This is a genomic window from Pseudomonas sp. LB3P81 (genome assembly GCF_054897965.1).
This window is the reverse complement of record NZ_JBUBVG010000001.1, coordinates 5434877-5490153: the sequence shown is the minus strand read 5'-3', so window position 1 is coordinate 5490153 and position 55277 is coordinate 5434877. Positions and strand designations below refer to the sequence as shown.

At 59.6% G+C, this 55277-nt stretch carries 57 protein-coding genes and 1 pseudogene (2 of these 58 running past the window's edge); 34 read left to right on the top strand and 24 right to left on the bottom strand.

The genetic code is table 11. The features are described from left to right. The 7 genes from uraD to ACYZTL_RS25480 all read left to right on the top strand — a co-directional run. Positions 1-121, top strand: the final stretch of a protein-coding gene (gene uraD, locus ACYZTL_RS25510) for a 2-oxo-4-hydroxy-4-carboxy-5-ureidoimidazoline decarboxylase (RefSeq protein WP_461954058.1). The gene continues 395 nt to the left of window position 1, outside the view; 121 of the gene's 516 nt are visible here — the last part of the coding sequence; the start codon falls outside the window, past its left edge; its stop codon occupies positions 119-121. Positions 122-219: 98 nt separating this feature from the next. Continuing rightward, positions 220-1215, top strand: a complete 996-nt coding sequence (alc, locus tag ACYZTL_RS25505) for an allantoicase (RefSeq protein WP_461954057.1) — start codon at positions 220-222, stop codon at positions 1213-1215. 146 nt (positions 1216-1361) lie between these two features. Next, complete coding sequence (locus ACYZTL_RS25500) at positions 1362-1865, top strand: ureidoglycolate lyase (RefSeq protein ID WP_109628737.1); 504 nt, start codon at positions 1362-1364, stop codon at positions 1863-1865. A 50-nt stretch (positions 1866-1915) separates the two neighbouring features. Further along, complete coding sequence (locus ACYZTL_RS25495; RefSeq protein WP_461954056.1) at positions 1916-3208, top strand: urate hydroxylase PuuD; 1293 nt, start codon at positions 1916-1918, stop codon at positions 3206-3208. Positions 3209-3397: 189 nt separating this feature from the next. Further along, entirely contained in the window at positions 3398-4756 is a 1359-nt protein-coding gene (locus tag ACYZTL_RS25490; RefSeq protein WP_461954055.1) for a nucleobase:cation symporter-2 family protein, read from the top strand. Between the two features lie 171 nt (positions 4757-4927). Beyond that, positions 4928-5713: an outer membrane protein OmpK gene (locus ACYZTL_RS25485; RefSeq protein WP_461954054.1), complete on the top strand. Its 786-nt coding sequence runs from the start codon at positions 4928-4930 to the stop codon at positions 5711-5713. Between the two features lie 375 nt (positions 5714-6088). Then, positions 6089-6874, top strand: a complete 786-nt coding sequence (locus tag ACYZTL_RS25480) for an outer membrane protein OmpK (RefSeq protein WP_461954053.1) — start codon at positions 6089-6091, stop codon at positions 6872-6874. A 143-nt stretch (positions 6875-7017) separates the two neighbouring features. Here ACYZTL_RS25480 and ACYZTL_RS25475 read toward each other — a convergent pair whose 3' ends face one another. Together ACYZTL_RS25475 and ACYZTL_RS25470 are read right to left on the bottom strand one after the other, a co-directional pair. Next, positions 7018-8190 carry a patatin-like phospholipase family protein gene (locus ACYZTL_RS25475; RefSeq protein WP_461954052.1) on the bottom strand — a complete coding sequence of 391 codons (1173 nt, stop codon included), beginning with the start codon at positions 8188-8190 and terminating at the stop codon, positions 7018-7020. 163 nt (positions 8191-8353) lie between these two features. Then, positions 8354-9286 carry a lipid A biosynthesis lauroyl acyltransferase gene (locus tag ACYZTL_RS25470; RefSeq protein ID WP_461954051.1) on the bottom strand — a complete coding sequence of 311 codons (933 nt, stop codon included), beginning with the start codon at positions 9284-9286 and terminating at the stop codon, positions 8354-8356. A gap of 118 nt (positions 9287-9404) precedes the next feature. On the opposite strand from ACYZTL_RS25470, the gene minC reads away from it, so the two are divergent. The 7 genes and pseudogenes from minC to ACYZTL_RS25435 form a co-directional block, all read left to right on the top strand. Then, positions 9405-10142, top strand: a complete 738-nt coding sequence (gene minC / locus ACYZTL_RS25465; RefSeq protein ID WP_461954050.1) for a septum site-determining protein MinC — start codon at positions 9405-9407, stop codon at positions 10140-10142. A 202-nt stretch (positions 10143-10344) separates the two neighbouring features. Beyond that, positions 10345-11157 (top strand): septum site-determining protein MinD, encoded by an 813-nt coding sequence (minD, locus tag ACYZTL_RS25460; protein WP_461954049.1) that lies wholly within the window; start codon positions 10345-10347, stop codon positions 11155-11157. Continuing rightward, positions 11157-11411, top strand: coding sequence for a cell division topological specificity factor MinE (gene minE, locus ACYZTL_RS25455; RefSeq protein ID WP_007944431.1), 255 nt, complete (start codon positions 11157-11159; stop codon positions 11409-11411). The genes minD and minE overlap by 1 nt, the downstream gene beginning before the upstream one ends. Before the next feature lie 179 nt (positions 11412-11590). Beyond that, the gene (locus ACYZTL_RS25450; protein WP_461954048.1) at positions 11591-12226 is read left to right on the top strand and encodes an RluA family pseudouridine synthase; all 636 of its coding nucleotides are present in this window, start codon (positions 11591-11593) and stop codon (positions 12224-12226) included. A gap of 228 nt (positions 12227-12454) precedes the next feature. Next, on the top strand, positions 12455-13744 hold the full coding sequence (locus ACYZTL_RS25445; RefSeq protein ID WP_461954047.1) for a M18 family aminopeptidase: 1290 nt from the start codon (positions 12455-12457) through the stop codon (positions 13742-13744). 153 nt (positions 13745-13897) lie between these two features. Further along, complete coding sequence (locus ACYZTL_RS25440; protein ID WP_461954046.1) at positions 13898-14074, top strand: hypothetical protein; 177 nt, start codon at positions 13898-13900, stop codon at positions 14072-14074. 221 nt (positions 14075-14295) lie between these two features. After that, a pseudogene (locus ACYZTL_RS25435) lies at positions 14296-14745 on the top strand (mechanosensitive ion channel family protein); the annotation flags it as partial. Positions 14746-15102: 357 nt separating this feature from the next. On the opposite strand, the gene ACYZTL_RS25430 reads toward ACYZTL_RS25435, so the two are convergent. Together ACYZTL_RS25430 and ACYZTL_RS25425 are read right to left on the bottom strand one after the other, a co-directional pair. Continuing rightward, complete coding sequence (locus ACYZTL_RS25430; RefSeq protein ID WP_461950982.1) at positions 15103-16131, bottom strand: IS110 family RNA-guided transposase; 1029 nt, start codon at positions 16129-16131, stop codon at positions 15103-15105. Between the two features lie 174 nt (positions 16132-16305). Further along, the gene (locus ACYZTL_RS25425; RefSeq protein WP_461954045.1) at positions 16306-17979 is read right to left on the bottom strand and encodes a DEAD/DEAH box helicase; all 1674 of its coding nucleotides are present in this window, start codon (positions 17977-17979) and stop codon (positions 16306-16308) included. Between the two features lie 421 nt (positions 17980-18400). Here ACYZTL_RS25425 and ACYZTL_RS25420 point away from each other — a divergent pair, with 421 nt between their 5' ends. Then, positions 18401-19192, top strand: coding sequence for a crotonase/enoyl-CoA hydratase family protein (locus tag ACYZTL_RS25420; RefSeq protein ID WP_461954044.1), 792 nt, complete (start codon positions 18401-18403; stop codon positions 19190-19192). A gap of 139 nt (positions 19193-19331) precedes the next feature. Here the strand turns inward: ACYZTL_RS25420 and ACYZTL_RS25415 are convergent, their stop codons facing one another. Beyond that, positions 19332-20087 (bottom strand): spermidine synthase, encoded by a 756-nt coding sequence (locus ACYZTL_RS25415; RefSeq protein ID WP_461954043.1) that lies wholly within the window; start codon positions 20085-20087, stop codon positions 19332-19334. A gap of 148 nt (positions 20088-20235) precedes the next feature. On the opposite strand from ACYZTL_RS25415, the gene ACYZTL_RS25410 reads away from it, so the two are divergent. Next, a complete protein-coding gene (locus tag ACYZTL_RS25410; protein ID WP_461954042.1) occupies positions 20236-21582 on the top strand; it encodes a class II 3-deoxy-7-phosphoheptulonate synthase in 1347 nt (448 codons plus the stop codon). Between the two features lie 102 nt (positions 21583-21684). Here ACYZTL_RS25410 and ACYZTL_RS25405 read toward each other — a convergent pair whose 3' ends face one another. Together ACYZTL_RS25405 and ACYZTL_RS25400 are read right to left on the bottom strand one after the other, a co-directional pair. Beyond that, positions 21685-22908 carry a winged helix-turn-helix domain-containing protein gene (locus tag ACYZTL_RS25405; protein ID WP_461954041.1) on the bottom strand — a complete coding sequence of 408 codons (1224 nt, stop codon included), beginning with the start codon at positions 22906-22908 and terminating at the stop codon, positions 21685-21687. 64 nt (positions 22909-22972) lie between these two features. Beyond that, positions 22973-23188: a DUF1127 domain-containing protein gene (locus ACYZTL_RS25400; protein WP_008031420.1), complete on the bottom strand. Its 216-nt coding sequence runs from the start codon at positions 23186-23188 to the stop codon at positions 22973-22975. 96 nt (positions 23189-23284) lie between these two features. Between ACYZTL_RS25400 and ACYZTL_RS25395 the strand changes: the two genes are divergently transcribed. Then, entirely contained in the window at positions 23285-24139 is an 855-nt protein-coding gene (locus ACYZTL_RS25395; RefSeq protein WP_461954040.1) for a LysR substrate-binding domain-containing protein, read from the top strand. On the opposite strand, the gene ACYZTL_RS25390 is transcribed toward ACYZTL_RS25395, so the two are convergent. Further along, positions 24129-24878, bottom strand: coding sequence for a sulfite exporter TauE/SafE family protein (locus ACYZTL_RS25390; RefSeq protein WP_461954039.1), 750 nt, complete (start codon positions 24876-24878; stop codon positions 24129-24131). The genes ACYZTL_RS25395 and ACYZTL_RS25390 overlap by 11 nt on opposite strands. A gap of 110 nt (positions 24879-24988) precedes the next feature. Here ACYZTL_RS25390 and ACYZTL_RS25385 point away from each other — a divergent pair, with 110 nt between their 5' ends. From ACYZTL_RS25385 to ACYZTL_RS25370, 4 genes are all read left to right on the top strand, one after another. After that, entirely contained in the window at positions 24989-25945 is a 957-nt protein-coding gene (locus ACYZTL_RS25385) for a LysR family transcriptional regulator (protein ID WP_461954038.1), read from the top strand. Between the two features lie 69 nt (positions 25946-26014). After that, on the top strand, positions 26015-26476 hold the full coding sequence (locus tag ACYZTL_RS25380) for a MarR family winged helix-turn-helix transcriptional regulator (RefSeq protein ID WP_461954037.1): 462 nt from the start codon (positions 26015-26017) through the stop codon (positions 26474-26476). Positions 26477-26856: 380 nt separating this feature from the next. After that, on the top strand, positions 26857-27276 hold the full coding sequence (locus tag ACYZTL_RS25375; protein ID WP_214377271.1) for an organic hydroperoxide resistance protein: 420 nt from the start codon (positions 26857-26859) through the stop codon (positions 27274-27276). Positions 27277-27308: 32 nt separating this feature from the next. Further along, complete coding sequence (locus ACYZTL_RS25370) at positions 27309-28325, top strand: alpha/beta hydrolase (RefSeq protein WP_461954036.1); 1017 nt, start codon at positions 27309-27311, stop codon at positions 28323-28325. Positions 28326-28400: 75 nt separating this feature from the next. Here ACYZTL_RS25370 and ACYZTL_RS25365 read toward each other — a convergent pair whose 3' ends face one another. Beyond that, positions 28401-28970: an elongation factor P gene (locus tag ACYZTL_RS25365; protein ID WP_007899917.1), complete on the bottom strand. Its 570-nt coding sequence runs from the start codon at positions 28968-28970 to the stop codon at positions 28401-28403. 48 nt (positions 28971-29018) lie between these two features. After that, the gene (gene earP, locus ACYZTL_RS25360) at positions 29019-30161 is read right to left on the bottom strand and encodes an elongation factor P maturation arginine rhamnosyltransferase EarP (RefSeq protein WP_461954035.1); all 1143 of its coding nucleotides are present in this window, start codon (positions 30159-30161) and stop codon (positions 29019-29021) included. 133 nt (positions 30162-30294) lie between these two features. Here earP and ACYZTL_RS25355 point away from each other — a divergent pair, with 133 nt between their 5' ends. Beyond that, positions 30295-30705: a hypothetical protein gene (locus ACYZTL_RS25355; RefSeq protein WP_461954034.1), complete on the top strand. Its 411-nt coding sequence runs from the start codon at positions 30295-30297 to the stop codon at positions 30703-30705. Between the two features lie 2 nt (positions 30706-30707). Beyond that, positions 30708-31190, top strand: a complete 483-nt coding sequence (locus tag ACYZTL_RS25350; protein WP_461954033.1) for a GreA/GreB family elongation factor — start codon at positions 30708-30710, stop codon at positions 31188-31190. 9 nt (positions 31191-31199) lie between these two features. Here ACYZTL_RS25350 and cysB read toward each other — a convergent pair whose 3' ends face one another. The 5 genes from cysB to ACYZTL_RS25325 all read right to left on the bottom strand — a co-directional run bounded on the left by cysB (position 31200) and on the right by ACYZTL_RS25325 (position 35159). Further along, positions 31200-32174, bottom strand: a complete 975-nt coding sequence (gene cysB / locus ACYZTL_RS25345; RefSeq protein ID WP_007899921.1) for an HTH-type transcriptional regulator CysB — start codon at positions 32172-32174, stop codon at positions 31200-31202. A gap of 116 nt (positions 32175-32290) precedes the next feature. Beyond that, entirely contained in the window at positions 32291-32794 is a 504-nt protein-coding gene (locus tag ACYZTL_RS25340; protein ID WP_461954032.1) for a universal stress protein, read from the bottom strand. Positions 32795-32888: 94 nt separating this feature from the next. Beyond that, entirely contained in the window at positions 32889-33794 is a 906-nt protein-coding gene (locus ACYZTL_RS25335) for a 5'-nucleotidase (RefSeq protein WP_461954031.1), read from the bottom strand. A 25-nt stretch (positions 33795-33819) separates the two neighbouring features. Further along, positions 33820-34776, bottom strand: coding sequence for a putative 2-dehydropantoate 2-reductase (locus ACYZTL_RS25330; RefSeq protein ID WP_461954030.1), 957 nt, complete (start codon positions 34774-34776; stop codon positions 33820-33822). After that, entirely contained in the window at positions 34773-35159 is a 387-nt protein-coding gene (locus tag ACYZTL_RS25325; RefSeq protein ID WP_461954029.1) for a thioredoxin family protein, read from the bottom strand. The genes ACYZTL_RS25330 and ACYZTL_RS25325 overlap by 4 nt, the downstream gene beginning before the upstream one ends. Between ACYZTL_RS25325 and ACYZTL_RS25320 the strand changes: the two genes are divergently transcribed. Together ACYZTL_RS25320 and ACYZTL_RS25315 are read left to right on the top strand one after the other, a co-directional pair. Beyond that, a complete protein-coding gene (locus ACYZTL_RS25320; RefSeq protein ID WP_461954028.1) occupies positions 35158-35601 on the top strand; it encodes a PilZ domain-containing protein in 444 nt (147 codons plus the stop codon). The genes ACYZTL_RS25325 and ACYZTL_RS25320 overlap by 2 nt on opposite strands. 161 nt (positions 35602-35762) lie before the next feature. After that, positions 35763-36839: a 3-deoxy-7-phosphoheptulonate synthase gene (locus ACYZTL_RS25315; RefSeq protein WP_461954027.1), complete on the top strand. Its 1077-nt coding sequence runs from the start codon at positions 35763-35765 to the stop codon at positions 36837-36839. Between the two features lie 61 nt (positions 36840-36900). Here ACYZTL_RS25315 and ACYZTL_RS25310 read toward each other — a convergent pair whose 3' ends face one another. Then, a complete protein-coding gene (locus tag ACYZTL_RS25310; protein ID WP_008057026.1) occupies positions 36901-37188 on the bottom strand; it encodes a GNAT family N-acetyltransferase in 288 nt (95 codons plus the stop codon). Positions 37189-37830: 642 nt separating this feature from the next. Here ACYZTL_RS25310 and oprI point away from each other — a divergent pair. Continuing rightward, positions 37831-38082, top strand: coding sequence for an outer membrane lipoprotei OprI (oprI, locus tag ACYZTL_RS25305; protein ID WP_002553018.1), 252 nt, complete (start codon positions 37831-37833; stop codon positions 38080-38082). A gap of 124 nt (positions 38083-38206) precedes the next feature. Here oprI and ACYZTL_RS25300 read toward each other — a convergent pair whose 3' ends face one another. From ACYZTL_RS25300 to ACYZTL_RS25290, 3 genes are all read right to left on the bottom strand, one after another. Further along, positions 38207-39178: a L,D-transpeptidase family protein gene (locus tag ACYZTL_RS25300; RefSeq protein WP_461954026.1), complete on the bottom strand. Its 972-nt coding sequence runs from the start codon at positions 39176-39178 to the stop codon at positions 38207-38209. Positions 39179-40072: 894 nt separating this feature from the next. After that, the gene (locus ACYZTL_RS25295; protein WP_003226812.1) at positions 40073-40366 is read right to left on the bottom strand and encodes a hypothetical protein; all 294 of its coding nucleotides are present in this window, start codon (positions 40364-40366) and stop codon (positions 40073-40075) included. Between the two features lie 56 nt (positions 40367-40422). After that, positions 40423-41028 (bottom strand): arylesterase, encoded by a 606-nt coding sequence (locus ACYZTL_RS25290; RefSeq protein WP_461954025.1) that lies wholly within the window; start codon positions 41026-41028, stop codon positions 40423-40425. A 10-nt stretch (positions 41029-41038) separates the two neighbouring features. Here ACYZTL_RS25290 and ACYZTL_RS25285 point away from each other — a divergent pair, with 10 nt between their 5' ends. Genes ACYZTL_RS25285 through greB form a run of 3 tightly spaced genes read left to right on the top strand, consistent with a single transcriptional unit; the run spans position 41039 to position 44758 of the window. Then, positions 41039-41722, top strand: coding sequence for an ABC transporter ATP-binding protein (locus ACYZTL_RS25285; protein WP_007939984.1), 684 nt, complete (start codon positions 41039-41041; stop codon positions 41720-41722). Continuing rightward, positions 41722-44226 carry an ABC transporter permease gene (locus ACYZTL_RS25280; RefSeq protein WP_461954024.1) on the top strand — a complete coding sequence of 835 codons (2505 nt, stop codon included), beginning with the start codon at positions 41722-41724 and terminating at the stop codon, positions 44224-44226. Before ACYZTL_RS25285 ends, ACYZTL_RS25280 begins: the two co-directional genes overlap by 1 nt. Before the next feature lie 34 nt (positions 44227-44260). Further along, the gene (gene greB, locus ACYZTL_RS25275; RefSeq protein ID WP_008031876.1) at positions 44261-44758 is read left to right on the top strand and encodes a transcription elongation factor GreB; all 498 of its coding nucleotides are present in this window, start codon (positions 44261-44263) and stop codon (positions 44756-44758) included. Between the two features lie 2 nt (positions 44759-44760). On the opposite strand, the gene ACYZTL_RS25270 is transcribed toward greB, so the two are convergent. The 3 genes from ACYZTL_RS25270 to ACYZTL_RS25260 form a co-directional block, all read right to left on the bottom strand. Continuing rightward, positions 44761-45069: a class I SAM-dependent methyltransferase gene (locus ACYZTL_RS25270; RefSeq protein WP_461954023.1), complete on the bottom strand. Its 309-nt coding sequence runs from the start codon at positions 45067-45069 to the stop codon at positions 44761-44763. A gap of 248 nt (positions 45070-45317) precedes the next feature. Further along, complete coding sequence (locus ACYZTL_RS25265; protein WP_461954022.1) at positions 45318-45752, bottom strand: DoxX family protein; 435 nt, start codon at positions 45750-45752, stop codon at positions 45318-45320. Between the two features lie 107 nt (positions 45753-45859). Continuing rightward, positions 45860-47281 (bottom strand): MltF family protein, encoded by a 1422-nt coding sequence (locus tag ACYZTL_RS25260; RefSeq protein ID WP_461954021.1) that lies wholly within the window; start codon positions 47279-47281, stop codon positions 45860-45862. Positions 47282-47516: 235 nt separating this feature from the next. Between ACYZTL_RS25260 and ACYZTL_RS25255 the strand changes: the two genes are divergently transcribed. Continuing rightward, on the top strand, positions 47517-48323 hold the full coding sequence (locus ACYZTL_RS25255; protein WP_461954020.1) for a TatD family hydrolase: 807 nt from the start codon (positions 47517-47519) through the stop codon (positions 48321-48323). Between the two features lie 113 nt (positions 48324-48436). Here ACYZTL_RS25255 and ACYZTL_RS25250 read toward each other — a convergent pair whose 3' ends face one another. Next, positions 48437-49663, bottom strand: coding sequence for an acyl-CoA dehydrogenase (locus tag ACYZTL_RS25250; RefSeq protein WP_461954019.1), 1227 nt, complete (start codon positions 49661-49663; stop codon positions 48437-48439). A 175-nt stretch (positions 49664-49838) separates the two neighbouring features. Between ACYZTL_RS25250 and ACYZTL_RS25245 the strand changes: the two genes are divergently transcribed. The 3 genes from ACYZTL_RS25245 to ACYZTL_RS25235 all read left to right on the top strand — a co-directional run bounded on the left by ACYZTL_RS25245 (position 49839) and on the right by ACYZTL_RS25235 (position 52435). Continuing rightward, on the top strand, positions 49839-50768 hold the full coding sequence (locus tag ACYZTL_RS25245) for a LysR family transcriptional regulator (protein ID WP_461954018.1): 930 nt from the start codon (positions 49839-49841) through the stop codon (positions 50766-50768). Positions 50769-50974: 206 nt separating this feature from the next. Further along, positions 50975-51376: a MerR family transcriptional regulator gene (locus ACYZTL_RS25240; protein WP_461954017.1), complete on the top strand. Its 402-nt coding sequence runs from the start codon at positions 50975-50977 to the stop codon at positions 51374-51376. Positions 51377-51535: 159 nt separating this feature from the next. After that, on the top strand, positions 51536-52435 hold the full coding sequence (locus ACYZTL_RS25235; protein ID WP_461954016.1) for a hydroxymethylglutaryl-CoA lyase: 900 nt from the start codon (positions 51536-51538) through the stop codon (positions 52433-52435). Positions 52436-53094: 659 nt separating this feature from the next. Here the strand turns inward: ACYZTL_RS25235 and ACYZTL_RS25230 are convergent. Beyond that, complete coding sequence (locus ACYZTL_RS25230; RefSeq protein ID WP_461954015.1) at positions 53095-54789, bottom strand: AMP-binding protein; 1695 nt, start codon at positions 54787-54789, stop codon at positions 53095-53097. Between the two features lie 331 nt (positions 54790-55120). Between ACYZTL_RS25230 and ACYZTL_RS25225 the strand changes: the two genes are divergently transcribed. Continuing rightward, on the top strand, positions 55121-55277 hold the 5' portion of the coding sequence (locus ACYZTL_RS25225) for an isovaleryl-CoA dehydrogenase (RefSeq protein WP_461954014.1). The gene runs 1007 nt beyond the window's last position; only the first 157 of its 1164 coding nucleotides appear in the window; its start codon is at positions 55121-55123; its stop codon lies off the right edge, out of view.

Here is a 55277-nt window from a genome sequence, read left to right as displayed (position 1 = left end):
CAACCGGCATCAGATCCTCGCGGCGTTCGAAACGCGCATTCACAACCCGGCAGATACCGAATTCAAATGCGCGCTGGCGGAGATCAACAAGATCGCCCTGTTCCGATTACTGACCCTATAGCGAGCAGCCCTTGTAAAAAGCCCGGGTGTTCAGAACGCGAAAGAACCCAAGGGCACTGCAAGCATCCCAAGCCAACTAATTAAAGGCAGACAAGAAGAATGAAAGCTTACGCCGTACCTTTCGAGAAGTTCGTCAACCTGGCCGACGCCCGCCTGGGCACCAAAATCATCTCGGTCACCGATGACTGGTTCGCAGACGCCAACCGCCTGTTCCAGCCGACCCCGGCCGTATGGAAGGAGGGCGTGTTCGATGACAACGGCAAGTGGATGGACGGCTGGGAATCGCGCCGCAAGCGCTTCGAAGGCTACGACAGCGCCGTGATCCGTCTGGGCGTACCGGGCTCGATCAAAGGCGTAGACATCGACACTTCATTCTTCACCGGCAACTTCCCGCCGTCGGCTTCGCTGGAAGCCTGCTTCCTGGCCTCGGGCGAACCGGACGACAACACCCAGTGGACTGAAGTGCTGTCGGCCGTCGAGCTGCAAGGCAACAGCCACCACTACCACGAAATCAATAATGATCAGGCCTTCAGCCACCTGCGCTTCAACATCTACCCGGATGGTGGCGTGGCCCGTCTGCGTGTCTACGGTATTCCGTTCCGCGACTGGTCCACTGTCGGCGACAACGAGCAGGTTGACCTGGCCGCAGCCCTGAACGGTGGCCGCGCCCTCGCCTGTTCCGACGAACACTTCGGCCGCATGAGCAACATCCTCAACCCGGGCCGTGGCATCAACATGGGCGACGGCTGGGAAACCGCACGTCGTCGCACGCCGGGCAATGACTGGGTGATCGTCGCACTGGGTCATGCCGGCGAGATCGAGAAAGTCATCGTCGACACCTTGCACTTCAAGGGCAACTACCCGGACACCTGCTCGATCCAGGGCGCGTTCGTCAAGGGCGGCACCGACAGCCAGATCGAAACCCAATCGCTGTTCTGGCGCGAATTGCTGCCAGCGCAGAAACTGGAAATGCACGCCGAACACACCTTTGCCGAGCAGATCAAGGCACTGGGCCCGATCACCCACATCCGCCTGAACGTGTTCCCGGATGGCGGTGTGAGCCGCCTGCGTGTATTGGGCAAGGTCGCTAAATAAGCGCTGAACCTGTGGCGAGGGAGCTTGCTCCCGCTGGGTCGCGAAGCGGCCCTCAAAATGGGACTGCTACGCAGTCCAGCGGGAGCAAGCTCCCTCGCCACAAAAAGCAGAACTAACAACACAGAATTCAAGGTAAGAAGACCAGCATGCGCACACTGACGATTGAACCGCTGACCAAAGAAGCCTTCGCCCCTTTCGGTGACGTGATCGAAACCGACGGCAGCGATCACTTCATGATCAACAACGGTTCAACCATGCGCTTCCACAAACTGGCGACGGTGCAAACCGCCACGCCAGAGGACAACGCGATCATCAGCATTTTCCGCGCCGATGCGCAGGACATGCCGCTGACCGTCTGCATGCTGGAGCGTCACCCGCTGGGCAGCCAGGCTTTCATTCCGCTGCTCGGCAACCCCTTTCTGATCGTGGTCGCGCCACTTGGCGATGAACCTGTATCAGGCTTGGTCCGCGCCTTCGTCACCAACGGCAGGCAGGGCATCAATTACCATCGCGGCGTTTGGCACCATCCGGTGCTGACGATCGAAAAGCGGGATGACTTCCTGGTGGTTGATCGCAGTGGCACAGGCAATAACTGCGATGAGCATTTTTTCAAAGAGGATGAGCGTTTGATCCTCGCCCCCCACCAATAAGAGAAGGTCTGATCACTCGACAACAGAGTGACAGGCGAGAGGTAAAGACTGTGGAAGCACATCTGTTGGAATGGCTGAACCTGAGCGTGCGCTGGGTTCACATGATTACTGGCGTGGCCTGGATCGGTGCGTCGTTCTATTTCGTCTGGCTGGAAAACAACCTCAATCGGGTCAACCCGAAAAGCGGTCTGGCCGGCGATCTGTGGGCGATCCACGGCGGCGGTATCTACCACCTGGAAAAATACAAACTGGCCCCACCGACCATGCCGGACAACCTGCACTGGTTCAAATGGGAAGCCTACTTCACCTGGATGTCGGGGATCGCGCTGCTGTGTGTGGTGTTCTACTCCAACCCGACGCTGTACCTGCTGGCACCGGGCAGCAGCCTGACCGGCCCTGAAGGTGTTGCCCTGGGCATTGCCTCGTTGTTCGTCGGCTGGTTCGTCTACTCCTTCCTCTGCGACTCGGCCTTGGGCAAACGCCCTGCCTTGCTCGGCTTCATTCTGTTCGTGCTGATCATCGGCGCCGCGTACGGCTTCAGCAAAGTGTTCAGCGGTCGTGGCGCGTACCTGCACGTCGGCGCGATCATCGGCACCATCATGGTCGGCAACGTGTTCCGCATCATCATGCCGGCGCAGCGCGCACTGGTGGCGGCGATTGCCGAGAACCGCACGCCGGATCCGGCGCTGCCGGCCAAAGGCTTGCTGCGTTCGCGTCACAACAACTACTTCACCTTGCCGGTGCTGTTCATCATGATCAGCAACCACTTCCCCAGCACCTACGGCAGTCAGTACAACTGGCTGATCCTGGCCGGGATCGCGGTGCTGGCGGTGTTGGTGCGTCACTACTTCAACACCCGTCACGACAGCCACAAGTTTGCCTGGACCCTGCCCGTCGCAGCAGTGGGCATGATCTGCCTGGCTTACGTGACTGGCCCGGCACAAATGCCGAGCGCACCTGAAGTGGCCAAGGCGCCTGGCACCATCGAGTACCAGCCGTTGCCGGAAACGGCCCTCGGTGGCGGCGCCAAACCTGCCGCCGCGAAGCCTGCTGAAGCACCGGTCCAGGCTGCAAACGCCGGCCCGAGTTTCGACAAGGTGCACAGCGTGATCCAGGAACGTTGCTCGGTTTGCCACTCGGCCAAACCGACCAGCCCGCTGTTCAGCTCGGCACCGGCCGGCGTGATGTTCGACACTCCCGAGCAGATCCGCCAGAACGCGGCGCGCATCCAGGCTCAAGCCGTCACCAGCCAGATCATGCCACTGGGCAACATCACCCAGATGACCCAGCAGGAACGCGACCTGATCGGCGCGTGGATTGTGCAGGGAGCCCCGACCAACTAAGCAACACAAAAGCCTGTGACAAGCGGGCTTTTGTGGCGAGGGAGCTTGCTCCCGCTGGGTCGCGAAGCGGCCCCATTTCCTGTGAAAAAGAAAGGGGACTGCTGCGCAGTCCAGCGGGAGCAAGCTCCCTCGCCACAGGTCTCCCCTGATGCACAAAATCACAAGAATAAAAAAGATCCGAGGTGTTGCATGTCCGAGCTATCCGAAGCGCGCATCCCCGACGCACCCGCCATTCAGCGTTTGCCCCTTTTGCAACTGATCCTGGTCGGTCTGCAACATGTTTTGCTGATGTACGGCGGAGCCATCGCGGTGCCGCTGATCATCGGACAGGCCGCTGGCCTGAGTCGTGAAGAAATCGCCTTCCTGATCAACGCCGACCTGCTGGTCGCCGGCATCGCCACCCTCGTGCAATCGCTGGGCATCGGCCCGATGGGCATCCGCATGCCGGTCATGATGGGCGCCAGTTTCGCTGCCGTCGGCAGCATGGTCGCCATGGCCGGCATGTCCGGCATCGGTCTGCAGGGCATCTTCGGCGCGACCATCGCCGCCGGGTTCTTCGGCATGCTCATTGCGCCGTTCATGTCCAAAGTCGTGCGCTTCTTCCCGCCTCTGGTGACTGGCACGGTCATCACCTCGATCGGTTTGTCGCTGTTCCCCGTGGCCGTGAATTGGGCGGGCGGCGGTGCCGGCGCCGCTCAATTCGGTTCACCGATTTACCTGGCCATCGCCGCGCTGGTGCTGGCCACCATCCTGCTGGTCCATCGCTTCATGCGCGGCTTCTGGGTCAACATTTCCGTGCTGATCGGCATGTGTCTGGGCTACGTGATCTGCGGGCTGATCGGCATGGTCGACCTCAGCGGCATGGCTCAGGCGCCCTGGCTGCAGATCGTCACCCCGCTGCACTTCGGCATGCCGAAGTTTGAACTCGCACCGATTCTTTCGATGTGCCTGGTGGTGGTGATCATCTTCGTCGAGTCCACCGGGATGTTCCTCGCACTGGGCAAGATCACCGGTCAGGAAGTCTGCCCGCGGATGCTGCGTCGCGGCTTGTTGTGCGATGCCGGTGCTTCGTTTTTCGCCGGTTTCTTCAACACCTTCACTCACTCTTCTTTCGCGCAGAACATCGGCCTGGTGCAGATGACCGGCGTGCGCTGCCGCTCGGTAACCATCGTCGCCGGCGGGTTGCTGATCGTATTGAGCCTGCTGCCAAAAGCCGCGTTCCTGGTGGCTTCGATTCCCCCCGCCGTGCTTGGCGGCGCCGCGATTGCGATGTTCGGCATGGTCGCCGCCACCGGGATCAAGATTCTTCAGGAAGCCGACATTGGTGACCGTCGCAACCAGTTGCTGGTAGCGGTGAGCATCGGCATGGGGTTGATTCCGGTGGTGCGTCCGGAGTTTTTTGCGCACTTGCCACTGTGGATGAGTCCGATCACCCACAGTGGAATTGCCATGGCGACGTTGAGCGCCTTGGCGCTGAACCTGCTGTTCAACATCCTCGGCGGCCGCGAACGCGCGGCGATCAACAACTGCCCCGCCCACCCCCACTAACAGGCAACGACACAAAACCCTGTAGGAGCGAGCTTGCTCGCGATGGACTCCAGAGCACCGTGTTTACCCAGAAGACACGCGTCATCGTTAGCGACCATCGCGAGCAAGCTCGCTCCTACAGGGTTGGTGGCTGCGTGCGCCTTGAACAATAAAAACAAGAGGGAGCAACAGATGATTCGGACACAGACAAACATGCTGTTGGGCGGTGGTCTCCTGGCCGCCAGCCAAGCCATGGCCGGCGATTTATTGCTGTGGCAGACCAACAGCCTGAGCTATTTGTACGGCAAGAATTTCGCGATCAACCCGTCGATCCAGCAGACGGTGACGTTCGAGCACGCCGACAAATGGAAGTATGGCGACAACTTCCTGTTCGTCGACAAGATCTTCTACAACGGCCAGGAAGACCGCAACAAAGGCCCGCACGCTTTCTACGGCGAGTTCAGCCCCCGCCTCTCCTTCGGCAAGATCCTCGACCGCCGGTTCGAATACGGCCCGATCAAGGACGTGCTGCTGGCCATGACTTACGAGTATGGCGAAGGCGACAGCGAGGCCTATCTGATCGGCCCCGGTTTCGACCTCGCAGTGCCGGGCTTCAACTATTTCACGTTGAACTTCTATCGCCGCCAGACCGAAGGCCCGCGCCCCGGCGATGGTGCCTGGCAGATCACACCCGCCTGGTCCTACAGCATTCCCCTGGGCAACTCGGACCTGTTGATCGACGGTTATCTGGACTGGGTAATGGACAACGATCAGAACTCGCGCGGCACTTACCACGCCAACCTGCACATCAATCCGCAAATCAAATATGACCTCGGCAAAGCCTTGGGCTGGAGTCAGAAACAGTTCTACATCGGCACCGAATACAGCTACTGGAAGAACAAGTACGGGGTCGAAAACAGCTCGAACCTGGACACCAATCAAAACACCGCGAGCCTGCTGGTGAAGGTGCACTTCTAACATGCCCCGCAACCGTGCCCCAAACCTATCGTCGGTGCGCTGTTGCGGGGCACTTGAGACCTGGCCAAAGAGTCAGTATTCTCCGCGGCCGCCTGAATCCGCTTTAAAAAAAAGCCCGGATTTAATTCCTGACCAGAAAGCCAACTTATCCCGGCTCTGGACGGTATCAAGGCATTCCAACCCCCCTCTCATTCGACGGTTCTTGAGCCGCCGAACGGGAGTTTTTTGGTTTTTCGAAAGCCTTGGCGCAGCTCTTGCTAACAGCAATGAAGCTGACCGATTGGATGATTTTTACCGCTACAGAAAAAAGGCGCCACACCAGAGCGCCGACCTTAAAAAAACAACGTGAAACACCTACTTTTTTGGAGCAACCGAATGAAACGTACGTGCACTAGCCTGATGCTGGCGGGATCCTTGCTGGCCGGGGGCCAGGCAATGGCCGGCGACTTGCTGCAGTGGCAGAACAACAGCCTGTCCTACCTGTATGGCAAGGACTTCCAGGTCAACCCGCGCATTCAGCAGACCGTGACGTTCGAACACGCCGATGGCTGGAAATATGGGGACAACTTCTTCTTCGTCGACAAGATCTTCTACAACGGCGACAAGGACTTCAACGCCGGCCCGAACACCTATTACGGTGAGTTCAGCCCTCGTATTTCCCTGGGCAAAGTCCTCGACCAGAAGATCGGGTTCGGCCCGGTCAAAGACGTCCTGCTGGCGATGACCTACGAGTTCGGTGAAGGCGATACCGAGTCCTACCTGATCGGTCCGGGTTTCGACCTTGCCATCCCTGGCTTCGACTACTTCCAGCTGAACTTCTACCAGCGTCACACTGAAGGCAGCCGTGCGGGCGACAACGTCTGGCAAATCACCCCGGCCTGGTCCTACACCATCCCGGTCGGCGATTCGAGCATCCTGATCGATGGTTTCATTGACTGGGTGGTCGACAACGACTCCAACTCCAAAGGCGACTACCACGCCAACCTGCACTTCAACCCACAGGTTAAATACGACTTGGGTAAAGCACTGAGCCTGGGTGAGAAGCAGTTGTATGTAGGTGTGGAGTACGACTATTGGTCGGACAAGTACGGGATTCAAGACAGCCAGTACTTCAAGACTGATCAGAGCACTACGAGCTTCCTGGTGAAGTTCCACTTCTGATCCAGCGGCGTCTGTGAGGACGCCTTCGTCGGAACGCCGCCCGGGGCAAGCCCGCTCCCACAGGTTCTGTATCGTTCACTTACTTGGCGGACGACACAAAACCTGTGGGAGCGGGCTTGCTCGCGAAGGCCGCACCGCCAATCTCAAGCCGGAATCACCGGCTCCGCCAACCCGAGAAAACGACACAACTCCCCGCGCTTGGCCAACGCATCCCGCCGCCCCAGATCAATCAACTCGCTGCAATACCCCGCCTCGAACAGCAGATAACTCAACACCCCCGCCCCACTGGTCTTGGTCGCCCCCGGCCCCCGCAGAAACAGACGCAACGCCGCCGGCAACTCCTGACGGTGACGTGCAGCTATTTCATCGATCGGCTGGCTCGGCGAAATCACCAGCACCTCCACCGGCGCGACACCGAGCGCACGGGTCGGTGTGCCGTCGGGCATCAGATGGCTGAACTGATTGAGCCGTTGCAGCAACTCGATGTCGCTTTCCAGGCTGTCAATGAACGTACTGTTGAGCATGTGCCCGCCGATCTGCGCGAGCGTCGGTTGCTGGCCGGTGTAGGCGCGTTGCAACGGTTGCTCCGGGTCAACCCCGCGCGGGTTGCCGCTGACGCCCACCACCAGCACGCGGCTAGCGCCCAAGTGCAGGGCCGGGCTGATCGGTGCCGATTGGCGTACCGCGCCATCGCCGAAATACTCTTCACCGATTTTGACCGGCGCAAACAGCAGTGGAATGGCGGAGCTGGCGAGCAAGTGCTCGACGGTCAACTGTGTGGGAACGCCGATGCGTCGATGACGCAACCACGCGTCGATGGTTTTACCGCCCTGGTAGAACGTCACGGCCTGACCGGATTCATAGCCGAACGCGGTGACCGCGATGGCCTGCAATTGCTTCTGCGCGATGGCTTCGGCGATGCCGGTCATGTGCAGTTTGTCGTTGAGCAACCCGCGCAGCGGCGAACTGTTGAGCAAGGCTACCGGCACCTGAGCGCCGATGCCGAGCAAACTGTGGCTGACAAACCGGCTGGCCTGACGGATCACGCCCGGCCAATCGCTGCGTAACACCAGATGACTACGGAAACCCTGCCAAAAGGCGGTCAGACGCTCGATCGCACCACGGAAATCCATCGCCCCGCTGGCGAGGCTGACCGCGTTGATCGCCCCGGCCGAGGTGCCGACGATCACCGGGAACGGATTGCTGGCGCCCTCCGGCAACAGTTCGGCAATCGCCGCCAGAACGCCGACCTGATAGGCCGCCCGAGCCCCGCCGCCGGAAAGAATCAACCCTGTAACCGGTTCGCCTGGACTCATGCGCAACGCTCCATGGTGCTTGATGGGATTTCATCGCCCTACCTCTTCCCTTGTAGGAGCGAGCTCGCTCGCGAAGGTCGTCAACGATGACGTTTGCAGCCTGACACCCCGCAGTGGTCTCAAGTTTTTCGCGAGCGAGCTCGCTCCTACAGGGGATCGTGATTCAACCGCGTTTTGCGTACAGCTTGGGTTCGCCCGGCGGACGGCTCTTGAAGCGGCGATGGGCCCAGAGGTATTGCTCCGGGCAGTCGCGTAGGACGCCTTCGATCCATTGATTGATCCGCAGGCAATCGGCCTCTTCGGTCTCCCCGGGGAAACCCTCGAGCGGCGCATGGATCACCAGTCGATAGCCGCTGCCGTCCGCCAGACGCTCCTGGGTGAACGGCACCACCAGCGCCTTGCCCAGCCGCGCAAACTTGCTGGTCGCGGTCACAGTCGCAGCCTGAATCCCGAACAGCGGCACGAAGATGCTTTGCTTGGCGCCATAGTCCTGATCCGGTGCGTACCAGATCGCCCGGCCGGCCCGTAGCAACTTGAGCATGCCGCGCACGTCTTCGCGCTCCACGGCCAGCGAGTCGAGGTTATGCCGCTCGCGGCCATTGCGCTGGATGTAATCGAACAGCGGGTTCTTGTGCTCGCGGTACATGCCGTCGATGGTGTGTTGTTGACCAAGCAACGCCGCGCCGATTTCCAGCGTGGTGAAATGCACGGCCATCAGAATCACCCCTTTGCCGTCGTGCTGGGCTTTCTTCAGATGCTCCAGCCCTTCGACGTGGGCCAGTTTCGCCAGACGCTCCCGGGACCACCACCAGCTCATGGCCATTTCAAAGAAAGCGATGCCGGTGGAGGCAAAGTTTTCCTTGAGCAGGCGTTTGCGCTCGGCGGAGGATTTTTCCGGGAAGCACAGTTCCAGGTTGCGCTTGGCGATGCGCCGTCGGTCGCCCGCCGCGCGATACATCAATGCACCGAGGCCGCGGCCGATAAACAGCAACGCCGGGTATGGCAATTGAACGATCAGCCACAACAGCCCCAAGCCACACCACAGCGGCCAGAAACGCGGCATCAGAAATGCTTTTTGAAAACGCGGGCGATCCATTAAAGGTTCCGGAAAGACAATGGCCGCGCATTCTACATCGTTCGACCCGGCTTGCGGCTGGCGAGCGTTCTCGTTATAAGTCTCGACACTTTTAGTGACAAGCCGTTGTATGCCGACCATGAGCCAAACCGACCCGCTAGACCAAGATCCCGTGTTCCAGTTGAAGGGCAGCATGCTCGCCATTACGGTGCTGGAGCTGGCCCGCAACGACCTCGAGAGCCTCGATCGGCAACTGGCCGCCAAAGTTGCCCAGGCGCCTGGCTTCTTCAGCAACGCGCCGCTGGTACTGGCGCTGGACAAGCTTCCGGCCAGCGAAGGCGCGGTCGATCTGCCAGGCCTGATGCGCGTCTGTCGCCAGCACGGCCTGCGCACCCTGGCGATCCGCGCCAGCCGCATCGAAGACATCGCCGCCGCCATCGCGGTCGACTTGCCGGTGCTGCCGCCGTCCGGCGCCCGCGAGCGGCCGCTGGACCCGCTTGAGGGCGTCGTGGCGAAGAAACCGGAAAAACCGCCGGCACCGACGATCAAACCGACGAAAATCATCACTTCGCCCGTTCGCGGCGGCCAGCAGATTTATGCGCAGGGTTGCGACCTCGTCGTGATCTCGTCGGTCAGCCCGGGGGCGGAACTTCTCGCCGACGGTAACATCCATGTATACGGCCCGATGCGCGGCCGTGTATTGGCTGGGGTCAAAGGCGACACGAAAGCCAGAATTTTCTGTCAGCAAATGAGCGCTGAGCTAGTCTCCATCGCAGGTCACTATAAGGTTTCGGAAGATCTGCGGCGCGACCCTTTATGGGGCGCAGGCGTACAGGTCAGCCTGTCGGGCGATGTGTTGAACATCATTCGGCTTTAACGGATACTGCCGCATTTTCCAAGCATCTCTAAAACGTAGCGAAAACGGCTCAAACGAAGTAGGAAAAAGGCCAAAAACAGTGTTTACCGGGGGTAAACGCGGTTCAGGGCCGGATTCCAGCCAAGGCTGTCCGACTGCAGTCGTTTTTTTCAGAGATGTTTTTCAGGGGCTAAATGTCCTTTTTCCTTAGGGGTGAAACACCTTGGCCAAGATTCTAGTGGTTACATCCGGCAAGGGTGGTGTGGGTAAGACCACCACCAGTGCTGCTATCGGTACCGGCCTCGCACTGCGCGGTCACAAAACAGTTATCGTCGACTTCGACGTCGGTTTGCGTAACCTCGACCTGATCATGGGTTGCGAGCGTCGCGTCGTGTATGACTTCGTCAACGTGGTCAACGGCGAAGCCAACCTGCAACAGGCCCTGATCAAAGACAAACGCCTGGAAAACCTCTACGTACTGGCCGCCAGTCAGACCCGCGACAAAGACGCGCTGACCGTCGAAGGCGTGGAAAAAGTCCTGATGGCGTTGAAGGAAGACTTCGAATTCGTGGTCTGCGACTCCCCGGCCGGCATCGAGAAAGGTGCTCACCTGGCCATGTACTTCGCCGATGAAGCAGTCGTCGTGACCAACCCGGAAGTGTCCTCGGTTCGTGACTCGGACCGCATGCTGGGCCTGCTGGCCAGCAAATCGCGGCGCGCTGAAAACGGCGAAGAGCCGATCAAGGAACACTTGCTGCTGACCCGCTACAACCCGCAACGCGTCAGTGACGGCGAAATGCTCGGCGTCGAAGACGTCAAGGAAATTCTCGCCGTGACCCTGCTGGGTGTGATCCCTGAGTCCCAAGCGGTACTCAAGGCATCCAACTCCGGCGTGCCGGTGATCCTCGACGACCAGAGCGACGCCGGCCAGGCGTATAGCGATGCCGTCGATCGCCTGCTGGGCAAAACCGTGGAACATCGGTTTCTCGATGTGACGAAGAAAGGATTCTTTGAGCGTCTGTTTGGAGGCCGGTAATGAATATTTTTGACTTCTTTCGTGCTAACAAGAAGCCAAGTACCGCCTCGGTAGCGAAAGAGCGTCTACAGATCATCGTGGCGCATGAACGCGGCCAACGCAGTACGCCGGACTACCTGCCCGCCTTGCAGAAGGAATTGGTCGAGGTGATCCGCAAGTACGTCAATATCGGGTCCGATGACGTGCACGTCGCCCTGGAAAACCAGGGTAGCTGCTCGATTCTGGAACTCAATATCACCCTACCAGATCGCTGAGTCGATCTGGCTGGAGCCACGGCGGCTCAGGCCCTTCGAGCCTTTGTAGGAGCTGCCGCAGGCTGCGATCTTTTGATCTTGTTTTTAAAGCAAAATCAAAAGATCGCAGCCTGCGGCAGCTCCTACATTGGACATTGGGGGCCTGAGCCGCCGTTGGCGTTTGTTACGAGGCTGTTTTAATGCCGCTGTCCAACATCCGCATCATCCATCAGGACGCCGCCGTACTGGTGGTGAATAAACCGACCCTGTTGCTTTCCGTCCCTGGCCGGGCCGATGACAACAAGGATTGCCTGATCACCCGCCTGCAAGAAAACGGCTACCCGGAAGCACGCATCGTCCATCGCCTGGACTGGGAAACGTCCGGCATCATTCTGCTGGCCCGCGACCCGGACACCCATCGCGAATTGTCTCGGCAATTTCACGACCGCGAAACCGAAAAGGCCTACACCGCACTCTGCTGGGGTCAACCGGAGCTGGACAGCGGCAGCATCGATCTGCCCTTGCGCTACGATCCGCCGACCAAGCCGCGCCATGTGGTGGACCACGAGTTCGGCAAAAACGCCCTGACGTTCTGGCGCGTACTCGAACGTTGCGGCGACTGGTGCCGGGTGGAACTGACGCCGATCACCGGCCGCTCCCATCAGTTGCGCGTGCACATGCTCTCCATCGGCCATCCGCTACTGGGCGACGGTCTTTATGCCCATGAGCAGGCGCTGGCCGCTTGGCCACGGCTGTGCCTGCACGCAAGCATGCTCAGCTTCACTCATCCTCAGACCGGCGAACGCCTGCGTTTCGAGTGCCCTGCACCGTTCTAGGCGCAATCACACGGTCAATATGTGGGAACGAGCCTGTGTGGCGAGGGAGCTTGCTCCCGCTGGATCGCGAAGCGGCCCCAAAAGCTTTGCGACTGCTTCGCAGCCGAGCGGGAGCAAGCTCCCTCGCCACACAGGCTCGCTCCCACAAGGGATCTTCCACATCAGCAGCCCACCGCCAATTCTCCGACCAATACGTTAAACTGGCGCCATTGCTGTCTGGAGCTACTTATGCGCGAAGAGTTGAACCAAGGCCTGATCGATTTCCTCAAGGCCTCCCCTACCCCGTTTCATGCCACTGCCAGCCTTGTTCAGCGCCTGGAAGCGGCGGGTTATCAGCGTCTCGATGAACGCGAGCCCTGGACCACCGAAGCCAACGGCCGTTACTACGTCACCCGCAACGACTCTTCGATCGTCGCAATCAAAATGGGCCGTCATTCACCGCTGCACGGCGGCATTCGCCTGGTCGGTGCCCACACCGACAGCCCCTGCCTGCGGGTCAAGCCCCAGCCGGAACTGCAACGCCAGGGTTTCTGGCAACTGGGTGTCGAAGTCTACGGCGGCGCGCTGCTGGCGCCCTGGTTCGACCGCGACTTGTCGCTGGCCGGCCGCGTGACCTTCCGCCGCGACGGCAAGGTCGAGAGCCAGTTGATCGACTTCAAGGCACCGATTGCGATCATTCCGAACCTGGCCATTCACCTCAATCGTGAAGCCAACATGGGCTGGGCGATCAACGCCCAGACTGAACTGCCGCCGATCCTTGCGCAGTTTGCCGGTGATGAGCGTGTGGACTTCCGTGCCGTGCTCACCAACCAGCTGGCGCTGGAACATGGCCTGAACGCCGATGTGGTGCTCGATTACGAGCTGAGCTTCTACGACACCCAAAGCGCGGCGATCATCGGCCTGCATGGCGACTTCATCGCCGGCGCGCGCCTGGACAATCTGCTGTCGTGCTACGCCGGACTGCAGGCTTTGCTGACGGCTGAAACCGACGAAACCTGTGTGCTGGTCTGCAATGACCACGAAGAAGTCGGCTCCTGCTCCGCGTGCGGCGCCGACGGCCCGATGCTTGAGCAGACCCTGCGTCGTCTGCTGCCTGAAGGTGACGAATTCGTACGCACCATTCAGAAATCCCTGCTGGTCTCGGCCGACAACGCCCACGGCGTGCACCCCAACTACGCTGACAAGCACGACGCCAACCACGGCCCGAAACTCAACGCAGGCCCGGTGATCAAGGTCAACAGCAACCAGCGTTACGCCACCAACAGCGAAACCGCCGGGTTCTTCCGCCATCTGTGCATGGCCGAAGAAGTGCCGGTGCAAAGCTTCGTGGTGCGCAGCGACATGGGCTGCGGCTCGACCATCGGCCCGATCACCGCCAGCCATCTGGGCGTGCGCACCGTGGACATTGGCCTGCCGACGTTCGCCATGCACTCGATCCGCGAGCTGTGCGGCAGCCATGATCTGGCGCACCTGGTGAAAGTGCTCAGCGCGTTTTACGCCTGCCAAGAGCTGCCATAACCCCGTAGGAGCTGCCGAAGGCTGCGATCTTTTGATTCTGCTTTAAAAACAGGATCAAAAGATCGCAGCCTTCGGCAGCTCCTACACACATCACCACCGGCCACCCAAAAGCCACCTAGACTTTAAATACCCCTTTCGACAAGGCAGTCGCTCATGATCTCTATGTCTGCATTCCACGCCATGCTGATCCCGATTCTGGGCGGGATGATCCTGCTGGCCGTCGGCTTCAATTTCCGTGACAAGAATGCCGGCGTGTTCGCGATGTGGATCGGGATGCTGACCATCCTCGCCACCGTGGTTTTCAAGATCCTCGCCAAACTCAACGAATAAATCCCTCCCCCCCCCGGCTCGCATTGATTTTGGCGGGCTCGTACACTCGGTCGATCTGCTCCTTTCAAGGTTGACCGCCTAGTGTTCGCTCGTCTTTTTGCCCTGCCGTGTTTTTTCCTCGTCTGCCTGATGGCGCTGCTGCCGATCATCCCCGCCCAGGCCACCGGTTTGCCGAGCCTGCTCAACGGCTCAGCGAAAACCCAGCCAGAGGCGCAAGAACCCTCGGCACCGCCGAAGGCCTGACCATTCGCACTGTGCGCCTGCGGGACATCGACGGCATCGTCCACACGATTCCGTTCAGCGAGATCAAAAGCATCAAGAACTACTCGCGGGAGTTCGGCTACGCGATCTTCCGGGTGGCGATCCCCTCGAACATGGACATTGATAACGCGATCAAACTGATGCGTGACGTCGGCCAGAAGATGCGCACCGATCCGCTGCAACGGCGCAATATCTGGTCGCCACTGGAGATACAAGGGGTCGAGAGTTTCGAGTCCGGCAACGCGATTCTTCGGGCCCGATTCAAGACCGCGCCGATCAAGCAATGGGAGGTTTCCCGGGCGTTCAACCTGTCCCTGAAACGGCACATGGACGAAGCCGGGCTCGATCTGGCGACACCACGCATGAGCGTGCAAGTGGTGACGGCGGGCGGAGGTCCAGTCGTGGAATAACCCCGCTCTTTGTAGGAGCGAGCTTGCTCGCGATGGACGCCAACGATTACGTATGCGGCCTGAATAAACGCGGTGCCTTGGCGTTTTTCGCGAGCAAGCTCGCTCCTACATCTATGGTTACCCCCTTTTCTGCAATACTGTTTTTGATACGTGTTTGGCTTGCTTTCATCTATCCGGCGTCTGAGTGGGGGGGTGTCCCCGCGCCTCGATGAGAATCGATGCCCAACGACCCTAATTAGTGGAACGGCCTTTCAGCCGTGTAGGAGCCCAGGGTTGTCGTCAGGCCGGTTGGCCGTTCACGTCATCAGTTATCCAGCATCGCAAAACCAGGTGGGTGGTGCTCGGGTGACAGCGGGGTCAGGCGTTCATCGCGGCTGGCCCCGCATCGAATTCAGTGTGGTGGGCTGCAATCGCCCAAGCGATTCGGGCCAGCTTGTTGGCCAACGCACAGACCACAAGGTTGGAGTGATGGCGGGACGCCAAGAGCTGGCGGACCCAGTCCGCCAAAGCGCCTTTTTGTCGATCCAGCTGTATCAAGTACACGCGGGCGCACTGGATGAGCAGGCGTCGCTGGTTTCGATCGCCACGTTTGCTGATACCCAGCAGCACGGTTTTGTCGCCCGTGGAATGTTGTTTGGGCACCAATCCGATGGAGGCCGCATAGCCGCGCCCGCATTTGAACTGCTTGCCATCACCGAGCTCGGCAGCCAGGGCGCTGGAGGTGATCGGGCCGACACACGGCATGGTCATCAAACGCGCCGCCAGATCATCTTCAGCGGCCTGGCATTCCACGTCTTTATCCAGCGCTTTGACCTGCCCATCCAGGTAATTGAAGTGCCCATGCAGCAGCATCAGATTTTTCTTGATGCGTTCAGAAAATGAACTCACCTCAAGCAACGCTGGAAGCTCTTTGATGGCTTTGAAGCCGGCGGCGAGACTGACGCCCACCTCCAGCAGGGCGGCGTGAATCCGATTGACGGTCGCCGTGCGGTCTTTAATGAACGACTCACGTAGCGAATTGGCCATGGCCAGCGCCTGCTGGGCTTGGGTTTTGGGTGGTACAAAACGCATCGTGGGCCGGGTCGCCGCCTCGCAGATCGCTTCGGCATCAGCGAAGTCGTTTTTGTTGCTTTTTACGTAAGGACGCACCAGATGAGGGGCAATGAGCTTGGGTGTATGCCCGAGCCTGGCGACCTCTTGCGCCATGAAGTGGGCGCCGCCACAGGCTTCCATCACGACGGTGCAGGGCGCGAGATTTGCGAGGTGCTGCGTGAGCGCCACCCGCGTAAATTTTTTACGGTAAAGCTCATGGCCGCGATCATCTTGCGCATGCAGGTGAAAGGTATGTTTTCCCAGGTCGATGGCGGCGATAGCTACGTTGTTCATGGCAATGATCTCCGATGAGCCCCCTGTGAAGGTTAGTGGGCGATCACAGGGGGCGGTGGGGGTAGCCATTTCATTAGTGGTCGTCAAACGCAGAGTTGCACCAAAAACGCAGGCAAAAAAATCCCCGAACCAGTCGGGGATTTTTTATGTTCGATCAATCAGCCCGAGAGCGGATCAATCTTCGCGATAGCGACGCAGCTTCAACTGCTTACCGGCAACGCGAGTGTCCTTCAGTTTGGTCAGCAGACGCTCCAGACCATCTTCCGGCAGCTCGACGAGGCTGAAGCTGTCACGCACCTGGATGCGACCGATCGCTTCGCGAGCCAGACCACCTTCGTTGAGGATGGCGCCCAGCAGGTTTTTCGCAGCGATACCATCACGCGCGCCCAGCGCGGTACGGCAACGGGCACGGCCTTCGGCCAATGGAACCGGAGCGCGACGCTCACGATCACCACGGTCCGGACGATCACCGGAACGCTCTGGACGATCGCCACGCGGTGCGTTGTTCGGCACCAGTGGACGTTCTTTCTCGATCGCAGCCAGGGTCAGCGCCTGAGCATTGGTTGCCTTGCGCAGCAGAGCAGCAGCCAGGGCACGCGGCGTGCAACCGATGTCGGCGGTCAGGCGATCCAGCAGATCACCGTGAGTCGACTCGGCATCGCCAACCAGCGGCGACAGGCTGTTGGTCAGTTTCTTGATGCGGGCATCGAGAACAGCCTGAGCGTCCGGCAGGCGAACTTCGGCAACTTTCTGACCGGTTACACGCTCGATCACTTGCAGCATGCGGCGCTCACGCGGAGTCACCAGCAGCAGCGCACGACCTTCGCGACCAGCACGGCCGGTACGGCCGATACGGTGAACGTAGGATTCCGGATCGTACGGCATGTCAACGTTGAACACGTGAGTGATGCGCGGAACGTCCAGGCCACGAGCGGCAACGTCGGTCGCCACAACGATGTCCAGACGGCCATCCTTGAGGGAGTCGATCACGCGCTCACGTTGGTTCTGGGCAATGTCACCGTTCAGCGCAGCGGCTTTGTAACCTTTGGCTTCCAGGGCACTGGCCAGGTCCAGGGTCGCTTGCTTGGTGCGCACGAACATGATCAGGGCGTCGAAGTCTTCGACTTCCAGCAGGCTCAATACAGCCGAGGTCTTCTGGTCAGCGTGAACCAACAGGTGAGCCTGTTCGATCGCGGTAACGGTCTGAGTCTTGGTCTGGATCTTCACGTGTTGCGGATCGCGCAGGTGGCGTTCGGCAATGGCACGGATCGACTGTGGCAGGGTGGCCGAGAACAGTACGGTCTGACGGGTCGCTGGCAGAGCCTTGAAGATGACTTCCAGGTCGTCCATGAAGCCCAGCTTGAGCATTTCGTCAGCTTCGTCGAGAACCAGGTGGTTCACGGTCGACAGGACTTTTTCGTCGCGACGCAGGTGGTCACACAGACGGCCCGGGGTGGCGACAACGATCTGTGCGCCGTTACGGATTGCTTTCAGTTGTGGGCCCATAGGCGCGCCGCCGTAAACGGCCACAACGGTAACGCCTGGCATTTGCTTGGCGTAGGTTTCGAAAGCGGTTGCTACTTGCAGCGCCAACTCACGGGTTGGCGCCAGGATCAGGGCTTGCGGCTCGCGCTTGGCAGGATCGATGCAATGCAGGATAGGCAGGGCGAACGCAGCGGTTTTACCCGTACCGGTTTGCGCCTGGCCAATCATGTCCTGGCCGGCCATGATGATCGGGATCGATTGCTGCTGAATAGCCGAAGGCTCTTCGTAGCCAGTCGCGATGACGGCTGCAAGAATATTCGGATTAAGATTAAAAGCGGCGAAGCCGCCGGTTTCCTGGGTCATGGGTCTGCCTCTAAGTGCATCCGCAAAGACCCATGCTCCAAAGCTGCGCATGCCGTGTAAGACTCAAGAGTCGCCCTGGCTGCTTTGTCGGCGGGGATTTGCGAAAACGAATGAATGAAAAAGATTCGTCAAGGGAGAGTCCGCTGTGCGGACGTGCAGCCGAAGCTGGCTTCGGGGAATTGCGCTACCTAAACGCGGCCCGGTTAAAGGCCGGCGCGCACTATACCGGAATTCGCCAAATAAGGGAGCATTATTTGTCGGAAATCTGACGCATACACCGTTGTGTCACAGGCTTTGCGGAGAATCGAACAGCCGTCTATTTTTCAAAGGCCCGGCCCTGCTGACGATGACGCTAAAACGGTTCACTCTGGTGACGCAGACCCACGGCCTCAAACACCCTTCCCACCCGAGGAATTCCTTGATGAATCAACCCGTTACCAGCCGTGTAAGCCGAGAACGGCACGGCCATGTCCTGTTGATCGGCCTGGATCGGGTGGCCAAGCGCAACGCCTTCGATCTCGACCTGTTCAATGCCCTCAGCCTGGCCTACGGCGAATTCGAAGCCGACAGCGAGGCGCGGGTGGCGGTGGTGTTCGGCCATGGCGAGCATTTCACCGCCGGGCTCGACCTGGTCAGCGCCAGCTCGGCGCTGGCGGAAGGCTGGCAAGCGCCGCCCGGGGGGTGCGATCCGTGGGGCGTGTTTGCAGGTCCCAGAGTCAGTAAACCGGTGATCGTCGCCGCGCAAGGCTACTGCCTGACCATTGGCATCGAGCTGATGCTGGCGGCCGACATTAACCTTTGCGCGAGCAACACCCGATTCGCCCAGAAAGAAGTACAGCGGGGAATCTTCCCGTTTGGCGGCGCGACGTTGCGCCTGCATCAGGTGGCAGGCTGGGGCAATGCCATGCGCTGGCTGCTGACCGGCGATGAATTCGATGCCCATGATGCGCTGCACCTGGGTCTGGTACAGGAAGTCATGGCCAGCGAGGATTTGCTGCCCCGGGCGATTGAGCTGGCGGAGCGGATTGCCCGGCAGGCACCGCTGGGGGTTCAGGCGACGTTGATGTCGGCGCGGCAGGCGCGTTATGAAGGGGAAACCGCGGCGGCGCAGGGATTGCCTATGCTGGTGAAGAAGTTGTTGGCGAGTGAGGATGCCAAAGAGGGTGTGCGCTCGATGATCGAAAAACGGCCGGGTGTCTTCAAAGGCTGCTGACAAGCCGGCTTCTGTGGCGAGGGAGCTTGCTCCCGCTGGGCTGCGAAGCGGCCCCAAAAATCCCGACTACCAAGAGATTTTGTGAGTGCTGCGCACTCAAGCGGGAGCAAGCTCCCTCGCCACAGGTGACCTCATTACATCAGGTCGCCGGGCGAATCGCTTTGATCAACGACTGCAACGAATACCCCAACTGCGGCGCCAAACCTTCAGCCCGAGCAACCAACCCATCCATGTCCAGGTCCTGATCCAGGTCCGAAGGCACGATCAGAATCACATTGCCCTCCTTCACCGGCAGCTCCCAGTAATGCCGGTGGTAAAGCCCACGCAACAACGCCGCGCCCAGCGGCTTGCCATCGTCGGTGGCCCACTGGTTGATGACCAGCCAGCCACCGGGATTCAGGCGTTTTTGACAGTTTTCCAGAAAATTCCAGGCCAGGTGCCCGACACCCGGCCCGACATCGGTATAGAGGTCGACGAAAATCAGGTCCGCCGGCTCGGCGGTATCGAGCAGTTCCAGCGCATCGCCAACCCGGATGTACAGCCGAGGATCGTCATCCAGCCCAAGGTATTCAATCGCCAGACGCGGCACGTCGGGGCGCAGTTCGATGGCCTCGACATCTTCCAGCGGCAGGAACTTCAGGCAGGCCTGGGTCAACGTGCCGGCACCGAGGCCGAGGAACAGCGCGCTTTCCGGTTGCTCGTGGCACAACGCACCAATCAGCATCGCCCGGGTGTAATCGTATTCGAGCCAGCTCGGATCAGCGGTGAACACACAGCTCTGTTCGATGGCATCACCGAACTCGAGAAACCGGTAATCGGCCACTTCCAGCACACGAATCACGCCGAACTCGTCCTGTACCTCGGCGAGCAGATGCTCGACGCGCTCCTCAGTCATTTCGTCTCCTGATCGTTACCGGGCCGGCAACGTAGTACACCGCAACATGAAGCGGCAAAGGCGCGATTGTCCGCGAAGCGACGGGAACAGGTCACGCACTAATTTGCTGATAATATGAACGTCCGAGCGTAAAACAACCGAGAACGTGATGAGCCAACCCTGGAGCCCTGACAGCTGGCGCGCCCTGCCGATCCAGCAACAACCCCATTACCCCGACGCGGCGCATTTGCTGCACGTCGAGCAAACCCTGGCCAGCTACCCGCCACTGGTGTTTGCCGGTGAAGCCCGGGAGTTGCGACGTCAGTTTGCCGAAGTCACCCAGGGTCGCGCGTTTCTGTTGCAGGGCGGCGACTGCGCCGAAAGCTTCGCCGAGTTCTCCGCCGCGAAAATCCGCGACACCTTCAAGGTGCTGCTGCAGATGGCGATCGTCATGACCTTCGCCGCCGGTTGCCCGGTGGTCAAGGTTGGGCGCATGGCCGGTCAGTTCGCCAAACCGCGCTCGGCCAACGATGAGACCATTGACGGCGTGACCCTGCCGGCCTACCGGGGCGACATCGTCAACGGCATCGGTTTCGACGAAAAAAGCCGCGTGCCGGACCCGGAGCGTCTGCTCCAGTCCTACCACCAGTCCACCGCCACCCTGAACCTGTTGCGTGCCTTCGCCCAAGGCGGTTTTGCCGACCTGCACCAAGTGCACAAGTGGAACCTGGACTTCATCGCCAACTCGGCGCTGGCCGAGAAGTACAGCCACCTCGCCGATCGCATCGATGAAACCCTGGCGTTCATGCGTGCCTGCGGCATGGACAGTTCGCCGCAACTGCGCGAAACCAGTTTCTTCACCGCCCACGAAGCACTGCTGCTGAACTACGAAGAAGCCTTCGTGCGTCGCGACAGCCTGACCAACGACTACTACGATTGCTCGGCGCACATGCTGTGGATCGGCGACCGCACCCGTCAGCTGGACGGTGCTCACGTCGAATTCCTGCGCGGGGTGAACAACCCGATCGGGGTCAAGGTCGGTCCGAGCATGAACCCGGAAGATTTGATCCGCCTGATCGACGTGCTCAACCCGGACAACGATCCAGGTCGCTTGAACCTGATCGCACGGATGGGCGCGAACAAGGTCGGCGATCACTTGCCGGCGCTGATCCGCGCGGTGCAGCGTGAAGGCAAACAAGTGCTGTGGAGTTCCGACCCGATGCACGGCAACACCATCAAGGCCAGCAGCGGCTACAAGACCCGCGACTTTGCGCAGATCCTCGGCGAGGTGAAGCAGTTCTTCCAGGTTCATGAAGCGGAAGGCACATACGCCGGTGGCATCCATATCGAGATGACCGGGCAGAATGTCACCGAGTGCATTGGTGGTGCGCGTCCGATTACCGAGGATGGGTTGTCGGATCGGTATCACACCCATTGTGATCCGCGGATGAATGCTGATCAGTCGCTGGAATTGGCGTTCCTCATTGCTGAAACTTTGAAACAAGTCCGGCGGTGAGTGTAGGAGCTGCCGCAGGCTGCGATCTTTTGATCTTGTTTTTGTTTTGATTCAGGACCGCTAAAAGATCGCAGCCTGCGGCAGCTCCTACCGGCGATGGCGTCAGCTCAGATGAGCCAATGCCACCCTCAACCGCTCCGCACTCACCCGCGGACAATTCAACTGCATTTGCTCAAGCCCCAACCAATCCGCCATCCGCCGCAGATTCACCGCCAACGCCAGCATCCCCTCATCATCCAGCCCCGGCTCCTCTTCGTGTACTGCGTGCACCGCCAACCGGTTCAATGCCCGCTCGGCCCGCAAATCCACCCGCGCGGCAATCCGTTCGTTGTGCAAAAACGGCAGCACGTAATACCCGTAAATCCGCTTGTCCGGCGGCGTGTAAATCTCCAGTCGATAGCGAAAATCGAACAACCGCTCGGTACGGCTGCGCTCCCAGATCAGCGAATCGAAGGGTGACAGCAACGCGCTCGCTTCCACTTTGCGCGGCACCTTCGGCTCCGGCAGACAAAACGCCGGTTGCCGCCAACCCTGCACGTCACAGGTCAGCAACTCACCCGCCTCCACCAGTTCCGCCAGACGCGGACGCGCATCAATGGGGCTTAAGCGAAAGTAGTCACGCAGGTCCTTTTCAGTCGCCACACCCAAGGCAATCGCCGCATGCAGCAACAGACCGCGCTGGGCCTCGGCTTCCGAGAGCAAAGGGTGCTGCAACACCGCCGAGGGAATAACCCGCTCCGGCAAATCATAAAGCCGCTCGAATCCGCGCCGCCCGGCCACGGTCACCTCACCGGCGGCGAACAGCCATTCCAGCGCATGCTTTTCCGCGCTCCAGTCCCACCACGGCCCTGCCCGCTCCTGACGGGTCGACAGACTCCCGGCACCCAGCGCGCCAAGTTCCCGAACCGAGCCGAGCACCCGGCGAATGGTGTCCTGCTGTTCACGCCCGAAACGGGCCAGTTGCTGATAGATATCTTCGCCACGGCTCGCGCGCAGCATGCGCCAGCGCATCAACGGGTACATCGACAGAGGCAGCAACGAGGCTTCATGGCCCCAGTATTCGAACAACGTACGTCGACGGCCCGAACTCCAGGCAGCCTGGTCGAGCAAGTCGGATGAGTAGTTGCCGAGGCGAGAAAACAAGGGAAGGTAGTGCGAACGCACCAACGCATTGACCGAATCGATCTGCAAAATGCCCAGCCGCTCGATCAGCCGATTGAGCTGAACCGCCTTGATCGCCGCCGGCGGCTGGCGCCCGTTGAACCCTTGGGCGGCCAGCGCCAGGCGTCGAGCCTGCTTGATGGAAAAGGACAGCGTTGCGGGCATGAGCATCTCCTTGTCTGCTCGCAACCTACCTCACCGGGAGACGGTTTGTGTAGTTGTGGGTTACTCATTTGTGCATCGGGTCATCCCAGAATGGGCGGACGGTTTCATGCTCGACATCCGCACGACTGAGCCCGATGTCCTTCAGCGCTTCGTCGCTCATGCCCGCCAACAACTCGCGTTCACGGTGCAATTCGTACCAGCGACTGATCTTGTGCAGCAAATCCGAGACGACGTGGATGGAATGTTTCTCTACCTCGACATAACCTTTTTGACCTTTCATCTTGTTGCCCTCCGTTTGGGATGGCTCAAGTGTCGCGCCGGGGCTAAGATCAATCCAACGAATGTTTCTTATGCAACACATCTCGGAGATTGATGAATGTCTGCCTACCCGAGTATCGACACTGACGTGCTGCGCACCTTTGTCGCCATCGCCGATCAGGGCGGTTTTACCCGCGCCGGAGAATTGGTCAACCGCACGCAATCCGCCGTGAGCATGCAGATGAAGCGGCTGGAAGAGGACGTGTTACAGCGCCAGTTGTTCCAGCGTGATGGCCGGCAGGTGCGGCTGACGGCTGAAGGCCAGGTGCTGCTGGGTTACGCCCGACGCATCCTCAAGTTACACAGTGAGGTGTTCAATACGTTGCGCGAACCGCACATGGTCGGCACGGTGCGCATCGGCACGCCGGACGATTACGTGATGCGTTTTCTGCCGGGGATTCTGCGGCGATTCGCCCAGTCGTATCCGCTGATCCAGATCGAGGTTCACTGCGAATCATCAAAACAATTGCTGCTGCGCCAGGATCTGGATCTGACGATCGTCACCCGAGAACCGGGCAACGAGATCGGCCAGTTGTTGCGCAAGGAACGTTTTGTCTGGGCCGAGGCGCAATGTTTCAGCGCTCATGAGCAAACGCCGCTGCCGCTGGCGATGTTCAACAGTGATTGCTTCTGCCGCTTATGGGCCTGCAATGCCCTCGATGCCATGGGTCGCGATTATCGCGTGGCCTACAACAGCGACAGCCTGTCGGCGATCATGGCGGTGGTCAGCGCTGGTCTGGCGGTGACCGCGCAACTGGAAAGCCTGGTCACCTCGGACATGCGCATTCTCGGTGAAACCGAAGACCTGCCGATCTTGCCAGAGGCGAGCATCATGCTGCTGCGCAACCTGCACAATCCGTCGCCGATCACCGAATGCCTGGCCGAACACATCGTCGAAGGGTTCAAACTTTAAAGGCGAGTGTCACTGCACAGAGCACCAGATAACCGCAGAACAGGCCACGCAGTAGCCGCTCTGGCAACGCATGGGCAATCTTCACGCCCCAACTGATGCTCAGCAGCCCGCCAATCGCCAAGGGCACGCCGATCATCCAGTCCACTTGATGGTGCGCGGCGTACGTCACCAGCGTAACGCCCGTGCTTGGCAATGCCAGTGCCAGCGACAACCCTTGGGCAACCACCTGACTGGTACCGAACACACTGGTCAGCACAGGTGTCGCCACCACCGCGCCGCCTACGCCAAACACCCCGCCCATGGTGCCGGATGCCGCGCCGAGCACGCCCAGCCATGGCCAGGGGTAATTCATCTTCGAAGCAGTCGCCGCGCTGGCGGAGAACATTCGGGCAAGGTTGAGGGCCGACAGTGCGATCAGGAACCCGACAAATCCCAGGCGCATGCTTTGCGCATCAATGCCCACCGCCCAGATGGAACCCAGCCAGGCGAAGCTGAACCCCATCGTGGCGAGCGGCAACGCATGGCGCCATTGAATTCGGTTGCGCTGCTGATACCGCCAGAGCGCCAGCATGACATTCGGCACCACCATCACCAACGCGGTGCCCTGGGCGATCTGCTGATCGAGCCCGAACAACACGCCCAGCAGCGGAATGGCGATCAAACCGCCGCCGATGCCAAACAGACCGCCGAGGGTTCCCAAGGCAGCGCCGAACACCAGGTACATCAAAAACTCGATCACGGCGATTTCCCTCCTTCTCAGGCAATTCATCCTACGCAGTCGGAGCTGGCGGGGAAACGCACAGCAACGCACAATGGCTATGCCAACTTCGCACAAGTGCTGACGACACCATGAATCCCAACCAATTGACCGACCAACTGGGTCTGTTTCTCGATGTACTGGAAACCGGCAGTTTCTCCGCCGCATCCCGCCGTCATCCGCTGACACCGTCGGCAGTGGCGCGACGCATCGACAGCCTGGAAAACGCCGTCGGCAGCCAGTTGTTCATCCGCAGTACCCACGCAGTGCGGGCGACGCCGGCCGGTTTGGCGTTCGCCGAGCGCGCGCGGCGTATCGTGGCGGAGTTGCAACTGGCCCGGGCCGAAGCGGTGTCCCTGAGCAGCGCGCCGGAAGGCCTGATTCGCATCGACGCGCCCGCCGCGTTCGGCCGGCGGCATCTGGCGCCGGTGATCGCTGATTTTTTGATGCTCTACCCCGGCCTCGACGTGCAACTGCACCTGATCGACAGTTTTGTCGACATGCAGGGTTTGAACCTGGGCAAGGTCGATCTGGTGCTGCGCGCCGGGCAAATGGCCGATACCCGGCTGGTGGCCACACCGCTGGCGAGCATGGTGCGCATCGCCTGCGCCAGCCCCGACTATCTGAAGCGTCGTGGCGTACCGACCGACCCAGCGCAGTTGATTGAACACGACGGCCTCGACTGGGATGGCCTCGCCCCGCCCTTCGCCTGGCGTTTCGAGCGGGATGGGCAAATGCACCTGCACCGCCCGGCGCGCATCCGCATGAGCGCTAACAATGCCGAGGCGCTGGTCTGCGGTGCGCTGGCCGGGCTGGGTATCGCGCACTTGCCGACCTGGCTGGCCAGCGAGTACCTGTTGCGCGGCGAACTGCTGCCGCTCTTCTGCGAAAACGGCCTGCCAGTACCGGAAACCACCGGTATCTATGCCTTGCGCCTGGAGCAACAACCCAATTCCCGCAGTCGCTTGCTACTGGAATACCTGAAAACCCGTTTCAGCCCGATTCCGCCGTGGGATCTGGCGCTGCAAAACACCCTCGACCGGCACTAGGTCAGAATTATCTGGCGCATTAAACATTCGCCCGCTAGATTCATGACGATCACAGATCAAGGTTTCAAAATGAACACCGAACGCAACACACGGGACAACTGCGACGACCTGCTGCTGGACAATCAGGCCTGCTTCGCCCTGCATTCCACCTCGCTGCTGATGACCAAGGTCTACAAGCCTTTGCTGCAAGCGCTGGGTCTGACCTATCCGCAATACCTGGCGATGATGGTGTTGTGGGAACAGGACGGTTTGACCGTAGGCGAAATCAGCACGCGCCTGCTGACCGATCCCGGCTCACTGACGCCACTGCTCAAACGCCTGGAAGTCGAAGGCTTGCTCAGTCGCACCCGCAGCCGCGAGGATGAGCGGGTGGTGATTGTCGAACTCACCGAACAGGGTCGCGCCCTGCGGGACAAGGCTCGCGGTATTCCCCAGTGCATCCTCGGCGCCAGCGGCATGACGCTGGAGAGGCTGCAGAAACTGCAAGCGGAGCTGCAAGCGCTCCGCAGCAATCTGCAAGATAGTCTCTGATCTAAAGAACACCACATGTCCAATGTGGGAGCGGGCTTGCTCGCGAAGGCGGTGTGACATTCAGCGTTTATGTTGACTGACACACCGCATTCGCGAGCAAGTCGAATCGTCGCACCGCCGCTCCCACATTTTGTTTTGCAGTGCTCTCACGAATCCGGTTCGCCCCCCTCCCCGAAAAAAATTCACCGTCCAAAAATCCTGCCTAAACCGCTCTGACTCAACAGTCTTTCCAGCAATCGCTCCGGCATTTTTCGACCCTCCTCAAACTTTTTTCAAAATTTATCTTGCGCGCAAAATATTAGCGCGATACATTCACTTCGCACTTACTTAGCGCGCAAACATTTAGCGCAAAACACCCAAACCCGAACGAGGCCTACACCATGCAAACTCTCTACACCGCAATCGCAACCTCCACTGGCGGCCGTGACGGTCGTGCGGTTTCCAGCGACAACATCCTCGACGTCAAACTCGCTACTCCAAAAGAACTCGGTGGTGCTGGCGGCGCTGCAACCAACCCTGAACAACTGTTCGCCGCCGGTTACTCGGCCTGCTTCATCGGTGCCCTGAAATTCGTCGCCAGCCAGACCAAACGCAGTATCCCGAACGACGCGTCGATCACCGCCCATGTCGGCATCGGCCAGATTCCTGGCGGTTTCGGTCTGGACATCGACCTGCACGTCAGCCTGCCAGGTCTTGAACAAGCCGATGCGCAATCCCTGGTCGACGCTGCCCACCAGGTCTGCCCGTACTCCAACGCCACCCGTGGCAACGTCGATGTGCGCCTGCACGTTACCGTCTAACTACTGATTCCAAGACCGAACAGGAAACGAACATGAACACTTTCAGCAAAGTCTTGACTGGTACCCTTCTCGCTCTGTCCATCCACAGCGCATTCGCCGGCGACGGGGTTGAACACAACACCCAGGCGTTCCTCGATGTACTGAATGCCGGCACCGGCAAACCGATGGAACAGCTTTCACCGAAAGATGCCCGGGCCATTTTGGTCGGCGCGCAAGCCGGGGTGAAACTGACGCTGCCAAAAGAGGACGTCAGCCAGAAGACCATTCAAGTCGACGGCCAACCGATCAGCCTGACCATCGTCCGGCCGGCCGGGGTCAAAGGCGAGCTGCCGGTGTTCATGTTCTTCCACGGCGGCGGCTGGGTGCTCGGGGATTTCCCGACCCACGAGCGGTTGGTTCGGGATCTGGTCACGGGCTCGGGTGCTGCGGCGGTGTTCGTCAATTACACCCCGTCGCCGGAAGCGCATTACCCGGTGGCGATCAACCAGGCTTATGCCGCGACCCAATGGGTGGCCGAGCACGGTAAAGAAATCAACGTCGACGGCAAGCGTCTGGCCGTGGCCGGCAACAGCGTCGGCGGCAACATGGCGGCTGTGGTTGCGCTGATGGCCAAAGACAAAGGCACTCCGGCGATCAAGTTCCAGGTGCTGTTGTGGCCGGTGACCGATGCAAACTTTGAAACGGCGTCTTACAACCAGTTTGCCGAGGGGCACTTCCTCACCAAAAACATGATGAAGTGGTTCTGGGACAACTACACAACCGACGCCAAGCAACGTAACGAGATCTACGCTTCGCCACTGCGGGCGACCACTGCCCAACTCAAAGGCTTGCCACCTGCACTGGTGCAGACGGCCGGCGCCGATGTGCTGCGTGATGAAGGTGAAGCCTACGCCCGTAAACTCGACGAGGCCGGCGTGCCGGTCACGGCGGTTCGCTACAACGGCCTGATTCACGATTATGGTTTGCTGAATGTGGTGAGCCAGGTGCCGGCGGTGCGCTCGGCGATGTTGCAAGCGTCTGAAGAGCTCAAGCAACACTTGAAGAAGTAACGCTTAAAGCAAAGATCTTGATGGCACAAAAAAGCCCGACTCAATGGTCGGGCTTTTTCATTCCTGAAGCGGTGCTTATTTAGCACGGCCTTTGTAGGAACCGCCTTCGCGGGTATCGATCTCGATCATGTCGCCGATTTCGATGAAGTCAGCAACCGACAGCTCGGTACCGTTCTTCAGTTTGGCAGGCTTCATCACCTTGCCGGAAGTGTCGCCGCGAGCGGAACCTTCGGTGTAGTCAACCTGACGCACGATAGTGGTCGGCAGTTCTACGGAAACCAGACGCTCTTCGAAGAAGATCGCTTCGCAAACATCGGTCATGCCTTCTTCAACGAAAGGCAGAACGGCTTCGATGTCTTCAGCGTTCAGCTCGTACATGGTGTAGTCGGTGGTGTCCATGAACGTGTAGGAGTCGCCGCTGATGAAGGACAGGGTCGCTTCTTTACGGTCGAGGATTACGTCGTCCAGTTTGTCGTCGGCGCTGTAAACGATCTCGGTCTTGTAACCGGTCAGCAGGTTTTTCAGCTTGGTCTTCATGATCGCGCTGTTACGACCCGACTTGGTGAATTCAGCTTTCTGAACCAGCCAAGGATCGTTTTCGAGACGGATCACCATACCGGGTTTCAGTTCTTTACCAGTTTTCATTGCGAATATCCGAATTTGGATGGGATTTACAAAAATCTAGGCCGCGTATCATATCCAATTTAGGTAAAACTGTACCAGCGCTGCGGCAAGATCTGCCTGCAAGGCTTGTTCCAGACACCACGCTTCGGCATGTTTTTGCAGTTCCGGCCAGTGTTTGCGGGTCGTCAGCCAGTGACCGGACATATCATGCCCGGCATTCCACGCACGCCAAAGCCCGCTTATCGCTTCGCGGGCAGGCGCGGACAAGCCTTTTGTGTACAGCGTCAGGAAGGCTTCGAGCTTGTCCAGGTGAATGTCTTCGTCCTGCCGATAGATGTGCCAGAGCAGTGGCCGGCCCGCCCACTGGGCACGGACAAACGAATCTTCGCCGCGCACGGCGTTGAAATCGCAGCACCAGAGCAAGTGATCGTATTGATCCTGTCGGACGAACGGCAGCACTTGCACGGTCAAGGCCTCGCGCACATGCACCGCGCCCGCCGCCAACCCATCGACACCGAGCCAACGCTCGACATCACCGAGAATCCGCCCTTCGGGCACCAACAGATGGGTGGGTGCCGAGTCGGCGGCCATCACCTCCAGCCAACTCGCCAGACCGGTATTCTCATAGGCAAACAGCGAGATCAGCTGCGCGCCTGGCGCGCGATCAATCCCTAACCCTTGCAGGAATTTTCGCTGAGCCTCGGGGCTTTGCTGAAATTGCCGGCGTCGCTCAAGCAATCCACTTTCACGCAGCAAGCCACCGGTGGCCTTCTGGAACCCCGGAAAGAAAAAGTACTTCTGCACGCTTTTGTACTTCACCGACGGCAAACCGTGGCAGCCGATGACCCAATCTTCGGCGCTCAGATAATCGAGGTTCATCCACAGTGGCGGCTTTTCCCGCGCGGCCATGGCGTCCATGTAGGCGCTCGGCAGTTGGCAGGCGAATGCGGCGATCACCACATCTGCGGCCTCGGTGGGCAACCAGTCAGTTGGCCATTGCCGGACTTCGACACCTTCCTGCCATTGCTGTGCGACATAAATGTCGATCTGCGGACAGATTCGCTCGAAGGCCCGCAAGTCATCGACCCATAAACGCACCTCCAGCGAATGCTCGGTGACCAGTTGTCGGGCCAGGCGCCAGGTCACGCCGATGTCGCCAAAGTTGTCGACCACGGCACAAAAAATGTCCCAGCTGCTTTTCATTTGAGGCATTTCAGGCATTCCAGGCTCCCGTTGGCAAAGGCGCCGATTGTCCGCATAAATTACTCCGTGCAGAAGAGCCGACGGCGATTAATCTTCATGCGACAATCGCCACTCGCCCGCGATCACCCGCCAGGAGGCAGTCATGCCCTACCGTCCCAACCCGCGCCGCCCCTTGCCGATTCAGCTCAATGCCCTGCAACTGACCGGTAGCATTGCCCTCGGATTGTGGCTGGGATTCCTCGCCATCGCGCTGACCTGCTGGCTCGCTTCCCGACTGTTGTTCAGCGAGCAATTGGCGCCGGTCGGGCAAGCGATAGAGCAACTGGCGAAACCACCCGTGGTCGCGCAACCGGTACCGGACATTCCACCGCAGAGCCCGCTGTTCGACCAGTACGAAGAGAACCTGCGCAAGAACGAGCAGCAGCAACGACTGGATCAGGCCCGCAGCACCAGCCGCAATCGGGCCAATCCGAAATGCCAGTTCTGGCTGCAACAGGACCAGACCGCGCCAAGCGAAAAAAGCCGCGCCAACGTCCTGCAATTCTGCGATTGATCATGAACAAGCATACTGTCCACCAACTGATTCTCGACAAGCTGCGGGTCGATCTCGACATCGCCGAGCGTGCCGCGCAAACCGCGTACGAAACCGCAACCCACGAAGAAAACATCGCCGAGAACAAGTACGACACGCTGGGGCTGGAGGCGTCTTATCTGGCTGCCGGGCAAGCCAGGCGCGTGGAGGAAATCAGGCATTCGTTGGTGCTGTGCCAGAACCTGACGCTGCGGCCTTACGACGAACAGCGCGGCATCGAAGTCGGCGCCCTGCTCGGTCTGGAAGACGAAAAGGGTCGTGAGCAATGGCTGTTTCTGGCCCCCGACGCGGCGGGCTTGAAGGTCGATCTGGTGGGGCAATGGATTACCGTCATCACCCCTCGCTCACCGCTGGGCAAAAGCCTGCTGGGCAAGTTCGAAGGGGACGAGGTGGAGATTCTGGTGGCGGGCGCTCGGCAACAGTTTTCTGTTACCGAGGTGGTTTAAAACCGGAGATTAATGGACCGGCAGTTCGACGCCGTCGAACAGCTCTTCCAGTTCCTGCTTGTTGTGGCACTGAATGGCTTTGGCCATGACTTCGCGGGTCAGATGCGGGGCGAACTTCTCGATGAAGTCGCACATGAAGCCACGCAGGAAGGTGCCGCGACGGAAACCGATTTTGGTGATGCTGGATTCGAACAATTCGCTGGCGTCGAGCACCACCAGATCACTATCGAGCTTGGTATCGACCGCCATTTTCGCCACGATGCCCACGCCCAGACCCAGGCGAACGTAAGTCTTGATCACGTCGGCGTCGGCCGCGGTGAACACCACTTTCGGCGTCAGTCCGCGATGGCTGAACGCTTCGTCGAGTTTCGAACGGCCGGTGAAACCGAACACGTACGTCACGATCGGGTATTCGGCCAGCGCTTCGAGGGTCAGCTTCGACAGCTTGGTCAGCGGATGGCCCTGAGGCACGACCACGCAGCGGTTCCAGCGGTAGCACGGCATCATCACCAGATCACCGAACAGCTCCAGGGCTTCGGTGGCGATGGCGAAATCGACAGTGCCGTCTGCGGCCATTTCGGCGATCTGCATCGGCGAACCCTGGTGCATGTGCAGCGCAACGTCCGGGTATTGCTTGATGAAATTGCTGATCACCGGCGGCAACGCATAACGCGCCTGGGTGTGCGTGGTGGCGATCGACAGGGTGCCTTTCTTCTCGTTGGAGAACTCCTGAGCGATCTGCTTGATGCTTTCAACCTTGCGCAGAATCTCGCCGGCGGTGGTGATGATGCGCTCGCCGGCCGGGGTGACGCGGGTCAGGTGCTTGCCGCTGCGAGCAAAAACCTCGACGCCCAATTCGTCTTCCAGCAGACGGATCTGCTTGCTGATGCCCGGTTGCGAGGTGTAAAGGCTTTGGGCTGTAGCGGAAACGTTGAGGTCGTGGTGCGCCACTTCCCAGATGTAGCGCAATTGTTGGAGCTTCATATGAATCCCTCAAAGCAGGTAGACGCCACGGGCATCAGCGACGGTATATAACTATATTAATGGTTTGAAGAATAAATCTAGAACTTTTTATCAAACTGCCACTATTACTGCCACTATTAGCGATCCCCTTGGCGACGGCGCTCCACCAGCGGCACCAGATAGACCGGGACCCGAGCCAACTGCAACACCCGCGCTGCGGTCCTGCCCAAAGGCGTTTCCGCGCCAGCACCATGGCTATGACTACCTACGATCAACAAATCCACGGAGAGTTTCTGCACCTGGTCGAGAATCACCTGCGACGGATCGCCCTGAAGCACCCGCACCGCTTTTATCCGCTCCAGGTCCTGCTCCCCTTCATCTCCCAGCTCTTCACGAAAGCTGTCGAGCACGCGCTGCTCGATACTGGCGATCACCGTGTTCAAGCCCTGACTGTGAAATTCGTTCAGTGCCTGCTCGTCGAGATAGCTCTGCAGCACCGATTCGGCAAACAGCCCCATGGGTTCGACGGCGTGCACCACATACAAGTCAGCATTGAATGTTCGAGCCAGCGCCAACGCATGCTGCATCACCAAAGGGGCGTACAGGCCGAGGTCAGTGGCATAGAGCATCGAACGAATCATATGACCTCCTCGAGTGCCAACATGGCGGAGATTGATTCAGCTTAGCAGTGCCTTGGCGAGTACGACGTCCCGCGTAACGCGTTGAACGGCGGGCTTAAACCTTTTGCTCGTTGCTTATGCCATGAGGCACATGGCCGGTAGCGACCACCTCGCGGGCCAACTCGCAATGGCCTGCCTGATCGTCGAAAAACACGTCGGCGGCAAAGGCTTCGAGGAAAGCGGATTTGGTCAGTCCGCCTAGGAACAACGATTCATCCAGGCGGATGTCCCACTCGCGCAACGTGCGGATCACCCGCTCATGGGCCGGCGCCGAACGGGCGGTGACCAGCGCGGTGCGGATCGGACAGGCGTCCTCCGGGAACTCGCGCTGCAACAGATTAAGCGCCGCGAGAAAGCCTTTGAACGGCCCTCCGCGCAGTGGCTCGCGGGCGCTTTCGCGTTCACTGGCCTGAAACGCTTCCAGGCCGCCCGCCTGATAAACACGCTCCGACTCGTCGGAAAACAGCACCGCGTCACCGTCGAAGGCAATCCGTAATTCATCGCTCGCAGCACGGCTGGCACCGCCCGACAGAATGGTCGCCGCGGCGAAACCGGCATCCAGCGCACTGCGCACGTCTTCGGCGTGGGTCGACAGAAACAGATCGCAATCAAACGCTTTGAGATACGGGTACGGACTGCGCCCACCGACAAACGCCGCCCGGGAAATCGCCAGTCCGTAATGATGAATCGAGTTGAACACCCGCAGCCCGGTGTCGGCGCTGTTGCGCGACACCAGGATCACCTCGACCCTGGCGCGGCCGAGGCTGGTATTGAGGCTGAGGAGTTTTTCAACGAGCGGGAATGCATCGCCGGGCTCGAGGATTTCGTCTTCGTGTTCGATCTGATATTGCCGGTAAGCCTCGACGCCGCTCGACAGGTAAACCTTGTGGCTTTCGCTCAGGTCGAACAGCGCGCGCGAAGAAATCGCCAGCACCAGTTTGTCGTCAATCGTCTTTGCCATGCCCTTCCCCCTCGGGTTGATCGACTCAGGTGTTACGTCGATCGATAAAACTCAAACTGCGATACAACGCTTCGATCCGCGGCAATTCGCAGCCGGCGGCCTTGGCTGCCGCCAGTGGCCGGGCGTAAATCGCCGCCAGTTCCAGTGGTCGCTTGTGCAGAAAATCGTGGTACATGCTCGGCCAGTAGTCCGGCATTTTTTCGGTCATCATGAACAAATAGTCCGCGTAACCGGCCGGTATGTCGTGACCGCAGGCCTTGGCGCCCTGCACCACTTCGGCCATCAAGGCCTTGATCAGTTCCCGGCTGTCGGCATCGGCCATCAACGGCGTGGTGCCTGCACCGAGCAGTACCGACAGGCCGTTGTAAGGGATATTCCAGACCAGTTTCTGCCAGCGCGCCTGATGCAGGTTCGGCATGGCCTGGGAGTCGATGCCGGCGCTGCGGAACAACCCGGCGCCCTCCTCGACAATCGCCATGCGCGCCGCCTCATCCGCGGCGGGTCCACTGTGGTAGCCGACATTCACCGCGCCAAGGGCCTGATGGGTGATCGCACCCGGGCCGGTGCGATGGACGCAGATCAGGCAGAGCCCGCCGAGCAGGTGCAGGGAATCCGGGAGCAAGGCTCGCAGACTGTCTTCGACATCCAGGCCGTTTTGCAGCAACAGCACCTTCGCGTTCGGTGCCGCCGCTTGAATGATCGCCGGCGCCAGATCGGCATTGCTGGTGGTCTTCGCGCCCACCAGCAACCAGTCGCAGGGCGGCATGTCTTCGGCCGACGAATAGGCTTGAACCGGATTCAACGTCAGCGCACCGTGCACCGCGCTGTCGAGTTGCAACCCGCGTTCGGCCACCGCTGAAAATTCGCTGCGCAACAGAAAATGCACATCGAAACCGGCACGCGCCAGCATCAACCCGTAGAAACCACCGATCGCACCGGTTCCGATAACACCGATGGTCGGCCTGGAAACTGCACCCGTCATGGCAACTCCTCTGCTGTTCTGGTCAGCGCCTGACCCACGGCCACATTGAGCTCTGTACTGGTCAGGCGCGATTTTAGTGCCCCGAAAAACTCACCGTCGCGCACGACAAACAGCGCCGGCAAATGAAAGACCTGATAACGCTCGACCACCCCGCCATTGTCCCCGGCATCGATCCAACACAAGCGGTCGACGTGCAGATCGAGCCTTGGCAATTGCTCACGGGCAAAACGGCAGCCGGCGCAGCCGACGCTGGTGAAAATAACCAGCGATACGCCGCTCATCGCCAGCAACCGTTGGTCGGCGTCGAAATCGGTCAGTTCCGATTCGACCACTATACTGGGGGAAACAATGTCAGATGGCCGACACATGGAGTCCGTGCTCATGGGACGTTTTATTCCTCATCCTGACGATGTGCCCGTCGAATTAACGTTGCTGAAACCTGAGTGTATTTCACGACAACAGCTGCACACTATCAGCCTCGGGGGCATGGCTTGCAATTACCACCGCGCCTGGCGTCACGGTACGGCGCTGGAAGTTCGCATGCCGACCTTGAACCCCGATTTGCGTTTTCTGGGCTACGTAGCCTGGTGCCTGCGACGCAAACGCGGTTTCCTCGTGGGCATTGCCTTTGTTGACGAGCAGATGATGTTCAGTGCCCGGATGGGCGAACAGGTGTGCCAGATCGAACGTTACTGTCGCCTGCATGAAGTCCACGACGACCTGCAGGAAACCCAGGCGCTGGCCCTCGAATGGGTCCAGCAACACGCCGACGAGTTCTCCCACGACACTGTTCGCAAGGCATTTGCACATGCAGTGATGGACTAAAGGGCGCTCTCAATTGTCGGGAATGCCCCTTAAACCGGCGTCTGCCCATTGTCGAGCCACGGTGTAACGCGCTAAGGTTCCGCTCCCCGACGCGCTTAATTTGCTGTGCTCCGCCGCGCGGGTTCGCTGGCGGCCGGCACCCGTGACCTGACGAGTAAACGATGGCTGATTTACCGATCAACGACCTAAACGTCGCCTCCAACGAGACGCTGATCACTCCTGACCAGCTCAAGCGCGATATTCCTCTGAGCGACGCTGCCCTGCGCACCGTCACCAAGGGCCGCGAAGTCATTCGCAACATTCTGGATGGCACCGACAACCGTCTGTTTGTCGTTATCGGGCCGTGCTCGATCCACGACATCAAGGCTGCCCACGAATACGCCGAGCGTCTGAAGGTGCTCGCTGCGGAAGTGTCCGATACCCTGTATCTGGTCATGCGCGTGTATTTCGAGAAGCCACGCACCACTGTCGGCTGGAAAGGCTTGATCAACGACCCGTACCTGGACGACTCGTTCAAGATTCAGGACGGTCTGCACATCGGTCGTCAGCTGCTGCTGGACCTGGCCGAGATGGGCCTGCCAACTGCGACCGAAGCCCTCGACCCGATCTCCCCGCAGTACCTGCAGGACCTGATCAGCTGGTCGGCCATCGGCGCGCGCACCACCGAATCCCAGACTCACCGTGAAATGGCGTCCGGCCTGTCTTCGGCCGTCGGCTTCAAGAACGGCACCGACGGCGGCCTGACGGTGGCGATCAACGCCCTGCAATCGGTTTCCAGCCCGCATCGTTTCCTGGGGATCAACCAGGAAGGCGGCGTGTCGATCGTCACCACCAAGGGCAATGCCTACGGCCACGTGGTGCTGCGCGGCGGCAACGGCAAGCCGAACTACGATTCGGTCAGCGTCGCACTGTGCGAGCAGGCGCTGAACAAGGCGAAGATCAAGCCGAACATCATGGTCGATTGCAGTCACGCCAACTCCAACAAGGACCCGGCACTGCAACCGCTGGTGATGGAGAACGTCGCCAACCAGATCCTCGAAGGCAACCAGTCGATCATCGGCCTGATGGTCGAAAGTCACTTGAACTGGGGCTGCCAGGCCATCCCGAAAGACCTCGCCGACCTGCAATACGGCGTGTCGATCACCGATGCCTGCATCGATTGGTCCGCTACCGAAAACACCTTGCGCAGCATGCATGCCAAGCTCAAGGACGTGCTGCCGAAACGCGATCGCACCTGATCACTTTTCAGCGCACAAAAAAAACGCCGGGCTAAACCCGGCGTTTTTTTATGCGTTCGTTTTACTGGCTCAGCTTGGCCGCATGCCGCTGGTGACGTTCCATGTAGCGCTCCACGTAGGAACACGAAGGAATGACGGTGTAGCCCATTTCCTCTGCGTACTCCAGCGCCTTCTCGGTCAAGGCTGCCGCAATGCCGCGACCACGCAATGCATTGGGCACAAAGGTGCGATAGATATCCAGGGTCTGTTTCCCCAGATCCATATAGGTCAGGTAGGCACGATGACCGTCCACATTGGTCTCGAACTGATGACCAGCCTGGTCATGGTGGATGGACAACGCCTCACTCATCACTACTCCTCGCGGGTCTTTTTTCTGACCCCTACCTTACCGATGTTTTTCCGGCGAAGGAACATCTACGCCACCCCGTGCCTGAATGGACACCGAGAAGAGCTGCACCGATCTCGCGCTACCGAGCACGTATCAAATAGTAGGCGCCATTGGCAGAAATGCTCAAGGCACGCTCGTCATCACGCATGGTTGGGCAGGTGCCGCTCCGGGGGTTACGCAGGGACGGCTCGACCGAAGATCTCGGGTGGTCGATCGCCTGAACATTGCCGGATGTTGAGACTTAAGACGAGCGCCCTTCTTTTAAGTCACCTCAACTAGGAGAAAGATATGAGAGGTGCCGCGCAAATCCCGAACAAAAGTGTAGTCGAATCCATGTAGACAGACTTTAGCCAAGACCGCGAAAACAGTCGCGGCAGCCGGGAACTTTTCCGTGCCAACTCGCTCTGCGCGGGCCTTGCAGCTGAATATTTTTTAATCAAATGCAAGTAAAAGTTGCTCGAAAAAGAATCAACGCCTACAATTTTTTTTGCTTCCTGCTTTACGTCAGTTTACTTACGACAAGTAATGGGTAGTATGTACGCCGGCTATTTCCTCACTCTGAGGAGACAGCTACTTAATAGAAAGTCCTTGAAGGGGAACACGATGAACAACGTTCTGAAATTCTCTGCTCTGGCTCTGGCCGCAGTTCTGGCTACCGGTTGCAGCAGCGTATCGAAAGAAACCGAAGCACGTCTGACCGCTACTGAAGACGCAGCTGCTCGCTCCCAGGCTCGTGCAGACGAAGCTTACCGTAAAGCTGATGAAGCTCTGGCTGCTGCTCAAAAAGCACAACAGACTGCTGACGAAGCTAACGAGCGTGCTCTGCGCATGCTGGACAAAGCTAGCCGCAAGTAATAATCCTTCGGGATTGTTATTAAGCCGACCCATTTATGGGTCGGCTTTTTTATGGCCGGTCGTTTTGTACCGGCCATAAAAAAACCCGCCGACGCAGCCTGCATCGGCGGGTTCTGTTCAAGCCTTACTGCAGCGGGTCGAGCGGTGCACTCGTCACCATCGGTGCGGAAGAGTTCGGCACGGCGATTTCCACCGGCAGGCCATCTTCAGCGGCCACCACATCACGCACCACATCCCAATCCATGCGCAGGTTGTTGGTGATGTCCTCACGCTTGAGCATCGCGTTGATCACGGCGGTGTGCTTGTCGACCACCGACGGGTTGCCGTTATCGTCCAGCGGTGTGTGCGCTTCCAGGTAGACCTTGCCGCCACTGATGCCGAATTTGTACGGGTCGTTGATGATCCGCACCGACGTACCGACCGGCACCATGCCCGCCATCTCCAGCACATTGTTGTTGAACATGCGGAAGCAACCGTGGCTGGTGCGCATGCCGATGCCGAACTTCTTGTTCGAACCGTGGATCAGGTAACCCGGCGTGCCCAGGCTGAATTTGAACGGCCCCAGCGGGTTGTCCGGGCCGGCCGGCACGACGTTTGGCAACGGGTCACCGTCTGCAGCGTGCTCGGCCTTGATCGAGGCTGGAGGCGTCCAGGTCGGGTTCGGTGTCTTGGCCGTGATGGTGGTGTGAGCGATCGGTGAACCCCAACCCTCACGACCGATGCCCAGCGGGAAGGTGTAAACCACATTCCGGCCTTTCGGGTAGTAGTAGAGACGGTATTCAGCCAGGTTGATGACGATACCTTCACGCGGTCCTGGGGGCAGGATGAAGCGCGTCGGCAGCACGATTTCAGTACCGGCGCCCGGCAACCAGGCATCGACGCCAGGGTTGGCCGCGAGCATTTCCGAGTAACCCAGATCGTAAGTGGTGCCAAGGTCGGCGAAGGTGTCTTCGTACTTGGCCTTGATGACCTGAACCTGGCCGATGATGTCTTCACCAGGCGGTGGCAGGGGCAACTCCAATGCTGCTACGGGGCCTGCCACACAAAGGGCGGCAAGAGACAGGTAGCGGGTGACGGCAGGAAAACGCGGCAACATCCGGAAAATCCTTCGCATATTCGACTAGGGTTTAAGAACGCGATTGTACACTGGCGCTTCGGTATTCGGGGAGACGCACCGATAGAGCGCCCATTGGCGACGGGTTTTTGAGGTGTACATATCCATTTCTGCGGTTACGGCCGCTTCGGGTTTCGCCCTTACGGCGAGTCACTTGGAAAAGCCCCAAGTAACCAAGGGCTTTTGCCCCTTTCGTTCGGTGCCTCGCCTAGGCTCGGCATGCCCTCACTCCGGTCCTGCTCCGTGGGCCCGCCGCGATCCATGCGGGGTTGCCCACTGCGCAGAACCTGCGCTCAGCCTCTCGAGGGGGTAAGAAGATCAAAAGCCAGATCAAAAGCACGCGAGGCGGCCTGATAGCCGACCTGACGTCTAGTCCGTCAAGGTCATCAGGGTTGACACCCATTTCAAGGCCTACAAATTTCCACTGTGGGAGCGGGCTTGCTCGCGAAGGCGTCGTGTCAGTCGACATCAATGCTGAATGCCAGTCCGCATTCGCGAGCAAGCCCGCTCCCACAGGTACTCATTGCAAATTCAGGCTATGTGAACGATCAAGTCAGCGAAGCGCGCCCGCTTGAAGCCCAGGTCGGCTGTCGGGCCGCCTCGATTTTGCTTTTGAGGTGCACGCCCCCTCGCGAGGCCGAGCGCAGGTTCTGCGCAGTGGGAAACCCGGCATGGATGCCGGGTTAGCCGCGCACGGCCAGGGATGGCCGATCGCGGCGGGCCCACGGAGCAGGACCGGAGCGAAGGGCCGAACGAAAGGGGCAGAAGCGCTTGGTTACTTGGCGCTTCTCCAAGTGACTCGCCGTAAGGGCGAAACCAATAGCAGCCGTTACCGCAGCAACGGATATGTACACGGTCAAAAAAGACGGTCAGCGGTCAAAGCTCAAAGCGCAGCTCTGGCCAGATCGGCGAAGTGCCGCGTTTCTGCGATTCCAGAATCGCCCGGCACAGCGAGCACAGGCGCTGATCCTGGAAAACGCGGCGATCGACGCTCGACCAGCGCGGCTGCGCCGGAAGCAGGCTGCCGCACAAGGTTCGATCGGCCGAGCCACCCAGTTCCAGCTGACGGGTCACCAGATGTACCCGCACTTCCTGGCAGGCGAACAGATCCAGCTGTTCGTCAGGCTCGATCAGTTGGTAGGCAAAAAGTGACCAGGCGGGACGCGGCATCGGGGGCTCCAAATCGGGGGCGCCACCTTAGCCGAAACGCCGCCGCTAGAAAAGCGTCAAAGAAGCGGTTTCAGTGTCGGCCAGACATTTTCCAGCAACTTGTCCTGAGCCCTCGCAGTGGGGTGCAAGCCGTCGGCCTGCATCAGGTCGGGATGACCGCCCACGCCGTCGAGAAAAAACGGCACCAGCGGGATTTTTTTCTCGTTGGCGACGTTGCTGTACACCTCGGCGAAAGCCTTTGTGTAGCGCGCGCCGTAGTTGGGTGGCAGTTGCATGCCTAGCAGAAGCACCTTGGCCCCGCTAACGCGGGAGCTGTCGATCATCGACGCAAGATTTTGTTGCAATTGCGTTGGCAGCATTCCGCGCAGGCCGTCGTTGCCGCCCAATTCGAGGATCACCAGCGCAGGCTTATGCTCTGCAAGCAGCGCCGGCAGGCGCGCCCGGCCTCCGGCACTGGTGTCGCCGCTGATGGACGCATTGACCACCTTATCGTCGAAACCTTCGCGCTTGAGCCGTTGCTCAAGCAACGAGACCCACCCTACGCGGGTATCCAGTCCGAAACCGGCGCTGATACTATCGCCAACGATCAGGACTGTACCCGCCGCTGCGTTCTGGGCCATGCACATCAAGGCCAGGCCAGCACTCAAAAACCACACACGCATCGGATTCTCCATGGGCGCAAGCATTCTCACCGCGAAGAACCTCAGCAAAGTGGTTCCCAGCGCGGAAGGTGAACTGACTATCCTGCACGAACTCAGCCTGGAACTGAACAAGGGCGACAGCCTGGCCATCGTCGGCGCTTCCGGTTCCGGCAAATCCACCCTCCTCGGTTTGCTCGCCGGCCTCGACCTGCCGAGCAGTGGCGAAGTCACCCTCGCCGGCCAGGGCCTGAGCAATCTAGATGAAGATCAACGCGCGCGTATTCGCGCCGAACACGTCGGTTTTGTGTTCCAGTCCTTTCAACTGCTCGACAGTCTCAACGCCCTTGAAAACGTGATGCTGCCGCTCGAACTCGATGGCCGCAAAGACGCCCGTGAGCGCGCCACCGAACTGCTGCAACGTGTCGGCCTCGGCCAGCGCCTGACCCATTCGCCACGTCAACTCTCCGGTGGCGAGCAGCAGCGCGTGGCGATTGCCCGTGCGTTTGCCGCCGAGCCCGATGTGTTGTTCGCCGACGAACCCACCGGCAACCTCGACAGCCACACCGGTGAGCGCATCAGCGACTTGCTGTTCGAATTGAACAAGGAGCGCGGCACGACCCTGGTGCTGGTGACCCACGATGAACGTCTGGCACATCGCTGCCGGCGCCTGATCCGACTTGAAGCCGGCCTGCTGGTCGCCCCTCTGGAGCCTTGATGGCACGCTTGCCGCTGTTGCGCCTGTTCAGTCTCGCCATCCGTCAATTGCTACGCGACGCCCGTGCTGGCGAGTTGCGGGTGTTGTTCTTCGCCTTGCTGGTGGCGGTGGCGGCGAGTACCGCCATCGGTTACTTCGGCGCCCGCCTGAATGGCGCCATGATGCTGCGCGCCACCGAATTTCTTGGCGCCGATCTGCTGCTTGAAGGCAGTTCACCGGCGCGACCCGAACAGATCAAAAGCGGGACGGAGTTGGGCCTCGAACATGCGCAGGTGGTGGAGTTCTCCAGCGTCATCGCCACCGACAACGGCATTCAGCTATCCAGCATCAAAGCCGCCGACGCTGTCTATCCCCTGCGCGGCGAACTGAAAAGCGCCCCCGCCCCTTTTGCTCCGGAAGAGCCCGGTGGAGGACCGAAACCCGGTGAAGCCTGGGTCGAGGCACGGCTGCTGACCGCGCTGGACCTGAAGATCGGCGACAGCATCGACGTCGGCATGCACACCCTGAAACTGGCGCGCGTGCTGACCTACGAACCGGATCGCGCCGGCAATTTCTACAGCCTGACGCCACGCGTGCTGATCAACCTCAGCGACCTCGCCGCCACCGGTGTGGTGCAACCCGGCAGCCGCGTCAGTTACCGCGAACTCTGGCGCGGCAACGCCGAGGCGCTGGAAACCTACCGTCAACTGATCAAACCCGGCCTCGCCGCCAACCAGCGCATTCAGGATGCCCGTGACGGCAACCGACAGATCGGCGGCGCTTTGGGCAAGGCCGAGCGTTACTTGAACATGGCCAGTCTGGTGGCGGTTCTGCTGTCCGGTGTCGCGGTGGCATTGTCGGCGACGCGTTTCGCCACCCGCCGCTTCGATGCCAGCGCGTTGTTGCGCTGTCTGGGACTGTCCCGTCGGGAAACCATGGTCCTGTTCAGTTTGCAGCTGACGGTGCTCGGACTGTTGGCCAGCATCAGCGGCGCATTGATTGGCTGGCTGGCGCAGCTTGGCCTGTTCGCGCTGCTGCATGATTTGTTGCCAACCGACGTTCCACCGGGCGGCCTGTTGCCGGCCATCGCCGGGATCGGCACCGGGCTGGTGGCGCTGGCCGGTTTTGCCCTGCCGCCCCTCGCGGCGCTAGGCCGGGTTCCGCCATTGCGGGTATTGCGCCGCGACATGCTGCCGATTCCTTCCAGTACCTGGATGGTCTACGGCGCAGCCTTGGGTGCACTTGGTTTGATCATGTGGCGCTTGAGTCTGGATCTGCTGCTGACCTTCGCCCTGCTCGGCGGTGGCGTGATTGCCGCGCTGATGCTGGGTGGCTTGTTGTTGCTGCTTCTGAAAAGCCTGCGCCGGATGCTCGCGCGAGCTTCATTGCCTTGGCGTCTCGGATTGGGTCAATTGCTGCGCCATCCACTGGCTGCCGCCGGACAATCCCTGGCCTTCGGTTTGATTCTGCTGTCCATGGCGTTGATCGCCCTGTTGCGCGGTGAACTGCTGGACACCTGGCAGAATCAGTTGCCGAAAAACGCGCCGAACTATTTCGCGCTGAACATTCTGCCGGCGGACAAACAGACCTTTACCGATCGCCTGATCGAACTGTCGGCGAAATCGGCGCCGCTGTACCCGGTGGTGCCGGGACGTTTGATCAGCATCAACGGCGAACCGGTGCAGGAGATCGTCAGCAAGGACTCGGCCGGAGATCGGGCGATCCAGCGCGACCTGAGCCTGACCTGGGCGGCAGACCTGCCGGCGGGCAACAAACTCACTTCAGGCAACTGGTGGAGCGAACAACCAGCGGACGACATTCCCGGCGTGTCAGTGGAAGGCAAGGTCGCCGAAAGCTTGAAGCTCAAACTGGGCGATCACATGGTGTTTACCGTTGGCGGGGTCAATCGCGAAGCGAAAGTCACCAGCCTGCGGGACATCAACTGGGACAACTTCCAGCCGAACTTCTTCATGATCTTCCAGCCGGGAACACTGAAGGATTTACCGGCGACCTACCTGACCAGCTTCTATCTCGCGGCCGGTCACGATCAGCAGATTGTCGACCTGTCTCGATCCTTCCCGGCAGTCACCATCCTGCAAGTCGAAGCCTTGTTGGAACAACTGCGCAGCATCCTCGCGCAAGTCACCCTGGCGGTGGAGTACGTGTTGTTGTTCGTGTTGGCGGCGGGTATGGCGGTGCTGTTCTCAGGCCTGCAAGCGACGCTGGATGAACGCATCCGTCAAGGCGCATTGTTGCGAGCGCTGGGGGCCGAGCGACAATTACTGGTCAAGGCGCGGCGGATCGAGTTCGGTCTGCTCGGCGCAGTCAGCGGATTGCTGGCAGCACTGGGTTCGGAACTGGTGAGCCTGGTGCTGTACCGTTACGCGTTCGATCTGCCATGGCACCCACATCCATGGCTGTTGGTATTGCCATTGATCGGCGCTGCGCTGATCGGCGGTGCCGGCGTGTTCGGCACCCGTCGGGCCTTGAACGCCAGCCCCCTGACAGTGTTGCGCGAGGGTTGATAGACTCAAGCCCTCTCAATCACAAGAAGTTGCCATGAGCCGTTATCGCCCTCCCCGCACCGCTGGCACCGCGCTGATCACCCCCGAAGGTGAAGCGCGGATGCGGGCCGAGTTTCATGAGCTCTGGCATGTGCGCCGACCGCAGGTCACGCAATCGGTCAGCGAGGCCGCAGCGCAAGGTGATCGCTCCGAGAACGCCGAATACACCTACGGCAAAAAGATGTTGCGCGAGATCGACAGCCGCGTGCGTTTTCTTACCAAACGCCTGGAAGCACTCAAGGTCGTCAGCGAAAAACCGAGCGATCCGAATAAGGTCTACTTCGGCGCGTGGGTCACGATAGAGGACGAGGACGGCAAGGAGTCGCGTTACCGCATCGTCGGCCCGGATGAACTGGACTTGAAACTGGGCCTGATCAGTATCGACTCACCGTTGGCACGTGCCCTCATCGGCAAGGCGCTGGACGCCGAAGTTCGAGTCCAGACACCGACTGGTGAGCAATGCGTGTATATCGTGGCGATCGACTACCCATAACCTCAACGGCGGGTGATCAATCCTTGTCGGGCAACGCGCGTCAGTTGCCTGATCACTTCCGGCGCCTCTTCGACGCTGGGCGATTGAATCACCGCCAGGTCGAAACTGTCGCTGGCAAATCGGGCCAGTGACTCACCGTCTTCGACAAACTGGATCAGGAACGCTGCCGGCCCGCCGGTGCGACGTGGCCAGCCATCCAGATAACGCAGGAGCGTCGGCTGATGTTTGCCGCCAAGCAGGATTTTTGGATTGCGCTGGGTGAGGTGTGCCGTGATCGGCGCGGGGCGTACAACAGGGTTTAGTGCATTCATCGTGTCGTGTCTCTGCCTCAAAAGTCTGCATGGCAGGTGAGAGGCAACACCGAACCAGCGCTTTAGCGGTATTTCGAAGCCTGTTTCAAGCTTCTGTCGGCAACTGAATGAGTCACCTGGCGCCCCGCAAGTAGCTGTTTAAATCGGCGCATGAGCAGCATCCTAGAGAAGCTGACTGGACAGTGTCAAGAATGACGCAAAACAAAAAAGGCCCGCGCAATGCGGGCCTTTTCGTTGAGTCAGAGCGGTCAGCCAGCGATGGCGCGGTCGGCCGACAGTTTGCCGCCGCCTTCGATCAGTACCGCGATGGTGCCGCCGAGCAAGGCCAGGGCGAATTCATAACCGTTGTTGACCATGAACAAACCGTGAGGGAGGTGCACCGAGAAGATCGCCACCAGCGAGAGGATGGTCAGGCCGAGGGCTGCCGGCCGGACCAACAAGCCGATGATCAAGGCAAGACCGCCGAAGAACTCAGTACCGCCCGCCAGCGTCGCCATCAGATAGCCCGGTGCCAGACCGATGCTCTCCATGTACTGCGCGGTGCCACCCAGACCGTAACCACCGAACGCCCCGAAAAGCTTCTGCGCGCCGTGGGCAGCGAAGATGATGCCGACGAAGATCCGCAGAATAGCCAGGCCATAGCCAGCGCGGGTAAACAGTACCTTATTGATCAGTGTGCTCATGCTGTGTCATCCATTCTGGAGTTAGGTGTGTTGGTTGGCCGCTATATTAATCAGCAAATCAAATGTTAAAAGCGCAATTTTTCCGCCATAACAATCAGTTTAGTCGATCATTTACGCGAGGCAACCTTCTGCCCTTGGGGCTCCAACGACCCCCGCTCCCGATCGAACGCCAGGTAATACTTGTTCACGCTATTAACATAGCTGACGGGGCCCATTCCCACCTGCTCCATGGCGATGCGTTCGACCTGGAAGAACCACTGATTAGGATTCAAACCACGTCGCCGCGCTTCCGCGCGCATGCCCTGAACCCGCTCCGGTCCGATGTTGTAGGCCGCCAACACAAACGCCATGCGCTCACGCTCGTTGAGTTTGGGGCTGGCAAAAAACTTGCGGCGGATCATCGCCAGGTACTTGGCCCCGGCCTGCACGTTGGCGTCGAGGTCCTGAATATTATTGACCCCCACGCGCTGGGCTGCGGACGGGGTGATCTGCATCAAGCCAGTGGGGCCGCTACCACTCCGGGCGTTGGGCTGCAGGGCAGATTCCTTGAACGCCAGTGCCGCCAGGTTCAGCCAGTCCATGCCTTGGGCATCCGCGTGCTTTTGCAGCACCGGTCGAAGTTTTTCCAGGCGCTGGCGATCAGCCTTGGCCAACGGATAGTGCACTTGATACAGGCGTCGATAGATCCGCAGGAACGCCGCGTCCTGATCCGAGGGCTTTTTGTACCCGGTCAGGAAACGATCGATGCTCGCCCGCAGCATTGAGGCATCCCGGCGCACGAACCAGAACTCTTCCCCCGGCTCGCTGATCAGCACCTGTCGATCGAAGCGCAGCTTGGTCAGGATCTTGCCCCAGCGCTCGACAATCGGTTGCTCGACGATAGTCAGGTGAAAGATGCCGCCCTGAACCATCTCCAGCACGTCTTCGACCGCCAGGCTCGGATCGACCCACTCGATCTTCACCGGCGCCAGTTTGTGCAGGGCAAGTTTTTGATTGATCTGACTGATCGCTTCCGCGGCGGCACTGCCGGTGGGCAATGCCAGGGTTTTACCGGAAAGTTGTTCAAGGTGGGTGTAGCGTTTTTCGCCTTTGATCCCGACCAGCACCAGCGGGATGTTGCTGGCAATAGGCTCACTGGTGCTGACGGCGTAACCCGGTTGCAGATCGAGCAATTCCCCCGGCGCAACCAGATCGCCCTCCCCGCGCTGTAATGCGCCGAGCAGTTGATCCTTGGCTTTGGGGATGATCTTGAGGGTGACTTCCTGACCGTCGCGGGCGTAACCATTGAGGTATTGCTCGAAAGCGCGCAATCGATGGTATTCAACGCCGATGGCCTGGCCCTGGACTTCACCGGAGCTGTTACGGCTCTGGTTGACGAGCACCTTCAGCACTCGGCTGCTGCGGATTTCCTGCAGGTCGCGCACCTTGGCCGCCGGCACGGCTTGCAGCGGGCCGGCAAGACGCGCAACCGCCGGCATCGGCAGCAGTAACAAACCACACAGCAGTAACAAAATCGAGGGACGAGTCATCCACTCTCCGGAAAGAATACTGGGCCGATTTCAACAATTCTCATGAAACCGAACGTCAGAAACAGAGCGCCTTGAGCGCTGGCAAAGTGCAAAAGACTGGCACAGTGATGGCACGCTGACCACCCCGGCTTGTCTCAAGGCATCAAAAGACAGCGTTAACTCGTTGTAGTTCTTGGCTTTTCTTATAAATCTACAGCTCTGATATGCTTTCCGGCCTTTGGTCCGAGGTAGCACCATGCAACTCATCGATATCGGCGTCAACCTGACCAACCCCAGTTTTGCCGACAAGCACCAGGCTGTACTCGACCGCGCGTATGCCGCCGGGGTCTGCCAATTGGTGCTAACCGGCACCAATGTCGAGGGCAGTGAACAGGCGCTGGAACTGTGCCAGCAACTGGATGACACGGCTCAACGGCTGTTCGCCACCGCCGGCATTCACCCACATGCGGCCAGCGACTGGAACGCCGACAGCGCCCAGCGTCTACGCAGTTTGCTCAAAGAGCCGAACGTGGTGGCCGTGGGTGAATGCGGCCTGGATTTCAATCGCGATTTCTCGCCGCGTCCGCAACAGGAAAAAGTCCTCGAAGAGCACCTGGCGATGGCGGTCGAGCTGCAACTGCCAGTGTTTCTCCACGAGCGCGACGCCAGTCAGCGCTTGCTGGAAATCCTCCGCGATTACCGCGACCAATTGCCGGCCGCCGTGGTGCATTGCTTCACCGGCGAGAAGAAAGCGCTGTTCAGCTACCTCGACCTGGACTTGCACATCGGCATCACCGGCTGGATCTGCGACGAGCGTCGCGGCACGCATCTGCATCCCTTGGTGAAAGAGATCAAGCGCGGGCGGTTGATGCTGGAGAGTGATGCGCCGTATCTGCTGCCACGCAGCTTGCGGCCCAAGCCTAAGAATGGTCGCAACGAACCGGCGTATCTGACTGAAGTATTGCGGGAAGTGGCGTTGCATCGCGGGGAAAGCGAGGAAGAACTGGCGGCTCACAGCACCGCATGTGCGCGGGCCTTTTTCGGGCTGCCAATACTCGACTGAGGCCTTGATTATTGTAGGAGCGAGCTCGCTCGCGATGGTCGCTAACGATAACGCGTGTTTGCTGGATAAACGCGGTGCGTGGGCGTCCATCGCGAGCAAGCTCGCTCCTACAATTAATGGCTGCGCATCATTTCCTTTGGTACGTACTTGCCGATTTCGAACTTGCCGATCGCCGCGCGGTGCACTTCGTCCGGGCCGTCGGCCAGGCGCAGAGTGCGCTGCATCGCATACATGTAGGCCAGCGGGAAATCATTGGAAACCCCTGCCCCGCCATGGATCTGGATCGCCCGGTCGATGACACGCAATGCCACGTTCGGTGCGACCACCTTGATCTGCGCGATTTCGCTCTTCGCCACTTTGTTGCCGACGGTGTCCATCATGTACGCCGCTTTCAAGGTCAGCAGGCGTGCCATGTCGATTTCCATCCGCGAGTCGGCGATTTTGTCGATGTTGCCGCCCAGACGCGCCAACGGTTTGCCGAACGCCGTGCGGTTCACCGAGCGTTTGCACATCAGTTCCAGAGCACGCTCGGCCATGCCGATCGAACGCATGCAGTGGTGAATCCGGCCCGGGCCAAGGCGACCCTGAGCGATTTCGAAACCGCGTCCTTCGCCCAACAGGACGTTTTCGTACGGTACCCGGACGTTTTCGAACAGCACTTCGGCGTGGCCGTGTGGCGCGTCGTCGTAACCGAACACCGGCAGCGGACGGACGATCTTCACGCCAGGGGCGTCCACCGGCACCAGAATCATCGAATGCTGGGCAAGGCGCGGCGCATCAGGATTGCTCAGGCCCATGAAGATCATAATCTTGCAGCGCGGATCGCAGGCACCCGAAGTCCACCATTTCTTGCCGTTGATCACCCACTCGTCACCGTCACGCACGGCGCGGGCTTCCATGTTGGTGGCGTCGGAGGAAGCCACGTCCGGCTCGGTCATGGCGAACGCCGAACGGATCTCACCGCGCAGCAGTGGTTCGAGCCAACGTTGTTTCTGTTCTTCGTTGGCGTAACGCACCAGCACTTCCATGTTGCCCGTGTCGGGTGCCGAGCAGTTGAACGGCTCGGGGCCCAGCAGCGAGCGGCCCATGATTTCTGCCAATGGCGCGTATTCGAGGTTGGTCAGGCCGGCGCCGAGTTCGGACTCAGGCAGAAACAAATTCCACAGGCCTTCAGCCTTGGCCTTCAGTTTGAGTTCTTCCATGATCGCAGTCGGCTGCCAACGGTCGCCCTCGGCAACCTGCCGTTCGAACACGGCTTCGGCGGGATAAACGTAGGTGTCCATGAACGCGGTCACGCGCTCACGCAGTTCTTGCACCTTGGGCGAATAAGCGAAATCCATGAGCAGCTACCTTCTGGGGGGAGGTTGTTTAGGTCATGCAAACGATGCTAGAACAGCTACGAAAATTTACCTAGCCTATTCTCGGCATGTATTAACATTCATCACCGATATATGATCGGGTGATTGCCGAGGCCCCGGCCTCATCAAAACGCCACAACAATAAGAGTGCAGCGCAATGAATCTGAGCAAGGTCGACCTCAACCTTTTCATCGTCTTCGACGCGATCTACACCGAAGCCAACCTGACCCGCGCCGGGCAGATTGTCGGCATTACCCAGCCTGCGGTCTCAAACGCTCTGGCACGCTTGCGCGAGACGTTCAACGATCCGTTGTTCGTGCGCACCGCCCAAGGCATGGTGCCAACGCCGATGGCCCAGAACATCATCGGCCCGGTGCGCAACGCCCTCTCCCTGCTGCGGGTGTCGGTACAGGAAAGCCGTATCTTCAACCCGCTACAGGCGGTCAAGACGTACCGCATCAGCATGACCGACCTCACCGAAGCGGTGATTCTGCCGCCGCTGTTCCAGCGCCTGCGACGCCTGGCGCCGACGGTGATTATCGAAAGCTTCCTGTCCAAGCGCCGCGAGACCACCAAGGAACTGGCAGCCGGGCGGCTCGACTTTGCGGTTGATGCGCCGCTCAACACCGACCCACAGGTGCGTCACGTCAAGTTGATGGAAGACCGCTACGTGTGCGCCATGCGCAAGGGCCATCCGTTGGCGGTCAAAGAGAAATTCACCCTCGATGATTACCTGTCGCTGACCCACATCCATATTTCCAGCCGCCGCAGCGGTCTCGGCCATGTCGACCTGGCTCTGGGCAAGATGGGCATCCAGCGCAAGATCGCCCTGCGTTCCCAGCATTACCTGATGGCGTCGCAGGTGTTGCAGCAGACCGACATGGTCATGACCGTGCCGGAACGCTTCGCCCGTCGTCATGACTTGTACTCGGTGAACCTGCCGGTCAACGATGTGCCCCCGGTGGAAACCCACCTCTACTGGCACGAAAGCACCGACCAGGACCCGGCCAATCGCTGGATGCGTGAGCAGATGATCGAGTTGTGCCAGCAGGTGACGGCGCAAGAGAAGAAGTTCGATAAGGTGTAGGAATTTTGTACCGCGTCATCGTTCTTCGCGGGCAAGCCCGCTCCCACAGTGTTCCTCGTTGTTCACAAATTCTGTGCTCACTGAAGATCCCTGTGGGAGCGGGCTTGCCCGCGAAGAGGCCCGCAAGCACACTGAAGAACCATGCCCCTTGACGTAAACGTCAACCTACCTTTAGCTTAGCGCCATGACCTTTTTCGAGCGCGCCCATGAGCAGCCAGACCTATAGCATTTCCGACCTCGCCCGCGAACTCGACATCACCACGCGGGCCATTCGTTTCTATGAAGAGCAAGGCCTGCTCAGCCCCGAGCGCCGTGGCCAGGAACGCATCTATTCGCCCCGGGACAAGGTCAGCCTGAAGCTGATCCTGCGGGGCAAGCGCATCGGCTTCTCCCTGGCTGAATGCCGCGAGCTGATCGAACTTTACGACCCCACCGGCGGCAACCAGAAACAGCTGCAAACCATGCTCAACAAAATCGCCGAGCGCCGCGAACAACTGGAGCAGCAGATGCTCGACATCGAGCAGATGAAGCTGGAACTGGACACCGCGCAGGAGCGCTGCACTCAGGCGCTGGAACAGACGATGAAAAGCCAGCCGGTGGTTCAATAGTTTTACGCAGTCCACTGTGGGAGCGGCGGTGCGGCGGTCCGACTTGCTCGCGAATGCGGTGTGTCAGTTGACATACTTGACTGACACACCGCATTCGCGAGCAAGCCCGCTCCCACAGGGTTCCATGAACATTCAGAAAATCAGCACAGGTCGATCCCCATGTCTCTTCCCTCCCACGTACGCCTGGTCGAAGTCGGCCCGCGCGACGGCCTGCAAAACGAAGCTCAACCGATCAGCGTTGCCGACAAGGTGCATCTGGTCGACGCGCTGACCGCTGCCGGCCTCAGCTATATAGAAGTCGGCAGTTTTGTCTCGCCCAAATGGGTGCCGCAGATGGCCGGGTCCGCCGACGTCTTCGCGCAGATCCAGCGCAAACCGGGCGTAACCTACGGCGCCCTCGCCCCCAACCTGCGCGGATTCGAAGATGCGATCGCCGCCGGGGTCAAGGAAGTCGCGGTGTTCGCCGCGGCGTCCGAAGCGTTCTCCCAGCGCAACATCAACTGCTCGATCAGCGAAAGCCTGGAGCGTTTCGCGCCGATCATGGAGGCCGCCAAACAGCATGGGGTCAGCGTGCGCGGTTATGTGTCCTGTGTGCTGGGTTGCCCCTACGAAGGTAACGTCGCACCGGAACAGGTCGCCCGGGTTGCCCGCGAGCTCTACGCGATGGGCTGCTACGAAATCTCGCTGGGCGACACCATCGGCACCGGCACGGCAGGCGCGACGCGCAAGATGTTCGACGTGGTGTCGGCCGACGTGCCGCGGGAGAAACTCGCCGGGCACTTCCACGACACCTACGGCCAGGCCATGGCCAATATCTACGCCAGTCTGCTGGAAGGCATCGCGGTGTTCGACAGTTCCATCGCCGGCCTCGGCGGCTGCCCTTACGCCAAGGGCGCCAGCGGTAACGTCGCCACTGAAGATGTCGTTTATCTGTTGAACGGCCTTGGTATCGACACGGGTATCGACCTGGACGCCTTGATTCTCGCTGGCCAGCAGATTTGCACGGTGCTGGGGCGTCCGACCGGTTCGCGCGTGGCCAAGGCTCGCAGCGCGCAGTGAATGTGTCGGGGTGTTACCGCTGCTGGCCGGAACGTGGGAGCAAGCGAGTAACACGGAAACAAATTGTCGGATTTTGCCTGAACGAAAAATCCGACAAAATCATAAGTAATTGATTTATAACGATTTTTAAAAGTTGGCACGGCTTCTGCTATCTCTATTGCATAACAAGAATAAAAAGCAGCAAACCAATAAAAATAAGACGAAACGACTCTGACATAACAAGAACAACACGGCAGAGACGCAGCTAACAGATTTTTTTGGAGAAGGTGTGCTTTTCAGGGTGCTTTTCGGAGTTACCCGCAACCGGGCAGAGAACAATAAAACTACCTTCAGGTAGCTCCCGAACTGGTTGGATCGCTTAGCGAAAAAGTAGATCAGCGCTCAAAAAAATACGTTTGCTCTTGATCCCGGATGGGGATCGACAAAAACAGCGGTAAAGGGTCACGGTTGCCAAAAACAAAAACAGACCGCCCCTCAATAATAAAAAAAGAGCACGCGCAACGAAAATTAAAGGGGAGCTTCGGCTCCCCTTTGTGCTTTCTGCGATTCCTGAAAGAGCCTAAAGATGGATACAAATCCCTGTAGGAGCTGGCGCAGCCTGCGATCTTTTGATCTGAACCTTCTGCGCCAACCCAAAAGATCGCAGCCTTCGGCAGCTCCTACCGTATCGCTTTGAGCTCCTCGATACTGATCTCGCGCATCCGGAATTTCTGGATCTTGCCGGTAACAGTCATCGGAAACTCCTCGACAAACTTGAAGTAACGCGGCGTCTTGAAGTGCGCGATGCGCTCCTTGCACCAGGCTTGCAGCTCCGGCTCGGTGGCGCTGTGGCCCGGGTGGAACTTGATCCAGGCGACGATCTCCTCGCCATAACGCGAACACGGAATGCCGATCACCTGCACGTCCGCCACCGCCGGGTGGGTAAAGAAGAACTCTTCCAGCTCCCGCGGGTAAATATTCTCACCACCGCGGATAATCATGTCCTTGTTGCGCCCGGCAATGCACACGTAGCCTTCGTCGTTCATGCTCGCCAGGTCGCCGGTGTGCATCCAGCCAGCCTGGTCGATCGCTTCCGCAGTGCCTTCGGGGTTGTTCCAGTAACCGAGCATTACGCTGTAACCGCGGGTGCAGAGTTCACCAATGGTGCCGCGTGGCACCAGGTTGCCCGCCTCGTCGATGATTTTGCTCTCCAGTTGCGGCTGGGTGCGGCCGACGGTGGTGACGCGCAATTCCAGTTCGTCTGACGGACCGGTCTGCAAAGACACCGGACTTGTTTCCGTCATGCCGTAGGCAATCTGCACTTCGCTCATGTGCATTTCGCTGATGACCCGACGCATCACTTCGATCGGACAGGTCGCGCCGGCCATGATCCCGGTGCGCAGCGTCGACAGGTTGAACTCGGCGCGCTGCGGCTGATCGAGCATGGCGATAAACATCGTGGGGACGCCGTAAAGCGCGGTGGCTTTTTCTTCGGCGACAGTGGTCAGGGTGAGCAACGGATCAAAGGCGTCGTTGGGGTAAATCATGGTGCTGCCGTGAGTGATGCAGCCCAGGTTGCCCATCACCATACCGAAGCAGTGGTACAGCGGCACCGGGATCACCAGTCGATCATTGGCAGTCAGCCCGAGGCTTTCGCCAACCATGTAACCGTTGTTCAGAATGTTGTAGTGACTGAGGGTCGCACCTTTCGGGAAACCGGTGGTGCCGGAGGTGTACTGGATGTTCACCGGTTGGTCGAAATGCAGGCTGTCCTGACGTTCGCGCAACTGTTCGGCGGACACGCTGGCCGCGAGATCGGCCAGTTGTGACCATGGCAGGAAACCCGATGGCGGTTGCGCATCCAGACTGATGACCCCGCGCAGTTCAGGCAGGCGCTCACTCTGTAACTTTCCGATGGATTGCTCCGCCAGCTCAGGCAGCAGCCCTTGCAACATGCCGTGATAGTTGGAGGTCTTGAAAGAGCCGGCGCAGACCAGCCATTGGCAACCCGATTGCTTCAAAACGTATTCGAGTTCAGAGCTGCGATACGCCGGATTGATGTTGACCAGAATCACGCCGATTTTCGCGCTGGCAAACTGGCTGATGCACCACTGCGCGCAATTCGGTGCCCAGATGCCGAGGCGATCTCCGGCCTGCAAGCCCAGCGCCAGCAATGCTCTGGCATGCAGGTCCACCGCGTCGGAGAGTTGTTGCCAGGTGTAACGCAGCTGTTGATGGCGTACGACCAATGCCTCTCCAGCCGAGTACTTCGCGACGGTGTTATCGAACGCCTGACCGATGGTCATCGCCAGTAAGGCTTTGTCCTGGGAACCACGGGTATAGCTGCGCTGCGGGCTTGCACTGGGTTGATCCATGACGACCCCTATTGTCTTTATTGTAGGAGCGAGGCTTGTGTGGCGAGGGAGCTTGCTCCCGTTCGGCTGCGCAGCAGTCGTGAAATCATCAGCCAGAGTGCTTTCTGACACACCTGACTTGCCGATTTACGATCGCTTCGCGCTCGAGCGGGAGCAAGCTCCCTCGCCACAGAATGCGCCGCTGGTCTTTCCAGAACTGCCTATACTCTCGCTCAAGTTGACGTTAACGTAAAGGGTGATTGACAGCCATTCGTCACAGGCTTACGTTAACGTAAAGGTGAGAGCTGAATCACTGCCCTCCCCACCCTACAAAAAAGCCAAAAGGTGACCCATGAGCTACCCATCCCTGAACTTTGCCCTCGGTGAAACCATCGACATGCTGCGCGATCAGGTTCAGTCCTTCGTCGCCAAAGAGATCGCGCCGCGCGCTGCTCAGATCGACATCGACAACCTGTTCCCCGCCGACCTGTGGCGCAAGTTCGGCGACA

Bases quoted from the DNA above. Each gene is read 5' to 3' on its own strand.
- ACYZTL_RS25250 (WP_461954019.1), bottom strand. From the start codon at position 49,663: ATGGATTTCGCTTATTCGCCCAAGGTGCAAGAACTGCGTGAGCGCGTG.
- ACYZTL_RS25285 (WP_007939984.1), top strand. From the start codon at position 41,039: ATGGGCGCAAGCATTCTCACCGCGAAGAACCTCAGCAAAGTGGTTCCC.
- minE (WP_007944431.1), top strand. From the start codon at position 11,157: ATGAATATTTTTGACTTCTTTCGTGCTAACAAGAAGCCAAGTACCGCC.
- ACYZTL_RS25385 (WP_461954038.1), top strand. From the start codon at position 24,989: ATGAATCCCAACCAATTGACCGACCAACTGGGTCTGTTTCTCGATGTA.
- ACYZTL_RS25490 (WP_461954055.1), top strand. From the start codon at position 3,398: ATGTCCGAGCTATCCGAAGCGCGCATCCCCGACGCACCCGCCATTCAG.
- ACYZTL_RS25280 (WP_461954024.1), top strand. From the start codon at position 41,722: ATGGCACGCTTGCCGCTGTTGCGCCTGTTCAGTCTCGCCATCCGTCAA.
- ACYZTL_RS25330 (WP_461954030.1), bottom strand. From the start codon at position 34,776: ATGACGGGTGCAGTTTCCAGGCCGACCATCGGTGTTATCGGAACCGGT.
- ACYZTL_RS25315 (WP_461954027.1), top strand. From the start codon at position 35,763: ATGGCTGATTTACCGATCAACGACCTAAACGTCGCCTCCAACGAGACG.
- ACYZTL_RS25480 (WP_461954053.1), top strand. From the start codon at position 6,089: ATGAAACGTACGTGCACTAGCCTGATGCTGGCGGGATCCTTGCTGGCC.
- ACYZTL_RS25270 (WP_461954023.1), bottom strand. From the start codon at position 45,069: ATGAATGCACTAAACCCTGTTGTACGCCCCGCGCCGATCACGGCACAC.
- ACYZTL_RS25410 (WP_461954042.1), top strand. From the start codon at position 20,236: ATGAGCCAACCCTGGAGCCCTGACAGCTGGCGCGCCCTGCCGATCCAG.
- ACYZTL_RS25375 (WP_214377271.1), top strand. From the start codon at position 26,857: ATGCAAACTCTCTACACCGCAATCGCAACCTCCACTGGCGGCCGTGAC.
- ACYZTL_RS25245 (WP_461954018.1), top strand. From the start codon at position 49,839: ATGAATCTGAGCAAGGTCGACCTCAACCTTTTCATCGTCTTCGACGCG.
- ACYZTL_RS25405 (WP_461954041.1), bottom strand. From the start codon at position 22,908: ATGCCCGCAACGCTGTCCTTTTCCATCAAGCAGGCTCGACGCCTGGCG.
- ACYZTL_RS25310 (WP_008057026.1), bottom strand. From the start codon at position 37,188: ATGAGTGAGGCGTTGTCCATCCACCATGACCAGGCTGGTCATCAGTTC.
- minC (WP_461954050.1), top strand. From the start codon at position 9,405: ATGAGCCAAACCGACCCGCTAGACCAAGATCCCGTGTTCCAGTTGAAG.
- ACYZTL_RS25420 (WP_461954044.1), top strand. From the start codon at position 18,401: ATGAATCAACCCGTTACCAGCCGTGTAAGCCGAGAACGGCACGGCCAT.
- ACYZTL_RS25340 (WP_461954032.1), bottom strand. From the start codon at position 32,794: ATGATTCGTTCGATGCTCTATGCCACTGACCTCGGCCTGTACGCCCCT.
- ACYZTL_RS25295 (WP_003226812.1), bottom strand. From the start codon at position 40,366: ATGCCGCGTCCCGCCTGGTCACTTTTTGCCTACCAACTGATCGAGCCT.
- cysB (WP_007899921.1), bottom strand. From the start codon at position 32,174: ATGAAGCTCCAACAATTGCGCTACATCTGGGAAGTGGCGCACCACGAC.
- ACYZTL_RS25350 (WP_461954033.1), top strand. From the start codon at position 30,708: ATGAACAAGCATACTGTCCACCAACTGATTCTCGACAAGCTGCGGGTC.
- ACYZTL_RS25290 (WP_461954025.1), bottom strand. From the start codon at position 41,028: ATGCGTGTGTGGTTTTTGAGTGCTGGCCTGGCCTTGATGTGCATGGCC.
- ACYZTL_RS25300 (WP_461954026.1), bottom strand. From the start codon at position 39,178: ATGTTGCCGCGTTTTCCTGCCGTCACCCGCTACCTGTCTCTTGCCGCC.
- ACYZTL_RS25255 (WP_461954020.1), top strand. From the start codon at position 47,517: ATGCAACTCATCGATATCGGCGTCAACCTGACCAACCCCAGTTTTGCC.
- earP (WP_461954035.1), bottom strand. From the start codon at position 30,161: ATGCCTCAAATGAAAAGCAGCTGGGACATTTTTTGTGCCGTGGTCGAC.
- ACYZTL_RS25230 (WP_461954015.1), bottom strand. From the start codon at position 54,789: ATGGATCAACCCAGTGCAAGCCCGCAGCGCAGCTATACCCGTGGTTCC.
- ACYZTL_RS25395 (WP_461954040.1), top strand. From the start codon at position 23,285: ATGTCTGCCTACCCGAGTATCGACACTGACGTGCTGCGCACCTTTGTC.
- ACYZTL_RS25425 (WP_461954045.1), bottom strand. From the start codon at position 17,979: ATGACCCAGGAAACCGGCGGCTTCGCCGCTTTTAATCTTAATCCGAAT.
- ACYZTL_RS25260 (WP_461954021.1), bottom strand. From the start codon at position 47,281: ATGACTCGTCCCTCGATTTTGTTACTGCTGTGTGGTTTGTTACTGCTG.
- ACYZTL_RS25365 (WP_007899917.1), bottom strand. From the start codon at position 28,970: ATGAAAACTGGTAAAGAACTGAAACCCGGTATGGTGATCCGTCTCGAA.
- ACYZTL_RS25335 (WP_461954031.1), bottom strand. From the start codon at position 33,794: ATGGCAAAGACGATTGACGACAAACTGGTGCTGGCGATTTCTTCGCGC.
- ACYZTL_RS25370 (WP_461954036.1), top strand. From the start codon at position 27,309: ATGAACACTTTCAGCAAAGTCTTGACTGGTACCCTTCTCGCTCTGTCC.
- ACYZTL_RS25265 (WP_461954022.1), bottom strand. From the start codon at position 45,752: ATGAGCACACTGATCAATAAGGTACTGTTTACCCGCGCTGGCTATGGC.
- greB (WP_008031876.1), top strand. From the start codon at position 44,261: ATGAGCCGTTATCGCCCTCCCCGCACCGCTGGCACCGCGCTGATCACC.
- ACYZTL_RS25380 (WP_461954037.1), top strand. From the start codon at position 26,015: ATGAACACCGAACGCAACACACGGGACAACTGCGACGACCTGCTGCTG.
- ACYZTL_RS25235 (WP_461954016.1), top strand. From the start codon at position 51,536: ATGTCTCTTCCCTCCCACGTACGCCTGGTCGAAGTCGGCCCGCGCGAC.
- ACYZTL_RS25475 (WP_461954052.1), bottom strand. From the start codon at position 8,190: ATGAGTCCAGGCGAACCGGTTACAGGGTTGATTCTTTCCGGCGGCGGG.
- alc (WP_461954057.1), top strand. From the start codon at position 220: ATGAAAGCTTACGCCGTACCTTTCGAGAAGTTCGTCAACCTGGCCGAC.
- oprI (WP_002553018.1), top strand. From the start codon at position 37,831: ATGAACAACGTTCTGAAATTCTCTGCTCTGGCTCTGGCCGCAGTTCTG.
- ACYZTL_RS25400 (WP_008031420.1), bottom strand. From the start codon at position 23,188: ATGAAAGGTCAAAAAGGTTATGTCGAGGTAGAGAAACATTCCATCCAC.
- ACYZTL_RS25440 (WP_461954046.1), top strand. From the start codon at position 13,898: ATGATCTCTATGTCTGCATTCCACGCCATGCTGATCCCGATTCTGGGC.
- ACYZTL_RS25415 (WP_461954043.1), bottom strand. From the start codon at position 20,087: ATGACTGAGGAGCGCGTCGAGCATCTGCTCGCCGAGGTACAGGACGAG.
- ACYZTL_RS25470 (WP_461954051.1), bottom strand. From the start codon at position 9,286: ATGGATCGCCCGCGTTTTCAAAAAGCATTTCTGATGCCGCGTTTCTGG.
- ACYZTL_RS25320 (WP_461954028.1), top strand. From the start codon at position 35,158: ATGGGACGTTTTATTCCTCATCCTGACGATGTGCCCGTCGAATTAACG.
- ACYZTL_RS25485 (WP_461954054.1), top strand. From the start codon at position 4,928: ATGATTCGGACACAGACAAACATGCTGTTGGGCGGTGGTCTCCTGGCC.
- ACYZTL_RS25445 (WP_461954047.1), top strand. From the start codon at position 12,455: ATGCGCGAAGAGTTGAACCAAGGCCTGATCGATTTCCTCAAGGCCTCC.
- ACYZTL_RS25325 (WP_461954029.1), bottom strand. From the start codon at position 35,159: ATGAGCACGGACTCCATGTGTCGGCCATCTGACATTGTTTCCCCCAGT.
- ACYZTL_RS25240 (WP_461954017.1), top strand. From the start codon at position 50,975: ATGAGCAGCCAGACCTATAGCATTTCCGACCTCGCCCGCGAACTCGAC.
- ACYZTL_RS25355 (WP_461954034.1), top strand. From the start codon at position 30,295: ATGCCCTACCGTCCCAACCCGCGCCGCCCCTTGCCGATTCAGCTCAAT.
- ACYZTL_RS25500 (WP_109628737.1), top strand. From the start codon at position 1,362: ATGCGCACACTGACGATTGAACCGCTGACCAAAGAAGCCTTCGCCCCT.
- ACYZTL_RS25450 (WP_461954048.1), top strand. From the start codon at position 11,591: ATGCCGCTGTCCAACATCCGCATCATCCATCAGGACGCCGCCGTACTG.
- ACYZTL_RS25430 (WP_461950982.1), bottom strand. From the start codon at position 16,131: ATGAACAACGTAGCTATCGCCGCCATCGACCTGGGAAAACATACCTTT.